Origin of the sequence: Aurantimicrobium sp., assembly GCF_036667855.1 — a bacterium.
In the GTDB taxonomy this organism is placed as follows: Bacteria; Actinomycetota; Actinomycetes; order Actinomycetales; family Microbacteriaceae; genus Aurantimicrobium.
In genome coordinates this window covers 1-42,777 of sequence record NZ_JAVWTF010000008.1, presented here as the reverse complement: position 1 = coordinate 42,777, position 42,777 = coordinate 1, and the positions used below count along the sequence as shown (strand labels likewise).

Sequence of the window (42,777 nt, the reverse complement as noted above, 5' to 3'; positions counted from 1 at the left end):
AACACCGTTGTCAACAACCTGAACTGGGAGGTAACCAGCGATCAGCGTTGGATTATTCTCGGCGCTAACGGTGCAGGAAAGACTTCGCTGCTGGATATGGCTGCCGGGTGGGATGTTCCATCAAGTGGGCAGGTAACTGTTCTTGATGAGGACCTCTCTACCGCTGATCCAGAATGGTTACGTCCACGTGTTGGCTATGCATCCTCCAGCATGTCAAAGAGGATTCCTCCCACTGAGACCGTTTCAGACGCAGTCATCACCGCTGCATATGCCGCTGCTGAACGTCGCGGGGAACAATTCGAAGACCTCGATATCCGCAGGGCTCGTCGTGTGCTTGCTGAATGGCGTCTTGAATCTCTGTCGGATCGGACACTCGTATCTTTGTCAGAGGGTGAAGCAAAGCGCATGCAAATTGCCCGCTCCATCATGACTGACCCTGAACTTCTTCTTCTTGATGAACCCACAGCTGGTCTCGATCTTGGTTCTCGTGAAGAGATTATGCAGATGCTCGGTTACTTTGCAGGCAACCCCACTGCTCCAGCCATCATCATGGTGACGCACCATGTGGAAGAAATTCCACGTGGATTTACTCACGTTCTCCTGGTGAAAGACGGGGGAGCGGCATACGCAGGTCCTATCGCTTCAACCTTGACAAGTGAGAACCTCACTGATGTTTTTGGGGTGAAGGTAACCGTCTACAACAACGACGGTCGATACTCTGCACAAGCAAGTCTCTAAGTTTCTGATAACATTGTGAGTCGGCCTTGTTCGCAAGGCGAATGGCCGCAAGCTTTTGTTCCTCACATCATGTGTTGAGCAACGTCCCTATTGAAGGAAAATCCTGATGAAGTCTGACATCCACCCCGAGTACGCACCCGTCGTCTTCCACGACCTTGCTTCGGGCGAGTCGTTCCTGACCCGTTCCACTCTCACCAGCTCAAAGACCACCACGTGGACTGACGGCAACGAGTACCCCATCATTGACGTTGAAATTTCCAACGCTTCTCACCCCTTCTACACCGGTAAGCAGCGCATCATGGACTCCGCCGGTCGTGTGGAGAAGTTCAACAAGCGTTTCGCCGGTTTCGGTCAGTAAGCTTCATATTCAACAAGAAAGCCCGGTCATTGACCGGGCTTTCTTCGTTAACGTAGTGCGCTTAGCGCACGGGCCACAGTCCATCACCTGGATAAACCGGAAGGTTCTGGCTGCGACGCCAGGTCGCATAGCTTTCTGCCTGCTCTTTGGCCCAGGTGACCTGTAGGTCATGTAGTTCACGAGCAGGGTATGCCAGATCGGCGGCATATTTCTTTCCAATGGCTTGCGCAACACGGCCAGCTGCAATTGCATCCGCTGAAGCGTCGTGAGCATCTGTTAGAGCAACACCGTAATGGGCGGCAGCAGCTTCGAGAGTGCGCTTACCTTTGCGATATTTATCAACCTGCTTGTCAATAATGAGTGGGTCGATGATGGGGGCTGGAACATCTAGCGGTTCAAAACCATAACGCTTCGCTTCACGGTCCAAGATGGTGAAGTCATAAGCAGCGTTGTATGCCACAACACCGATGCCTGAAGATAGGAAACCCTGAATCTTGGTCAAGATCTCATAGATACTGTCCGCAGCGGGAGCTCCTTCAGCACGCATACGCTCAGTGGTGATGCCATGAACTGCGGTTGCTTGCTCAGGAATATCAATTCCACAGTCAATGAGCCAGTTGGTGGGGTCTTCCACTTCGCCATAAGGGTTGAGGACGCTCACATGAGCAGAAACGATACGGGTCGTTTCTGGAGCGATACCTGTCGTCTCTGTATCGAATACGGCAATAACGTTGGCCCATTCGGGCAATCCAGTGTTGGTCACGTAAATCACTCTAGGTTGAACCCCCGACATGAGCTGGCTTATGCCTCGGTGCGCCTACACTTGAAGCAATGCCTGCTGTATCTCCTTATGCCCATAAGCTCGCCGTGATCCCCACTGCCGAAGCTTCTGTCGTTGTTGATGGAGTTACAACCCACTATTGGGAATACGGAGATGTTTCATCACCAATTCAGCTGGTCATGATTCACGGATTTCGCGGCGATCACCATGGTTTGGAACCGATTGTTGCTGAACTCGGCGCCGATGTTCATGTCATCATTCCTGATCTTCCCGGGTTCGGCATTTCGGATGCACTACCGAGCCCAGCAGACATCAATTCTTATGCCCATTGGCTTTCTGGTTTCATCACTACACTCAACGCGGAGAGTTCGGTCATACTTGGCCATTCATTCGGTTCCATCGTTGTTGGTGCTTCTCTTGCTTCTGGACTTCCCAATAAGCGGGCCATTCTGATCAACCCCATTGCGGCAAATGCTCTCAAGGGTCCTCGAGGGTTTATGACTCGTCTGGCGGTCCTCTATTACAAAGCCGCAGCAGCATTACCTGCGAAATCTGGCTATGCCCTGCTCAAGAACAAAGCCATTGTGCGTGTCATGAGTGAAACGATGGCGAAGACAAAAGACCCCAATCTGCGTCGATGGATTCACGAACAGCATGATCAATACTTCAGCCTGTTTGCCTCACGTGACTCTGTGCTTGAAGCGTTTGAGACATCTGTTTCTAATGATGTGTCTCAATTTGCTCCAGATATTCACCAGGAACTGATGATGCTCGTCGCTGACAAAGACGACATCACTGCACTACCTGAGCAGAAGCTACTTGCTTCCCGTATTCCTGGCACACGACTTGAAATTGTTGAAGGCGTGGGACACCTGGTTCACTACGAAGCTCCTGATTTTGCTGCACGCAATATTCGAGACTTTCTTGGCCTCAAGGCAGCATCGTGAAAATTGCTTTTGATTGCCGTTATGTCCGCACTGATCATCACGACGGGATTTCACGATTTAGTGCCCGCCTAGTCGAGCAACTCGCTCCTCTAGCTGCTCAACGAGGTGATGAGCTCATCATGCTCATTAGTGATGAAAAACAGTTAGGTATGTTGCCAGAACTTAGCTACGAGTTGATTAGTTCACCGACAAGTCCTCGTGAACCGTTGGTTGCCTCGCAGATCAACAAACTATCGCCCGACATCGTCTTCAGCCCCATGCAGACGATTGGTGCTCGAGGACGCAGATACAAACTCGTTCTGACAGTGCACGACTTGATTTATTACAGTCACCCGACCCCTCCGCGTCAGTTTTCCTGGCCGATTAGGTTGATGTGGCGTCTGTATCACACCGCCTGGTGGCCTCAGAAGATGTTGCTGGCTCATAGTGATGCTGTTGTTGCTGTGTCAGAAACAACCAAGAAACTCATTCATGATCACAAGCTCACTACTAAGCCTGTGTTTGTCGTTCACAATGCTGCTGATCAACCACAATCAGACATCGTCGTAAACCCGGCTGCTAGCCGCATAAAATCGCTGGTCTATATGGGCTCGTTCATGCCCTACAAAAACGTGGAGACGCTCGTGAAAGCAGTTGCTCTCCTTCCTGATTTCACCCTGCACCTCACAAGCCGGATTTCCGAGCAGGATCGTCAACGATTGAGTGCACTCGCTCCAGAAGCCAAGATTCATTTCCACAATGGAACGACGGATGAGGACTATTTCGACCTGTTGACCCATGCGACAGCTTTAGTCAGTGCTTCTAAAGACGAAGGTTTCGGTATTCCTTTGGTTGAAGCAATGAGCTTAGGAACACCAGTAGTGGTTTCAGATATCCCGATATTTCATGAAATTGGGGGAGAGGCAGCACTATTTGCGAATGTGAAAGATCCGCAAGCATTTGCTGACGCCATTACGTCACTCACTCATGAGGCAACATGGACGGAAGTTTCGGAACTGTGCAAAAAACAAGCTTCGTTGTTTAGCTGGAAGAAGTCAGCGGCAGACTTACTCGATGTCCTCGTAAAGGTGTCCCGCTCCTAAGCTCACCGCTAAAGAACTCAAGACATCACTTGTTCCGGCTTCTAACTTGATGGAAGCTTTCTTATCGCCTTTAGTATCACCTCGGTTGATGATGATAATCGGCATACGCTGACGCCTTGCTTGGTCAAGAAGGCGAATTCCCGAATTAACAGCGAGTGAGGATCCTGCAATGAGGAGAACATCCGCACGTTTTACTAATCCAGTCGCTGCAGAAAAAATCTTCGGTGGAACAAATTCTCCGAAAAACACGACGTCCGGCTTAAGAATCCCGTCACAGACAGAACACGTAGGCACCTCGACTGAGCTGTAGTCGGTCACTTCCACGTCACCATCTGGAGCAAGGACAATATTGCTCAATTCATCAAGCCAGGGGTTGAGCGAGCTGAGTTTCTTTTCAACACCAGAGCGGTCAAACTGCTGACCACAATCGAGACAAATAACTCGATCCAAGCTGCCGTGAAGATCAACAACATGTGAACTTCCAGCACGGCGATGGAGCCCGTCAACATTTTGGCTAATAACGCCTTCGATAATGCCGGCTTGTTCCATGGCGGCGAGTGCCAGATGCCCCTGGTTGGGTTGCGCATCAGAAAATGACTTCCATCCAACATGAGCACCAGCCCAGTAGCGCTGCCTAGACGAGGGGGAGGAGAGGAAATCGCTGATGTTCATGGGAGTGCGCTTTGAGGCACCCTTACCGCGGTAATCAGGAATCCCTGAGTCCGTGGATACACCTGCACCTGTGAGTACGGCAACACGGCGGCCATTAATGAGCTCAACTAAAGAATCAATGCCTTCGACATGAGTGTTGTGCTCCAGAATTGCGGCCATGGCCGCAAGCATAAAACACTCTCGTTTCGTTCATGTTTCGAGTTACTGCCAAACTGAACTCATGGCTTCCGTTGTTCGCATCACTGATCTCTCACACAACGGTCTTCAGGATTATGTCTCGCTGACAGATGTGGCACTTCGCAAAGTGACTGAACCTGAACGTGGCCTCTACATCGCAGAGTCGAGCAAGGTCATTCAACGCGCTGTGAATGCTGGCCACATTCCGCGTTCGGTTCTCCTGCAAGAACAATGGCTAGCTGACATTGAGCCTCTGGTGGCAGATTTCCCTGAGTGCATCATTTATGTCGGAAGTTCTGTATTGCTTCAAGAATTGACTGGTTTTGAAATGCACCGTGGTGCCCTCGCATCGATGCAGCGACCAGAGCTTCCTTCAGCACCAGATTTACTAGCCAATGCCACTCGCGTCGTTGTGCTGGAAGACATCGTCGATCACACGAACGTGGGGGCGATATTCCGTGCAGTAGCAGGTTTAGGTGCTGATGCTGTTCTCATCACTCCCAGATGTGCTGATCCGCTGTATCGACGTTCTGTGCGTGTTTCTATGGGCACAGTGCTCCAGGTTCCCTGGACGAGGTTGCCTGAATGGCCAGAAGCACGTGAAATTCTTCATAAGTCTGGTTTTCACATCGCAGCTATGGCGCTTTCTGATGATGCCGTATTACTCAGAGAGTTTGTGTCCAACCCTCCCTCGAAAATTGCTCTGGTATTCGGTTCTGAAGGTGATGGCCTCAGTCGTCAAGCATTAGAGGCATGTGACACCGTCGTCACCATTCCTATGTTGCATGGTGTGGATTCATTGAACGTTGCTTCGGCGAGCGCGGTCGCTTTATACGCACTCACCGAGTGACCGATCAGGCATTGAGCCCTTTCTTTCTTAGTATTGGTTCATCATGACCGGTGAACAGACGCATATTGGCTCGTTCGCCGCAGAACACCTCCCTCCTGCATATCCGGCACGTGCGCCCTGGGGAACAGCAGACAACCTTCGTGCGTGGCAAACGGAGGCATTAGATGCCTACTTCCAGAATGAACCCAAGGATTTTCTCGCTGCAGCAACACCTGGTGCGGGAAAGACCACATTCGCTCTTCGACTAGCTACAGAACTGTTGCGCCGGAGAACTATTGACCGCATTACGGTTGTCACTCCCACCGAGCACCTCAAGACCCAATGGGCAGACGCGGCTCATAAGGTGGGTATTCGCCTCGACCCGAATTTCAGCAACGCTCAGAAGCGCCATGGTCGTCAATTCCATGGGGTTGCTGTGACCTATGCCCAGATTGCGATGAAGGCACATATTCATCAAGATCTCACTGATTCGGCCAGAACTCTGGTCATCATGGATGAAGTTCATCATGGCGGTGATGCGTTGAGCTGGGGTGATTCACTCCGCGTTGCCTTTAGCCGCGCTGAGAGACGACTTTCCTTGACGGGGACGCCCTTCCGAAGCGACACCGCCCCCATTCCTTTCGTGTCGTACTTGCCTGATCGTGATGGCGTTCTTGTCTCTCAGACTGATTATGACTATGGCTATGGCCGAGCACTCCACGACGGAGTCGTTCGACCTGTGATGTTTATGGTCTATGCCGGTTCTATGCGTTGGCGGACTCGCGCCGGCGATGAGATGGAAGCTCGTCTTGGCCAAGACAACACCAAAGACGTGACCTCCCAGGCTTGGCGTGCTGCTTTAGATCCAGGTGGTGACTGGATACCCCAGGTCATGCAAGCTGCAAACAATCGGCTTACTGAAGTCAGGCAGTCAATACCCGACGCTGCTGGGCTTGTCATTGCTACCGATCAAGACGATGCCCGCGCCTATGCAAAAGTTCTGTTTGAAATCACAGGTGAGGAACCAACCGTAGTTCTCAGTGATGAATCCGGTAGCGGACAGAAGATCGACGAGTTCTCAGCAGGTACTTCCAGGTGGATGATTGCCGTTCGCATGGTTTCTGAAGGTGTTGATGTTCCCCGATTGGCCGTTGGTGTTTATGCCACGAGTGCTGCAACACCGCTCTACTTTGCGCAAGCGATTGGCCGTTTCGTGCGAGCACGTCGCCGCGGTGAAACTGCAACCGTATTTCTCCCCAATGTTCCACAACTCATGCAACTTGCTCAGGAACTAGAGCTTCAGCGTGATCACGCCTTAGAGAGAAGAGCAGCACCTGGCGACGAAGAATATCCAGAAATGGATGCCTTTGATCAAGCTCAGCGCGAAGAATCTGCCTCAGACACTCTTGAAGAAGATCTAGGGGAGTATGCGTTCCTCGGTTCAGATGCCAACTTTGACATGGTGATGTTCCAGGGAGAAGAGTTTGGCGGCTATGCAGAACCGGGCTCACCGGAAGAGTTCGACTTCATTGGAATTCCCGGCATCTTGGAGCCAGAACAAATTTCGGATCTCCTGCGCCATCGCCAACGTCGTCAAGCTCAACGCGGCACAGGCCGTTCTAATGACGTTGCAGTCAATAAGTCAATACCCCTACACCGCAGCTTGAAAGAACAGCGCGCACTGCTCAATTCTTTGGTGGCGCTGTGGAGTAAGCAAACGAATACTCCTCATGGAATTATTCATACCGAACTTCGCCAAACCTGTGGTGGACCTGCAGTGGCTCAGGCAACAGTTGCGCAGTTGCAAGCACGTATTGACTTGATGCGCCGCCGCATCTCTTCGCCCGTAAAATAGCAATATCTTCGATATTTTTCCGCGACACACCCTAGATGTTGTGTTTCAATAACTACTTGAAGGTTTGTCAGCAGTACTATTTTCAACATGTCTTGCATTCGATTTAACACTCCAGCACAGCGTGCTCAGCTTGATGCCCTCAAAGCAGACAAGAAACTTAATGAGACTGCTGTAGCCAAGTTCCTTGGTCCTGAATTCGGTGAAAGCAAAATCAATCGCTTGCGCAGCATGGCCAAAGATAAGAACCCGAAGATTCGCGAGAGCGTTGCTCTGAGCTACCATGTGCCAGAAGAGGTGATGTGGGCTTTGGCTAAAGATAAGAACGAAGGCGTTCGTATCTGTGTTGCTCGCAATGAAACCACTCCCTGCGACATTCTCCGTCACCTTGCCACTGACAAGAGTGAGCAAGTACGCAGCTGGGTTGCAGTGAACTACTTTGTTCCTCAAGACACCATGGAGTTACTTGCCTCAGACAAGAGTGAGTCCGTCCGCAAACTTGTGGCATGGAAAGCCGATCTTGCAGAGAAAGAACTTGTCTCGGCATAGATTAACAAACAAAGAAGCCCCGGTCTCAACGACCGGGGCTTTTCTCTGTGCGCGAAGGGGGACTTGAACCCCCACGTCCTTACGGACACTAGCACCTCAAGCTAGCGCGTCTGCCATTCCGCCACCCGCGCAGGTGTTGGTGTTTAACCACCGAGAGACAACATTAGCACGAACAAATATGGTCAATGTTCACGTGGCACAGATGTGATGAAGAAATGGGCAGTTAGTGTCATGTTTATGGGTTTTTTCGAGGCACTATTTCTTGGTTTTGTTCAAGGACTTACGGAGTTCATCCCCGTTTCTAGCTCTGCTCATCTTCGTATCATTGGTGAATTTCTTCCACACGGCGGCGACCCTGGTGCAACGTTTACCGCGATAACCCAGTTGGGAACCGAAGCCGCAGTGGTTGTCTATTTCTGGCGTGACTTAGTTCGTATCGTCAAGCACTGGTTCCTAGCGCTAGTGGGAAAAATGCCCCGCAACGATCCTGATGCACGTATGGGGTGGCTGATCATCGTAGGTTCTATCCCCATCATCGTGTTGGGTTTGGTATTCCAAGACGAGATTGAGACGACGTTACGTTCTCTGTGGATCGTTGCCACAATGCTCATTGTCTTTGGCATCCTCCTTGGTATTTCAGATGTCGTTGGGAAGAAAACCAAGAGCTTGCAACAGCTGACGGTAGGGCGAGGAATAGTTTTTGGTTTCGCTCAGGCCCTTGCGTTGATCCCTGGAGTTTCTCGCTCAGGCGGAACAATTACAGCAGGTTTGTTCATGGGTTTCTCCCGGACTGCGGCGGCTCGTTATTCGTTCCTCTTGGCACTGCCCGCTGTATTTGGAAGTGGTCTATACCAACTCGCTAAGAGCTTTAAGGAACCTCAAGTCTTCAACGGTTTTGAAACTCTTGGCGCAACAGTCGTTGCCTTTATCGTCGGTATCGGCGTTATTGCGTTCTTGATGAACTGGCTCGGTAAGCACAGCTTCTGGCCATTCGTGGTTTACAGACTGCTGTTGGGCGGAACACTACTGGCACTCCTTGCTACAGGAGTTCTCCAGGGCTAAAGACCAGTCGGAGGTTCTGTGCCCTCACCGTCAGGCTTATCTGTTGTTCTGAGGAATCGCTCGAATTCCTGAGCTAATGATTCGCCTGTGGCTTCGGGGGAGTCGACCATGTCTCGTGCCTGCTCGAGCTGTGCAATGTAGGAAGACATATCTTCGTCTTCCGCAGCAAGTTTGTTGATGTTTTCTTCCCATTCGGCTGCTTCAGTCACGAGTTCACCGCGTGGGATGACAACGTCAACGATTTCTTCCAACTTATCGATCAAAGCCAAAGTTGCTTTGGGGCTGGGGCCCTGGTGGACATAGTGAGGAACTGAAGCCCAAATAGCCACAGTGGGAATATCCGCTTCCTCTGCCGCTGCAGCAATCACACTGAGGATTCCAACCGGTCCTTCATACGTGCTTCGTTCAACATCGAGCTCGTGTCGTACCGCCGCATTTTCACTTGAGACAAAAGTAGAAATTGGGCGAGTGTGAGGAACGTCAGCGAGCATCGAACCGAGAAGAACAATTGCAGAGATGTCTGCGGCGAGAGCGATGTCAAGAATCTCGTTAGTAAAAGTCAACCAATTTCGACTTGGTTCAACACCCTGCAGAAGGTAGATGTTGTTGGCGTTTGCTCCGGTCACGTCTAAAAGTAGATCCTCGGACACTGACTCATCAAGTTCTGCCGGAACCATTGGTGCGTAGAGGATGGAGGTTGGCCAGGTCAAAGCCCTGTTGCCCTCTTCATCAAAACCAATGGTTGGACGGTTGAACTGGAAGTCGTAATACGTTTCAGGATCAACAGTGTGGAGAGCAATCACATCAAGTTGTTCTTGCAGAGTTGTAACAGCCGAACTAGCAGCCTCACCGGCGTCATTCCAGCCTTCAAACGCAACAACAAGAAGTCGTCCTCGGAATGGATTGCGTGCTTTACTCACAGTGGGGAACCCCGTTCTACTTCACTCACAAGAATACTCAGGTCTACTGACAAGTAGTCTTGAAGGGTGAGTACTTCTGAATCCAGTTCATTTGTTATGCCCGAAGCAATTTTGTGGGACATGGACGGAACCATTGTGGATTCTGAGGAGTATTGGATCAATGCTGAACTTGAACTCGTTGAGCTATTCGGTGGCACGTGGACTCACAAAGATGGTTTAGAACTTGTCGGCAATGGGCTTCCCCTCACAGCGGCAAAGCTTCAACAGCATGGGGTCAAGCTCAGCATTGATGAGATTATTCAAGCTTTGACCAACCGAGTCTTAGAACAACTAGAGGTGGCTGTCCCGTGGCGACCGGGTGCCGTTGAGCTCATTCATCAATTTCAGGTTGCCGGTATTCCACAGGCCCTCGTCACAATGTCGATCGAGCGCATGGCTCGAAGCGTAGTGGCGATGATTCCCGGACTTCCCCTCTCAGAGGTAGTTGCCGGAGATAACGTCATCACCTCCAAACCCGACCCTGAGGCTTACTTGCTGGGAGCTGAGAAACTCGGTGTAGACATCACCAAATGTGTTGCCTTCGAGGATTCTCCCTCTGGATGTCAATCTGCCTATTCTTCTGGGGCGGTTACGGTGGGGGTCACAAATCTAGTTTCTTTGGAAGATATTTCCACCGACGTCACACTCGATACGCTCGTTGGTGTCACTTCTGGGCAGATTTTTGAACTTTATGCAGCTAAGCGAGGACTGAACTAATGTCACACGAAACAACTCCTCGCTATATGCCTGGTCCCTTCCGTGCTGGAGATAGGTGTCAGCTCACTGACCCCAAGGGCAAGATCAACACTGTCTCTCTCAAGCATGGTGATGAGTTTCACACCCATCGTGGTGTGGTGAAGCATGATGACATCATTGGTCTTCCCGATGCTTCGGTGGTTCTCAATAGCTCAGGCGTTGAATATTTGGTCATGCGCCCATTGCTCGTTGATTTCGTGATGTCTATGCCTCGTGGTGCGGCCATTATTTACCCTAAAGAAGCACAGGCAATTTTGGGTCAGGCCGATATTTTCCCCGGTGCTCGCGTCGTTGAAGCCGGAGTTGGTTCCGGAGCACTGTCACTGTGGTTGCTTCGTGCCATTGGTCCGCAAGGATTCTTATATTCATTTGAACGCCGTGAAGAATTTGCCGAGATCGCGAGAGCAAATGTTTCTACTTTTCATGGATTTACCCCTGATAACTGGTCGGTCACTGTAGGAGATCTTCAGGACGCACTGCCTTCGACGGTGGAGCCCGGACAAGCAGACCGTGTCGTTCTTGACATGTTGGCCCCGTGGGAATGTGTCGACATGGTGGCAGATGCTCTCGTTCCAGGTGGAGTAGTGCTGATGTATGTCGCCACAGTTACCCAGCTTTCGCGGGTTGTGGAGGCTCTTCGTGAAACAGGACAGTTCTCTCACCCTCAATCCAGTGAGACGATTGTGCGCGGTTGGCACGTTGAAGGATTAGCTGTTCGTCCAGAACACCGCATGATCGGACACACTGCGTTCTTGGTCACTGCTCGCAAACTTGCTCCTGGCACTGTTCTTCCTGATCTCAAGCGCCGTGCTTCCAAGAGCGATTTCAGCGCAGAAGATCTTGAAGCATGGACTCCCGGTGTCCTTGGTGGACGTGAGATTAGTCCCAAGAGTCTTCGTAAACGAGTGCGCTCTGCGACTGAAAGTGCAGAACTTTCCCAGGCAGCAGACAGCTCGTCGCCAGCTGAATAGGCACAACACGACATAGGCTATTTCTCGTTGAGGTATTTCTTCCTCACAATGATTTTTGCGAGGAATTGTGCGACGTAGTTCTGCCCTTTTTGTCAGTATTGCCCTAGTTGCAGGCTTGAGTGCCTGCGCTTCCCCTGCCGCTGACACTTCCTGCACCCCTCTAGCTGAATCAGGATCGGCAGTAGACAAGGTCAAAGTCACTGGTGGTTTCGGCGAACTTCCTACTGCGACGTTCCCTACTCCACTCACTGCATCCAAGACTGAGCGAAAGATTCTGGTCAAGGGAGATGGATCGCCAGCACTTCCCGGTGGAGCGGTGACCCTTGATTTCACAATCTATAACGGTGAAACCGGCGACATTCTTGGCCAGACCAAATATGACGGTACTGATCTACAGACATCTTCGCTCGATGACACCAGCCTGATTCACGGACTTGTTGCCACGATCCAGTGTGCGCCTGCAGGAAGTCAGATTGTCTCAGTCATTGCCCCGACAGACCTTCTTGACCCCAATGGTGCTCCTATTGGTGATCTGGGTAAGGACACAACACTTGTCGTTGTTGCTGACCTCATCTCAACGAGCCTTGCAAAAGCTAATGGTAAAGATCAGCCTGCCCAAGACGGCTTTCCGGCAGTAGTTCTTGACGCAAACGGTGTTCCAGGAGTCACTGTTCCCAAGTCGAAGGCTCCTACTGAGCTCAAGGTTGAGGTTCTCAAAAAGGGTGACGGACCCGTGGTCAAGGCAGGAAGCTCGGTTACCGTGCACTACACCGGCGTTCTGTGGAGTGACGGAACTGTTTTTGATTCAAGCTGGACACGTAAGTCTCCTGCAACCTTCAGCCTCAACGGTGTTGTTCCTGGTTTTGCTCAGGCGCTTGAAGGTCAAACTGTGGGGTCGCAGATTGTTGCGGTCATTCCTCCAGAGTTGGGCTATGGGAATCAAGACAAGGGAACCATACCCTCCGGCTCCACCCTGGTCTTCGTCATAGACATCTTGGGAACTACTCCCTAATTCGGGAAAATTCATGTCACGCGCAGAGAATCGAATCAAGAAGGAAGACAGGCTTTTCAGCCTGATTCTTGCCCTCGTTTCTTCCCGCGAAGGCTTGACGAAGAATGACATACTCAAAACCGTTCGTGGCTATAGCGACATTTTTGATTACAACGGCAACACTGCCTTGGACAAAATGTTCGAACGGGACAAAGACGAAATTCGTTCCATGGGCGTCATTATTGACACTCTGGAATTGCCGGAAGAAGAGGGACAAACCCACAACATTCGGTATTCGATTTCTCGAAAGAATTACGACTTCCCAGATGATGTGACGTTTACCTCGGATGAACTCACGCTGTTGAACGTTGCAGCTAATGCATGGCGTGAAGCTTCACTTTCGAGTGATTCACGGCACGCACTGACCAAAATTAAGTCTTTAGGTGTGTCAGCCAGTGATCCTTTGATCGGTGTTGCTCCTCATATCCGCACCAATGACAGAGCATTCAATGCAATTGAAGATGCGCTCGAGAATGAGTTAATAATTACTTTCAATTACCTCAAGCCAGGCCAGTCCAAATCTCAGCTCCGTACCGTTTCACCCCTAGCGATGCTCAGTTGGGGAGGGCTCTGGTACGTATTGGCTTTTGACTTTGAAGCTCAAGCTGAACGAACATTTCTCCTCAAACGAATCGTTTCTGTCCCTGTTCGTGTTCCTCAAAAAACGCATCCTCGCCCTTCAGAGAATTATGTGCGTCGACTGCAGTCGGAACTTGAGGAACTCACCAGAGCAAACTCGGCATCTCTGAAACTTCTTTCCGGCTCAGATGCACAACTTCGTCTGACCTCGAAATATGGGTACTCCTCAGAAGAGACAGCCATCACCTTTGGTTTTTCTGATTTAGAACTCCTTGCAGATGAACTCGTGGTCTTCGGCAATCAGGTCAGTGTTGTTTCACCATCTGAACTGGCAGAAGCTGTGCGTGCACGTCTAGAGCTCATCTCTTCACAGCATGGCGGTGAGCAATAGTGGCCGCATCTCGATTAGAAGCAGCAGACCGCGTCACGTTGTTGATGGCTTTTGTTCCATATTTGATTGACCAAGGTGCTGTACCAGTTGATCAATTAGCTGTACATTTCGACATCACACCTGCTCAAGTGCAAGAGCTTGTCCAACTTCTTGCCATGTCTGGAGTTCCAGGGGATAACGGTTTTTATCAGCATCAGGATCTCTTCGATATCAACTGGGACCTCTTTGAGGAAGAACAGATCGTAGAACTGTGGCAACACGTTGCTGTTGAAGCCACACCAAGATTTTCGGCTCGTGAAGCCGCTGCGTTATTAGCCGGTCTTCAATACATTTCCGCAATTGTCCCGGATAAAGACAAGTCAGTAATTGAACAATTGGTTTCGAAGATAGCTTTAGGGGCCTCAGCTGCACCAGAAAACCTTCTCGTTACACCTGCTGTTTCTCCGGTTGATTTGGGAGTCATTAGGCAAGCGGTAGCTGCTGGTCTGAGTGTTCATTTTTCGTATCAAAATGCCACAGGTGAACGTCTATCCAGAACAGTCGACCCCCTCCGCCTCGACTTAGTGGGGGAGTCCTGGTACCTGCGAGGCTGGAGCCACGAACGTGAAGCACTGAGGACATTTCGGTTAGACCGAATTTCTGAACTCACCGTCTCAAACCAGCCGATCACGACAACTCTGACCCACGGTGACCTTCCGGATGAACTTTTTGATATCTCCGACTCTCACATTCGTGTGAGCTGTGTTGTTGAAGAATCTTCGTTGCCATTGATATCTGCCTATAGGCCAGTAGTTATGAGCGCAGCAGAGGGTGACACAGTTCAGATTGAAGTAGCTTTCAGTGATCTTTCCAGTGTTCCAGTCTTTGTTTCCCAGCTTCCCGGTGCAATTCGAGTGGTCTCACCACCAGAAGCTGTTTCCGCTGTGAGCAGATGGGCCCAGCAGGCACTCACCGGCTATAACGCCTAAACTAGTGACAACACCTTCGCAACAATTCATAAGGAAGTACAGATGCTAGGAAATCTCTCCGGATGGCACTTGCTCATCATCATTGCCATCATTCTGTTGTTGTTCGGTGCACCAAAACTTCCCGGTCTTGCTCGTTCACTCGGACAGTCCATGCGAATTTTCAAGAGTGAAGTTAAGCAGATGAAAGAAGAAGATCAGACCCCTTCTGATTCAAGCTCCACCGACTCAAGCGACTCTTCAAAGTCCGCTTAGTAGCCCATGGCTGCACGGCAGACTAAAGCCTCTCGGCGCGAAGGAAAGATGTCCCTAGGTGGACACCTTGTTGAACTTCGCAAAAGGCTCTATCTCTCTGCCCTCTTTATTGTTATCGGTGCGGTTCTCGGCTGGTTGTTGGCAGATTTTCTCCTTGCTCAACTTCGAGAACCCATCTTCCTGGTCGCTTCTGAACAGGACCGAGTCGCAACACTCAACTATGACGGCATCACGAGTGCCTTTGACTTGAAACTTCAGATTGCCTTCACCGTTGGCATCGTTATTTCGAGTCCCTTCTGGCTTTATCAGATCTGGGCATTCTTTATGCCAGGGCTTACAAAGAAGGAAATCAAGTACACCCTGGGTTTTATGTTGAGCGCTATTCCGCTCTTTTTAGCGGGCTGTGCTGCCGGGTGGTATGTCTATCCCCATATCGTTGCGCTGATGACGAGTTTCGCACCAAGTGATGATGCCACCATCATTACGGCAAAGACATATTTCGATTTCGTGTTGAAACTGGTTCTCGTCGTTGGTGTGGCTTTCGTGCTCCCGGTATTCCTGGTGTTATTCAATTTCGCTGGATTGCTCTCTGCACAGAGCATCATCAAGTCGTGGCGCATCGCAGTCCTGGTCATTTTTTTGTTCACAGCAATCGCAACGCCTGCCGCAGATGTTCTGTCCATGTTCCTGCTGGCCATCCCCATGGTTCTTCTCTATTTCGCTGCTGCGGGTATTGCTTGGCTACATGACCGTCGTCAGGGAAAGAAGCAATTGACGTTCAGCGATGACAGTCCAAGCATTGTTCCTCCTTCAGAACCCCTTTCGGCATAATCGATGGTTGAACTCAGTGCTGCAGAACGTTTTGCCCAGGCACAGGCTCGAAATAAAACTCCACTGGTCAATGCCTTTCGTGAAAAACGTTCCTTTGATTTAGATCCGTTCCAAATCGCTGCCGCCAACGTTCTTGAAGCAGGGAACAGTGTGTTGGTAGCTGCTCCCACAGGTGCAGGTAAAACAGTTGTCGCAGAATTTGCTGTTTTCCTCGCCATGAGCACGTCTTCAGACAAGTTGTTCTACACAACCCCCATGAAGGCCCTCTCGAATCAGAAATACAACGAGTTTGTCGAGGAATGGGGTGCTGAAAATGTCGGCATTCTCACCGGGGATACAAATATCAATTCCGGTGCTCGCATTGTGGTGATGACCACTGAAGTTCTTCGTAACATGCTTTACGCGGATAGTGATCTCCTTGCAGATCTTCGTTTCGTTGTCATGGACGAGATTCACTATCTTGCCGATAGATTCCGAGGTGCTGTTTGGGAAGAAGTCATTATTCACCTGCCCCAACATGTTCGGCTCGTTGGTCTGAGCGCCACTGTTTCCAACGCAGAAGAATTCGGTGATTGGCTTCAAGCAGTACGCGGTGACACAGACATCATCGTTTCTGAAGACCGTCCGGTCCCGCTCGATCAACATGTCTTAGTAGGCAATAAATTCATTGACTTGTTTGATGGCTCCACAGCTGCCGCACAACATCGTGTCAATCCTGAATTACTTCGGCTTGCTCATTCCAATCAGCGTGCTCCACACATTCGTTCTGCAGGTCGCAATGCCAACCGTGGCGGCAGGAACAACAGACCTCAATATGCACAGAATCAGCCTCTTCAAGGCCGAATGGATCGTGCCAACATCATCGAGTTGTTGGCGGAGAAGAATCTTCTCCCAGCCATTTCTTTCATATTCAGTCGTGCGGGCTGTGACCAGGCAGTATCACAAGTTCTTCGCTCAGGTATTCGCCTCACGGATGCGGAAGAACGAGAGATTATTCGAGACATAGTTGAAGAACGATGCAGCGTTCTTGCCGACGAAGATCTCGGGGTATTGGGATATTGGGAATGGCTAGAAGGTTTAGAGCGGGGTGTTGCCGCTCACCACGCAGGATTACTTCCTGCATTCAAAGAGGTAGTTGAAGAGCTCTTTCAAAAGAAACTTGTGAAGGTTGTCTTTGCCACTGAAACTCTTGCTCTAGGTATCAATATGCCTGCTCGAACTGTGGTGCTGGAAAAACTAGAAAAGTTCAACGGTGAAGCACGTGTTCCATTAACGCCAGGGGAGTACACCCAGCTCACCGGTCGCGCAGGACGACGTGGTATCGATGTGGAGGGACATTCCCTCATTCAGTGGGCAAACAACCTAGATCCACAGACAGTTGCCTCTCTTGCTAGTCGGCGAACGTATCCTCTGAATTCCAGTTTCAGGCCGACCTACAACATGGCCATCAACCTGATTGAACAGTTTGGCCGAAGCAGAACCAGAGAGATTCTGGAAAGTAGTTTTGCTCAATTCCAAGCAGACCGAGCTGTTGTCGATCTTGCTCGCAAGGTCAAACAACAAGAAGAAACACTTGCTGGCTATGCCGAACCAATGACCTGTCACTTAGGTGACTTTGCAGAATATGCAGCATTGCGACGCACGTTGACCGATGTTGAAAAACAATCCGAACTAGGTTCTCGGGCAGCCAAAGAAAAACGTAGTGCTGAACTCAATTCGCTGCGTAAGCAGATGAAAAGCCATGCCTGCCATCATTGCCCTGATCGTGAACAACACGCCAGATGGGCCGAACGCTGGTGGCGCCTCAAGCGCGAGACAGAAAAATTAGTTCAACAGATTAATACTCGGACAGGTGCAGTTGCACGCATCTTTGACCGAGTTTGTGACGTTCTGGTGGACATGGACTACCTGATGAAAGATCCTCACGGAACAGAGTTTTCGCTCACCCCTAAGGGCGAGTCCTTAGGAAAGATTTACGGTGAACGTGACCTCTTGATTGCGGAGTCCATTCGACTCAAGTTGTGGGATGAACTTGATGCTCCTGGCTTGGCCGCCATGGCGTGTGCGATTGTGTTTGAACCACGACGCGAAGAGGGTTTGGTCAACGAACGATATCTTCCTCGAGGAAAATTCATCGATGCACTTCATGAGACACAAAGTCTCTGGTCGGATCTAGAAGAGCTGGAAAACTATCACAAGCTTCCTGGCACACATCCGCTCGCTACCGGCCTCTCATTGGCGATGTATAAATGGGCAAAGGGCTCACGTTTAGACGATGTGTTGTTTAATGCAGATATGCCTGCTGGAGACTTTGTGCGCTGGTCAAAACAGACCATTGACTTACTCGACCAACTTGCACAGGTCACTTCTGGTGATCTTCAAAAAACTGCCCGCACAGCCTTAGATCACGTGCGACGTGGCATTGTTGCGTATTCCACGGTGGCCTGATGAAAAGACTCAATTTTTGGATTGCACTGTTTCTCGCTGTGGTATCAGGGTTTGCTTTGCAGGGTGCATTTCCGGCAACCAACTTCTGGCCTTTAGCTTTTGTCGGCGTATTTCTCCTTCTGTGGTCACTACTCGGTCGCTCTTTCTGGACAGCATTTATCGTCGGTTCTTCAGCCGGAGCAGCATTCTGGCTGTCACTGATTAACTGGCTTACCCTCTATCTCGGGCCGGTTCCTTGGTTGGCACTCGGAATTTTGCAGGCCCTTTTCTTTGGGCTGGGTGCTTCGCTCATCTCGATTGTGATCAATCGAGGCCCTACGCGGTGGACCAACAAATGGGGTCGTATTGGGCTCGTCAGTATTGTCATTGCATCGCTATGGACTCTTCGTGAAAGCATCACAAGCGTGTGGCCTTATGGAGGTTTTTCGTGGGGCAGGTTGGCGCAATCGCAATCTGAGAGCCCTATTGCCCATGTCGTCACCTGGGTTGGAACAGCAGGGCTGAGCTTCTGCGTTGCTGTGACTGCCGCTCTTGTCTTTCAAGTACTCCGAGAGAGACATCGCCCCTTACTCGTTTACCCCATACTCGCGTTCGTTGTCCTCATTGCTATTCCTGGTTTCACCATAGATATCTCAGGGACGACAAATGTTCTCGCTGTTCAGGGCAACTCTAAGGCTGGTTTATTTGACCATGGTGCGCCTGGTTCTATTCTTCAAGATCATGTGTCTGGAACTCTTCCTTATGCCGGAGAAGATATCGACATGGTTGTCTGGCCAGAGAACGCCAGCGACGTGGACCCTCTTGAATCAGAGCTTGCCGCACTCACGCTCACTACTGTTTCAAAAAAACTGGGCGCACCCATTGTGACCGGAACGATCACAACTAATGCAGACGATGAGAACTTTAACTCCTCTTTAGTGTGGACAGATCGTGCAATTGCTCAGTACGACAAGATCCATCCAGTTCCGTTCGCCGAGTACATGCCCAATAGAGAATTGTGGCGCACATTCCAGCCCGAACTTGTTGATCTTGTTACCCGAGATTATTCGTTTGGAACGCGATCTAACGTTGTTGACATCAATGGTGTTCTTGCCGGTATTGCCCTTTGCTTTGACATTACTGATGACCAACAGGCCTATCAGTTGATTGATGGAGGAGCGCAGCTCATCCTTGCCCAAACTAATAATGCTGATTTTGGGAAAACTTCAGAAAATCTTCAACAATTAGCTATTGCGCGTCTTCGAGCAATTGAAACAGGACGATCTGTTGTCAACATCTCTACGGTGGGGACTTCAGAAATCATTTCTCCTACAGGTGAAACGATTTCGAGTATTCCTGCCTATCAACCAGGTGAGATGTTGAGCGCTGTTCCCTTGAGCTCAACCATCACCCCTGCGATGGCTTTCGGTCGAACAATCGAATGGACGATCGGCGCTGTTGGCGTTGTCGGTTTGTCGCTCATTCTCATTCGTCGCAAGCCCTAGAATTGAACTTCTAGAGACTTACGAAACCGGAGTGAACATGGGCAAGGACAACGATTCTTTCGTTCACCTTCATGTTCATTCTGAGTACTCCATGCTCGATGGTGCTGCACGTGTCAAGCCACTTGTGAATGCAGCTGTCGAGGCAGGAATGCCTGCGATTGCTATTACCGACCACGGAAATATGTTCGGGGCCTATGACTTCTGGAATGCTGCAACAGACGCCGGCATTAAACCAATTATTGGTACGGAGGCGTACCTCACTCCTGGAACTCATCGCACCGATAAAACCCGTATTCGTTGGAATAACGGTGGGGATGATGACGTTTCTGGTGGTGGTGCTTATACGCACATGACTTTGCTGTCTTCCTCGACCGAGGGCATGCATAACCTCTTCAAGATGTCCTCTTTGGCTTCACTTGAGGGCTACTACTTCAAGCCTCGTATGGACCGTGAACTCCTCAACACCTACGGGAAGGGCCTCATCGCGACAACAGGCTGCCCTGGTGGTGAAATTCAAACCCGCCTGCGCATTGGTCAATATGATGAAGCACGCGCAGCGGCGGCAGAATTCCGTGACATTTTCGGCAAAGAAAACTTCTTCGTTGAAATTATGGATCACGGTCTGGATATTGAGCGTCGAGTTGTCACAGATCTCATCAAGCTCTCTAAAGATTTAGGGTTACCTCTCGTTGCAACCAACGATCTCCACTACACGCATGCTCATGACGCTGATGCACACGCCGCGTTGTTATGTGTTCAGTCGGGATCCACTCTGGATGACCCCAACAGATTTAAGTTCGAATCAAATGAGTTCTATCTCAAGTCAGCCGCTGAAATGCGCCGACTCTTTGCTGACTACCCCGAAGCCTGTGACAACACGTTGCTCATCGCTGAGCGGTGTGAAACCAGCTTTGAAAAACGTGATCTCATGCCACGTTTCCCTGTGCCAGAGGGTGAGACGGAAGCAACGTGGTTTGAAAAAGAAGTTGCCGCTGGTCTAGCTCGTCGATTCCCCAACGGTGTCTCCGATGCTCATAAGGCACAAGCCAAATATGAAGTTGATGTCATCATTCAGATGGGTTTCCCCGGCTACTTCCTCGTCGTCGCTGACTTCATTGCGTGGGCACGTCAGCAGGGTATTCGGGTTGGCCCTGGTCGTGGTTCGGCAGCAGGTTCACTCGCGTCATATGCCATGGGTATTACCGAGTTAGATCCGATCCACCACGGTTTGATTTTTGAGCGTTTCCTGAACCCAGAACGTGTTTCCATGCCCGATGTCGATGTCGACTTCGATGATCGTCGACGTGGTGAAGTAATTCGCTATGTCACGGAAAAATATGGCAGTGACCGTGTTGCACAAATTGTGACATACGGCACCATCAAGGCCAAGCAAGCTCTCAAAGACTCATCTCGCGTATTGGGAATGCCCTATTCGGTAGGGGAGAAGCTCACCAAAGCGATGCCTCCATCCATCATGGGTAAGGACATCACCCTGACCGAAATTATGGATCCTCAGGCACCGCGATACAAGGAGGCGGCTGACTTCCGATCGGTTCTTGAATCTGATGTTGATGCACAGACTGTTTTCAACACGGCACAAGGTATAGAAAACCTCAAGCGTCAATGGGGTGTTCACGCAGCTGGTGTGATCATGTCGGCTGAGCCATTGATGGATGTTATTCCCATCATGAAACGTGAAGATGATGGCACCATCATTACGCAATTCGATCAACCACCTTGTGAATCTCTTGGCTTGCTCAAGATGGACTTCTTGGGGCTGCGTAACCTCACGGTTATTCAAGATGCCCTTGTCAATATTCAGAACAACCGTGGCATCACGGTTGAGCCTGAACTGTTAGATCTTGATTCTGACCCAGCAACATATGAATTGCTCTCTCGTGGTGACACCCTTGGTGTTTTCCAACTCGATGGTGGGCCGATGCGTGCTCTACTGCGTCAACTCAAACCTACGAACTTTGAAGATATTTCGGCTGTTATTGCTTTGTATCGCCCAGGTCCCATGGGTATGAACTCGCACACCAATTACGCATTACGTAAGAACGGCCTTCAAGAGATTGAGCCTATTCACCCCGAGCTTGAGGAACCACTCTCTGAAATCTTGGGAACAACCTACGGTCTCATTGTTTATCAAGAGCAAGTGATGGCAGTTGCTCAAAAGGTCGCAGGATTTACTCTCGGTCAAGCAGATGTATTGCGTCGCGCAATGGGTAAGAAGAAGAAGTCAGAACTGGATAAGCAGTTTGCAGACTTTGAAGCGGGCATGCTCGCTAATGGATATTCAGCCCCCGCGGTCAAAATTCTCTGGGATACCTTGATGCCCTTCGCTGACTACGCCTTCAACAAGGCTCACTCTGCTGGATACGGAGTTCTGAGCTATTGGACCGCTTATCTCAAGGCAAATTTCCCGGCTGAATATATGGCAGCTCTCTTGACATCAGTTGGTGATTCCAAAGACAAACTAGGTATTTACCTGTCTGAATGTCGACGAATGGGGCTCAACGTTTTGGCTCCAGATGTGAATGAATCAGACGGTGTTTTCTCCGCAGTTGGTCAAGATATTCGCTTCGGTATGGGTGCTATTCGCAACGTCGGTTTTGGCGTCGTTGAACACATTAAGTCAGCCCGTGCGGAAAAGGGTCGCTTTGATTCTTTCCACGACTTCCTCAAAAAGGTTCCTGTTCAAGTCGCAAACAAGAAGACGCTGGAGTCGCTCATTAAAGCTGGCGCTTTTGATGCGATGGGGAATACACGACGTGCACTCGTAGAGATTCATGAGGATGCAGTCGAATCTGCTGTGAGTCTCAAGCGCAACGAAGCCCTTGGTCAAGTTGATCTTTTCGGTGACATGTTTGAGTTCACTGAAGAGCACTCTCAAGTTCCCGATCGACCTGAATTTACCAAACGTGACAAGCTCGCTTTTGAACGTGAAATGCTGGGTCTCTATGTCTCCGATCACCCCCTTGCTGGGCTTGAACTCCAATTGGCTAAGCATGCAACGGTGACTATCAACGACCTCACTACAAGTGACACCACCATGGACGGAGACATCGTGGTTCTTGCCGGCCTCGTCACAGAGGTCCAAAGACGTATCGCGAAGAAATCAGGCAATGCCTACGGCATTATCAAGCTGGAAGATTTCGGCGGCGAGATGGACATTATGCTGCTTGGTCGCACCTATCAAGAGTTTGGTCCCATGCTCGAAACAGACTTAGTTTTAGCAGTTAAGGGCCGGGTTAACGTTCGCGATGATGGACTCAACATCCAAGCTATGAGTATGTTCGTCCCAGACGTCGGTGCTGTTGTGGGCGAACAAGGTCCGCTGAACCTGGTTTTACCAGAAGTAAGAGCAACCTCCTCAACCATTGGAGAGCTCTCCGAGGTCCTCAAACGTCACCCTGGTCAATCTGAAGTGCGATTGCGACTTACCCGCGGGGCAACTGCACGCATCTTTGAACTCCCTGCTCGCGTCAACGTGTCATCAGATTTGTATGGAGAGCTAAAGTCACTCCTAGGTCCAGGTTGCCTCGGTTAGCGGAAATAGACTGGACACCTGATGATTCACACTCTTGATTTGCGTGGAAGACGACCTTCTCGCGCTGAACTACTGGCACTCATTCCTCGAACAGAGGTTGATGTTGATGTTGCCCTCGACGTTGCTACGTCGCTGATTAGTGATGTTCGTGATCGTGGATCCGAGGCCTTGCGGGAACAGGCTTCACGCTTGGACAAAGTTGACGATTATGAACTTCGCGTTCCTCAGTCCCACATCGATGAAGCTGTCGCTTCGTTATCTCCGCAGTTACGGGCTTCATTAGAAACAGCTATTGCTCGAGTCCGGATAGGTTCTGCCGCCCAGGTTCCTGCTGCTGTTCGTAGTGAAATCGCACCCGGGGCTGTAATCACACAAAGATGGCAACCAGTAGAGCGTGTTGGTCTCTATGTGCCAGGCGGAAAAGCTGTTTATCCTTCTAGCGTCATCATGAATGTTGTGCCTGCACAGGTTGCTGGCGTTAGCTCGATTGCTCTTGCTTCTCCAGCACAGGCTCACTTCGGTGGCCGGGTTCACCCGACCATCCTTGCTGCTGCAGGTTTGCTGGGTGTTTCTGAGGTGTACGCAATGGGTGGCGCAGGTGCGATTGGCGCCTTCGCCTACGGTGTCGAAGATCTGGGTCTCGTTCCTGTCAATGTGGTTACGGGTCCGGGTAACGTCTATGTTGCCGCCGCGAAAAGATTGGTTCGTGGCCGCGTAGGAATTGATTCTGAAGCAGGTCCGACTGAAATTCTGATCATTGCTGATTCTTCAGCCAGAGCTGATTTCATTGCTGCTGACCTTATTTCTCAGGCAGAACACGACGAAATGGCCTCTGCTGTATTGGTTACTGATTCTGAAGAACTCGCTCGTGCTGTTACGCAGCACGTTTCAGAACTGGCGGAAAAGACTGCTCACGCTCAGCGCGTGAAGATTGCTCTCGAAGGCCCACAATCTGCACTCGTACTCGTTGATGATCTCTCTGTAGCCGTCGATTTTTCGAATGCGTATGGACCCGAGCATCTAGAAATTCACACTCAGAAGAACTCTGAGGTTGTCGCTCAGATCACCAATGCTGGTGCTCTGTTTGTAGGGGATTACAGCCCAGTGAGTTTGGGTGACTATTCCGCCGGTTCTAACCACGTTCTCCCCACTGCAGGCCAGGCCCTGTTTTCTTCTGGTCTGGGAGCGTATACATTCCTGCGACCCCAGCAGGTCATCGAATACTCCAAGGCTGCGCTTTCCGAGGTTGCCCGTGGTATTCGTGTACTAGCTGATGATGAAGATTTGCCCGCCCACGGTGATGCAGTAGATATCCGTTTCAACACAGAGGACAATTAGTCGAATGTATTGCCCCTTTTGCCGCCATTCAGATTCCCGCGTAATCGACTCTCGCACGAGCGACGATGGCCTCTCCATTCGTCGTCGTCGTCAATGTCCTGAGTGCAATGGTCGTTTCTCCACACTCGAAACTGCGTCACTTTCTGTGATTAAGCGCTCAGGTGTGGTTGAGTCATTCAGTCGCGAAAAGGTCGTTGCAGGTGTCCGTAAGGCGTGCCAGGGAAGACCAGTTACTGATGCGGATCTTGCCGTGCTGGCCCAAAAGGTTGAAGAAACCATTCGCGCCACGGGAGCGTCCCAGATTGAAGCAAACGAAATTGGTTTAGCAATACTGCCTTCCTTGCGCGAACTCGATGAAGTTGCCTACCTACGTTTTGCCAGTGTGTATCAAGCTTTTGACTCACTCGAAGACTTCGAAGTTGCAGTTCAAACCTTGCGTTCCGAACGTCAGACAGGTCAGGCTCAGTAGTAGTGGCAACTCACAACGGCAATCACTCCTTTTACAATCTAATCTTCAAGGGGTTTTTCAAGTTCATAGACCCTGAGGATGCTCACCACCTCGGTGCGTTTGTCATCAAACTTGCTGGCCTACCTGGTATTCGTTCGATCAAGCACGCTTTTTCGCAGCCCAATCCTGAACTTCATGTTCAAGCGCTGGGATTACATTTCGATTCACCCTTTGGAATGGCTGCTGGTTTTGATAAAGACGTCACCATGGTTTCAGGGCTGTATGCGCTCGGCTTTGGTCACGTAGAAGTTGGCACTCTGACTGCCCACGCACAACCTGGAAACCCGAAGCCTCGTCTTTTCCGCTTGATTCCAGACCGTGCATTGATTAACCGGATGGGCTTCAACAACGGGGGAGCGGCAGCTGCAGTTCCTCGTTTGAAAAGACTCCGTGCTTTGAAACACCGCCCTGTGATCGGGGTAAACATTGGGAAATCCCGAATTACTGAAGTTGAGAATGCGACTGAGGATTACCTCATCAGCACTAAACTTCTTGCCCCTTTGGCTGACTATCTTGTCGTGAATGTCAGCTCACCCAACACGCCAGGGCTTCGTGGGTTGCAAGAGATTACACAACTCAAACCTCTCCTCAGCGCGGTCAAAAATGCTTCTGGCGATACGCCTCTATTGGTGAAGATTGCACCAGATCTCACGACTGAAGAAATATCCGAGATTGCAAAGTTAGCGGTTTCTCTCGGGCTTGATGGCATTATCGCCACAAACACCACGATTAGTCGCGAGGGCCTAGTTTCGGATCCTGCACGCGTCGAAGCTATTGGCGCAGGTGGATTGTCTGGTGCCCCACTTGCAAATCGTTCACTTGAGGTGCTCAAGCACATTCGATCTATCGTTCCAGCACAGATGTGCATCATTTCAGTCGGTGGTATTGAAACAGCTGAACAGATACAAGAACGGCTCAATGCTGGAGCAACCCTTGTTCAGGGATATTCAGCGTTTGTTTACAACGGCCCTCTTTGGGCCGTCAAGCTCAACCGCGGCTTGAAAAAATTAGCGGCACGTAGCTAACAACTAGCTTGGGTATTGACGGCGACCAACTTGTGGCTTAGGCAAACGCAAGGGGCGCATCTGCAGGCTGCGCATACCGGCATACCAGCGAACACCCTTATCCAAAGTTCCAAACTTGGCGGTGATGCGCTTTCTCAGCTGTACACCGAGAATCATCACATCAATCAGTGCAATAAAGAAGAACGCCCAGAGTACGAGGAACGAACTTTCCTGAACGGGGAGACTGGGGATAAAAGTCATAATGATGACCAGGAACATGAAGGGCACCATCAGTTCGCCAACGTTATAGCGAGCATCTACGAAATCACGAGCAAATTTCTTTTGAGGACCACGGTCACGCATGGGGAGGTATCGTTCATCACCAGCAGCAAGTCCGATACGTGCCTTGTTGCGTTCCTCGTTTAAACGAGCGCGCTCCATACGAGCAGCTTCCTTACGGTCGCTGGGCACAAGGGGACGCTTGTTTGCAGCTTCTCGTTCCTTGCGACTGGGTGTTGCGTGGCCCTTGCCAGAACTGTTTTCTTCGACAGTTGATTCTGCAGTGGTGTTTTCTTCAGATTTCTTAGCCACGATGGTCCTTTGTTTGAATGCTACGCCCATAAGATTACCGGCATGACAGCTTCAATTTCTGACGTTCGCTCTGTGGTGTCTCAAACGTTTCCTCAATCTCTCAACGAACTGAAAGATTTAGTTCGTATCCCTTCGGTTTCTTGGTCTTCTTTTGATCCTGAACAAGTAGCTCGAAGTGCACAGGCTGTCTCAGACCTCCTTGCAGGAACTAATTTGTTCGAGGACGTATTTATCCTGCGTTCTCAGAAGTCAGACAGTAAAGAACTTGGACAACCAGCTGTTGTCGCACGACGCAACCCCGCACCAGGAATGCCTACTGTCCTTCTCTATGCCCACCATGATGTTCAGCCTCCTGGTGACCTCGCGATGTGGGAAAGTTCTCCTTTTGAACCAGAAGAACGAAGTGGGCGACTTCACGGTCGCGGTGCAGCTGACGACAAGGCGGGAATCATGGCTCATGTCACCTCCTTGCGTTTACTCCCTGAGCTTGTCGAAAACGTGGAACTTGGAATCGTTGTGTTCATTGAAGGTGAAGAAGAATTCGGTTCTCCATCTTTCGAGAATTTCTTATCTGATCACCACGAACTTCTCGCATCTGATGTGATCGTCGTAGCAGATTCAGGAAATTGGAACACTGAAACACCCGCTTTGACCACCACACTTCGCGGAAACGCAACATTCAAGCTCACGGTTCGAACTCTGGATCATGCACTTCATTCGGGCATGTTTGGAGGGGCAGTGCCAGATGCCTTCATGGCATTTGCCGGACTTGTTTCATCTTTCTACAGCCCTTCTGGTTCAGTTGCTATCGAGGGACTACACAGATCATTGGTAACTCCACCTGACTACACCGAGGAGCACATGAGGGACGAGAGTGGTGTTCTTGATTCTGTTTCTCTTATCGGAGATGGTCATGTCTTAGAGCGTCTCTGGTCTCAGCCGTCAATTACGGTGACGGGGATAGACATTCCTGATGTGGCGAATGCGTCGAACACCTTGCTTCCCAGTGTTTCTGCTCGAATCAGCGTAAGAGTCGCCCCAGGTCAATCAGCTTCTGAAGCTTTCTCTGCCATTCAACAACACATCACTGAGCACATCCCGTTTGGGGCGATTGTTGAGTTTGAGGATGTGAATTTAGGAGAAGCGTTCTCAACAGATACATCTGGCTGGGCAGCTCAATCAATTTCACACGCACTTACTCAATCATGGGATCAAGAAGTCGTGAATATGGGTGTTGGTGGTTCAATCCCATTCATTTCAAGTTTTGTCTCTGCTTTCCCCAATGCTCAGGTGTTGGTTACTGGTGTTGAGGACCCTGACTCTCGAGCTCATAGCCCGAATGAGTCATTACATATCGAGTCTTTTGAGAAGGCAATTGTTGCTGAGTTGCTCTTTTTGGTAGACCTGAACTCGAAAAAACCTTGATTTCTCAGGAATATTGCAGACTACTTTCACCTTCTGCTTTTAGAATGGTGTTACCCGCTACAACCCTTCCAAGGAGTGGAAATGACTGAAACGACAACAGCCGAAGTTAAGGCACATGGCGTTGGTCTCACTGACGCAGCTGCACAGAAAGTTCGCGCGCTCCTGGAGCAGGAGGGACGCGATGATCTTCGTCTCCGTATTGCTGTTCAGCCTGGCGGATGCTCAGGTCTGATTTACCAGCTTTATTTTGACGAACGCGTCATGGATGGCGACGCCATCGTAGATTTCGGGGGAGTAGGCGTAGCCGTCGACAAGATGAGTGTTCCTTATCTTGATGGAGCAACCATCGACTTTGAAGACACCATTCAAAAGCAGGGGTTCACCATCGACAACCCCAATGCGGAGGGTAGTTGTGCATGCGGAGATTCTTTCCACTAAAGAACTTATGTTTCGCTTCTGAGGAGCGAAAATTCAGCACGTTGCTACACTTTCACAGCTCTTTCTGAGGGTAGAGTTGAAATGTTCGGAACATTCATGTTTCGTTTTTGAACAAGTGTTTGTGAAAGGCCAATAGTGCGTTCTACACGTCGAATCCGATGGGCTGCGATTCCCCTCGCAGCAACGCTAGTACTTGCGTTATCTGCATGTACTGATCAGGAGCTTGCAGGCTATATGCCTGGCTTCGTTTCTGGGGCCTCTCCAGTAACAAACCACACTCAGCTCGTAACTGACTTCTGGGTCAACAGCTGGATTGTTCTCCTCGGTATTGGATTTATCACCTGGGGTCTGTTGCTGTGGTCGATGGTTGTTTATCGACGCCGCAAGACTGACACTGGTCTCCCAGTCCAGCTGCGTTACAACATGCCCATCGAGATTCTTTTCACAGTCATCCCATTCATTCTCATCATTGGTCTGTTCGCACTCACGGCTCGTGATACAGAAATCATTGAAAAACGCTTCGACGCTCCAGAAGTCACCATTCAGGCATTCGGTAAGCAATGGGCGTGGGACTTCAACTACACCAATGAAGATGTCTACTACTCGGGAATCCAGGTACAGCCTGACCTTTCAGAAGGTGCTGAACAGGGTGCAATTGAGGAATCTTCATTACCAACTCTCTACTTGCCCGTTGGTAAGAAGGTAGAAATCCAGCTCAACGCTCGCGATGTCATTCACTCCTTCTGGGTTATCGACTTCCTGTACAAGAAAGACATGATTCCCGGAAAGACGAATTACATGTCGATCATCCCTGAACGTGAGGGTACCTATGCAGGAAAGTGTGCAGAACTCTGTGGTGAATTCCACTCACAGATGCTTTTCCAAGTGAAGGTAGTTTCTCAGGAAGAGTACGACGCCTACATCCAGAGTCTGCGTGATCAAGGCTTTGAAGGTCAGCTCGGCACTGAGTATGACCGCAACAGTAACCAAGCGAATGTAGTCGCATCCGCTAACGAGTCGAAGTAGTAGGGAATAGCGATGAGCGCAACACTTAGTCCCACCCCAGTAGTAACCACTACTCAGAAACCACAAACTGTTGGTGTCACTCGACCAGTGACTAAGGGCAACATCATTGTGCGTTGGCTGACCTCAACTGACCACAAGATCATCGGTCACATGTACAACATCACCTCGATTTTGTACTTCCTGCTCGGTGGTGTGATGGCCCTGATAATCCGTGCACAACTGTTCGCACCAGGTCTCAACGTTCTTCAGACCAAAGAGCAGTACAACCAGATGTTCACCATGCACGGAACAATCATGTTGCTCATGGTTGCAACTCCGCTCTTTGCTGGTCTTGCAAATGCAATTCTTCCTTTGCAGCTGGGCGCACCAGATGTGGCCTTCCCCCGTTTGAACATGCTTTCGTTCTGGCTTTACTTCTTCGGTGCGCTTATTGCCGTTGGTGGATTCCTCACCCCACAGGGTGCCGCTAGTTTCGGTTGGTTTGCTTACGCTCCGCTTTCAACTTCAACCTTCTCACCAGGCATCGGTTCCAACATGTGGGTACTCGGCCTTGCAATGGGTGGTTTCGGAACGATTCTTGGTGCCGTGAACTTCATCACCACGATTCTCACCATGCGTGCACCTGGTATGACTATGTTCCGTATGTCGGTTTTCTCATGGAACATCTTGATCACCTCGATCTTGGTTATCCTCGTTTTCCCCATACTCGCCGTTGCTCTGTTCGGTCTCGCAGCTGACCGTATCTTCGGAGCACACGTCTACGACGCCGCTACAGGTGGAGCCATTCTGTGGCAGCACATGTTCTGGTTCTTCGGACACCCAGAGGTTTACATCCTTGCTTTGCCATTCTTCGGTGTGGTTTCTGAAATCATTCCAGTATTCAGTCGCAAGCCAATTTTTGGATACAAGACTCTGGTTTACGCAACCATCTCCATCGGAGCACTATCTATGACTGTGTGGGCACACCACATGTATGTCACTGGTTCTGTACTTCTGCCCTTCTTTGCGCTTCTCACCATGCTTATTGCAGTTCCCACTGGTGTAAAGATCTTCAACTGGATTGGAACTATGTTCCGTGGTTCAGTGACATTCGAAACCCCGATGATGTTCGCAATAGCATTCGTATTCAACTTTGTTTTCGGTGGTTTGACCGGAATCATCCTGGCTTCGCCAGTTCTTGACTTCCCCATGTCTGACTCATATTTCGTCGTTGCCCACTTCCACTACGTCATTGTCGGTGCTCTAGTCTTCGCTCTCTTCGGAGCTTTCTACTTCTGGTGGCCAAAGTGGACTGGAAAAATGCTCAACGAACGCCTTGGTATGTGGCATTTCTGGCTGTTATTCATCAGCTTCCACATGACCTTCCTCGTTCAGCACTGGCTTGGTGTTGTAGGTATGCCACGCCGTTACGCTACGTACCTTCCTGAAGATGGATTCACATGGATGAACCAGCTTTCAACTATCGGTGCATTCTTGATGGCGGTCTCGCTACTTCCTTGGGTTCTCAACGTGTACCTGACCGCTCGCTATGGCGCAAAGGTAACAGTCAACGACCCTTGGGGTTACGGACGCTCACTCGAGTGGGCTACCTCATGCCCTCCTCCTCGACACAACTTCACTTCGATCCCACGTATCCGCAGCGAATCTCCTGCGTTTGACTTGAACCACCCAGAGCTTGCTCCTAGCGGTTACACAAGTCAGACAGCTCTCGCCGGAAAGGTAAAGGTCTAACAACTAATGAAAAGTAATGTTGTCATCCTGATTCTCCTCGGAGCTTACTTCTTGCTCTCAGGCGTCGTTTACATCGTCTGGAACATCCTGGCTGGAAATGAGTTTGAGGCTACAGGATCTATTGGTCTTCTTCTTTCTGCAATTTTGGCCGGCTTCATCGCCTTCTTCTTGAACATGGTGAACCGTTCACAGGGAGGAATTCTTCTTCCCGAGGACGAGCCATCTGCAGATATTGATGACGCAGATCCAAACATTGGCCACTTTAGCCCATGGAGCTGGTGGCCTCTGGTTCTTGGTTTTGCAATTGGACTAGCATTCCTGGGGCTTGCCGTTGGTTTTTGGATCATCTTCCTCGCAATTCCATTTGTCCTGGTTGCAATCACTGGATGGACCTACGAGTACTACCGCGGTAACTTCGGCAGATAGTTTATAGCTACGTCAAAAAGGCCTCAGATTCGCTTCTGGGGCCTTTTTCATATTTGAATAGGTAGGTATTCAGATGTTAGAAAAATTCGATGTGAAGATGGCATTCCCTTCGCTTTATGCTCCAAAGAATTCAGAGCTTGCTTTGGTCGATGTTCCTGCGATGCGGTATCTCAGCATTTCCGGGGAAGGATCACCACAGAGTCCGAACTAAGCAGCAGCAATAGAGGCTCTGTATTCAACGGCATATCCCGTCAAATTCATTTCCAAGGCAGCAACAGGCAAAGATTATGTTGTTCCTCCGCTTGAAGGATTGTGGTGGGCAGAAGATCCTTCAGCCTTCACATCTAACCACAGAGATTCTTGGAAGTGGACTCTGCTGTCATTCCTTCCTGAATGGGTGACAGAAGAACATGTTCAAGCAGCCACTTCCAAAGCTCTAGCTAAGAAGATTCAGCTAGCTCAACAAGTTCAGATTCTTGAACTGACCGAAGGAAGTGCTCATCAGGCTCTGCATATTGGCTCTTTTGTGGATGTGGGACCCATCCTTTAACAACTACACAACACAGTCATGCCAGCAAACAATGTCACTTTTAACGCGTTTCATCATGAGATATATCTCAGTGATTTTCGAAAGACAGAACCTTCGAAGCTACGAACAATCCTGCGACAAACTGTCAAACAGCTAAACCAGCATTAACGAAGAATGCCCCTCCGAAGAAGGGCATTCTTGTTGATTGCTTAGTGGTGTGCGTGCTCGAGAGCTTGCTTGTATTCTTCCTGGGTAACAGGAGCAATACGGTCTTCGAAGAAGAAGCGAGATAGAGAAGCACGCATACGCATTCCACCAGTGATCTTGCCCTGTGGGTTGGGGCGAAGCATGATGGGTGCGTTGTCGTTGTAGGAAACGAGCTGCCAACGGTCGTATGCATCCAACTGCTGGTGAACTTCAGTGAATTCACCACCGGGGAGACGAACAATGCGACCGGTTTCGAAACCGTGAAGAAGAATCTCTCGATCCTTCTTCTGCAGTGCAAGTGCAATGCGCTTGGTCACGATGAAGGCAATGATTGGTCCAACAATCAAGAGGATCTGAAGGGTGTTGATCACGCCTTCCATGGTCACCTTGAAGTGGGTAGCAATGAGGTCAGAAGATGCTGCCGCCCACAGGACTGCGTAGAAGGTAACACCAGCGGCACCAATTGCGGTGCGGACAGGTGCGTTACGTGGACGGTCAAGCAGGTGGTGCTCACGCTTGTCGCCAGTAACCCATGCTTCCACGAAGGGATAGGCAAAAGCTGCTGCGAGGAACACAACCAGTACTAAGACCGGGATGATGATGTTCCAGGACCAGGTGTAACCGAACCAGTAGGTCTCGAGGTGTGGTGGAACCAGACGTAGGGCACCATCGGCAAAACCGATGTACCAGTCAGGCTGTGTACCAGCGGAAACAGGGGAGGGGTCGTAAGGACCGTAGTTCCAGATCGGGTTGATCGTTACGGTAGCTGCGATGAGAGCAACAACACCGAATACCAGGAAGAAGAATCCACCAGCCTTTGCTGCGTAAACAGGAAGGATGGGGAAACCTACGACGTTCTCCTCAGTCTTACCGGGGCCAGGGTACTGAGTGTGCTTGTGAATGATGACGAACATCAAGTGCAGCACGATAAAGATCAGTACGAAAGCGGGAAGAAGAAGAATATGAAGTGAGTAGAGGCGACCCACAATATCTGCACCGGGGAACTCTCCACCAAAGAGAAGGAAGGTAATCCAGGTACCCACAACGGGAAGTCCAAGAACCATTCCGTCGATGATGCGCAGACCGTTTCCAGAAAGCAGGTCATCTGGAAGTGAATAACCGGTGAAACCTTCAGCCATAGCGAGGACAAAGAGGACGAAACCAATCGACCAGTTCAACTCACGAGGCTTACGGAACGCGCCGGTGAAGAATACGCGGAGCATGTGGAGACCGATGCTCGCAACGAAGAGCAGTGCAGCCCAGTGGTGGATCTGACGCATGAGCAAACCACCGCGGATATCAAAGGAGATATCCAAAGTGGAAGACATGGCTGCTGACATCTCGATTCCCTTGAGGGGAACGTATGAACCTTCGTAAAGTACAGGAGTCATCGAAGCCTGGAAGAAGAAGGTAAGGAAGCTACCAGTGAGCAGGATGATAACGAAGCTGTAGAGAGCTACTTCACCAAGGAGGAAGGACCAGTGGTCAGGGAAGACCTTACGACCAAATTCCTTCACAGCTCCAGAAATGCTGGTGCGTTCGTCGAGGTAGTTCGAGAACTTTCCTACGACACCACTTTGTGCGGGTGCAGATACGGTACTCAATTAGCACGCTCCCAGAAGCTAGGTCCTACAGGTTCGGTGAAGTCGCTGGTCGCAACGAGGTAGCCCTCTGCGTCAACGGTGATGGGAAGTTGGGGGAGAGGTCGTGCTGCTGGTCCGAAGATGACCTTGCACTCGTTCGAAATGTCGAACTGTGACTGGTGGCATGGGCACAACAGGTGGTGCGTCTGCTGTTCGTAGAGAGCTACAGGGCAACCAACGTGAGTACAAATCTTGGAGTAGGCGACAATACCTTCATAAGACCAGCTTTCACGCTCTTTGCTTGTCCAGTTCAAATCTTCCTTCTTGAGGCGAACCAGAAGAACGGCAGCCTTGGCTTTTGCATCGAGCATTTCGTGCTCGGGCAAATCGACAAGACCTTCTGGGATGACCTGGAAAGCAGATCCAATCGTAAGTTCCGACGCCTTAATGGGAGTTCCCTGAGGGTCGCGTGTCAGACGAATACCCTTCTTCCACATGGTGTGCTTGAGTTCGTTATTGGGGTCTACATCCATTGGAGCAAGTCCGCGGAAAAGAGCAATAGCAGGAAGGGGGAATGCAATCAATGCACCAATAAGGCCGTTACGAATCAAAGTGCGACGGCTGAATCCAGATTCTTCGTCAGATTCACGAAAGATTTCAACTGCACGTGCGCGAGTTTCTTCAGTTCCACGAACCGGGTGACGGTGGTCAATGGCTTCTTTATCTGCCATGAGGGCTTTACCCCAGTGAACTGCGGCAATACCAATCGCCAAGAGAGAGAACGCAATTCCAAGACCCAAGTACAGGGTGTTCATGCGCACCGAGTGAACGTTTTCAGGCTCAATGGGGAAGAACATGTATGCGTACACAGCGAAAACGCTGGCAGCGATGGATAGGTAGAACAGGGTGTAAACAACACGCTCTGCACGCTTAGCTGCCTTGGGATCGAGGTCAGTAACGCGTGGTCGGTGCGGGGGCAAACCAGGGTTTACAAAAGCGTCAGGTGCTACAACACCTGTTCCCGTTGCCTCTGCGTTGTTCGCAGGAACGATATTGGCTTTGCCACTCTCGTTCTTAGCCATGTTTCTCCTCAGATTCTTTCTAAATTCGTTCTGAAAGTCTTAGTTCGACTTTGCGGTAATCCATACGGTGAGGGCTACGATTGCGCCCAAGCCAAATACCCAAAGAAAAAGACCTTCTGAAACAGGGCCCAAACTTCCGAGTTCTAGACCACCAGCTGAAGGGTTTTCCTGAATGTAAGTGAGGTAAGAAATAATGTCTTTCTTCTCTTCAGGAGTGAGGTTGAGGTCGTTGAAGACTGGCATGTTCTGAGGGCCGGTCAGCATCGCTTCGTATACGTGAACAGCAGCTACACCCTTAAGCTCAGGTGCGTACTTTCCTTCTGTAAGTGCTCCACCAGCACCAGCAACGTTGTGGCACATTGCGCAGTTGATGCGGAAGAGCTCACCACCGTTAGAAACACTGCCATCTTCAAGTTGTGACTGTGAAGGAATAGCAGGTCCTGGAGCGAGTGAAGCAACATATGCGGCAAGGGCTTTTGTCTGTTCATCGGTGAACTGAACTGGCTTTTGTTCAGCCTGAGGACCAGACATCTGCATGGGCATACGTCCAGTACCAACCTGGAAATCAACTGCAGCGGAGCCGACACCAATCAGGCTTGGACCGTTGGCGGTTCCCTGTGCCTGCTGTCCGTGGCAGGTAGAGCAGTTAGCAGCAAAGAGTTTCTGACCCTCATCGATGACAGCAGGGGAGCTGAGATCTACAGATGCAGTGGCAGAGGCGCTACTGAATGCAGCATATGCACCACCGGTAGCAACGAGGCCGATGAGAATGAGGGCGACAGAAGCCAATTGACCGCGACGACCGTTACGACGAGCTGCCTTTGATTCAGACATGTTCTTACGCATGAAGTTCAATACCGTCCGTTTGTTATCTGAGTACGTAGATGACGAGGAAGAGGCCAATCCAGACCACGTCCACGAAGTGCCAGTAGTAGGAAACAACAATGGCGCTTGTTGCTTCTTTGTGTCCGAAGTTCTTGACAGCAAATGCGCGTCCAATGACGAGCAAGAAGGCGATCAAACCACCGGTTACGTGAAGACCGTGGAAACCAGTTGTCAGGTAGAAGGCCGTTCCGTAAGCATTTCCGTTGAGCGTAATTCCTTCACTGACCAACATGGCGTATTCGTAGACCTGACCAGTCACGAAGATAGCGCCGAGGACATAAGTGAGGAAGAACCATTCAACCATTCCCCACTGAGAAGGTTTCCAACTAGTAGCTCGTGACTGAAGTCGTTCTGCAGCAAACACACCAAACTGAGCCGTCACTGAGGATGAAACCAGAATGATTGTGTTGGTCAAAGAGAACGGGAAGTTCAACAATGCGGAGTCTTCTGCCCACATTTCGGGCACTGCTGCGCGCAATGTGAAATAGATGGCAAAGAGGCCAGCGAAGAACATAACTTCGCTTCCAAGCCAAACAATTGTTCCGACCGCAACAGGGTTGGGTCGACTCACAGAAGACGATAAGGGGGCTGGTGTAATAGTGGCTGCTGTCACCCTTCCATTATGCCGGAATTCACATTCCTCATGGGTGCAATCGACTCTCGCCACGCTGTGCAAGTACCCTGTTAGCTATGGCAGAAAACATCTCCTGGGCAAATTTGCTCAGTGCACTCCTGAGCGGAACTGACTTATCCATTTCGGAAGCTGAATGGGCAATGAATCAGATCGTGACGGGAAACGCGACTAATGCTCAAATTGCCGGCTTCCTTATTGCTTTGCGCGCTAAGGGGGAGGCTGTACATGAGGTCGTTGGTTTCCGAGATGCTGTTCTAGCCAATGCCCTTGATTTACCCGTGCCTGCTATGGCCCTGGACATTGTTGGCACCGGTGGAGACCGTCACAACACGGTCAACATTTCCAGCACTGCCGCTATCGTCGCTGCTGCTGCTGGAGTTCCTGTGGTCAAACACGGAAACAGAGCAGCCAGCAGTGCTTCAGGATCTTCAGATGTACTTTCTGAGCTGGGAATTAACCTCAATCTGACCAATACTCAGGTTGCTGATGTGCTCAACGAAACAGGCATCACTTTTGCATATGCAGCTGCATTTCACCCGGGTTTCCGCCATGCGGCTGAAACCCGACGTGAATTAGGCGTTCCCACCATTTTTAATGTGCTTGGCCCCCTATGTAACCCTGCCCGCCCAGAAGCCTCAGCAGTGGGAGTAGCTCAATTAGACCGTGTTCCCTTGATTACTGGTGTTTTCCGTACACGTGATGCAACAGCCTTAGTTTTCAGGGGTGATGATGGTCTTGACGAGCTGACTACCACTGGACACAGCCACATTTGGGAAGTCTCACGTGGACAAATTGTTGAACACGATCTCGACCCATCTGATTTAGGAATTCCACGTGCGAGTTTGGATGATTTCCGCGGGGGAGAACCAAGATACAACGCTGAAGTCCTTCGCCAGACACTTGATGGTCACAAGGGTGCAGTGAGAGATATTGTCCTGCTCAATGCTGCTGCAGGTCTCGTTTCTTATGACCTTGCTCAGGACTCTTCACAGGTTCTTCGCCCAATTACGGAACGTCTTTCAGAGAAGTTGCTAGTTGCAGCAGATGCCATTGATTCCGGTAAGGCTTCTCAACAGCTCCAAAGGTGGATTACTGCAACTCAGCTTTAGAACTGAACCGAGTCGTCATCTATCCAGTTGAGGCTCTTCTCGACTGCCTTGTTCCATACTCTGAGTAATTTTTGGCGTTCTTCTTCATCGATTTGCGGCGTCCATCGCTTGTGTTCTTGCCACAGTGCGCGCAATTCGTCGGTACCGCTCCAAAAACCGACAGCGAGACCAGCTGCATAGGCGGCGCCAAGTGCTGTCGTTTCAGCAATAACAGGACGGATTACGGGAACACCAAGCAAGTCTGCTTGGAATTGCATAAGGAGTTCGTTGGAAATCATTCCGCCGTCCACACGAACTTCCGTGAGTGGTACCCCTGTATCCGCATTCGTAGCATCTAGAACTTCACGAGTTTGAAAGGCTACTGCCTCTAGGGCTGCACGAGCGATATGCGCTTTATTCACATAACGGGTTAGGCCAACGATGGCACCACGTGCATCTGGTCGCCAACGCGGAGCAAATAGTCCACTAAATGCGGGGACAAAATAGGCACCGCCATTATCGGGAACAGAGAGTGCAAGTGTTTCTACTTCACTTGCCGAAGAGATAATTCCAAGGTTGTCTCGAAGCCATTGAATGAGTGATCCAGTAACAGCTATCGAACCCTCCAGCGCGTAGTGCGCTGGCTGTTTGCCGAGTTTGTAGGCGACTGTCGTGAGAAGACCGTTCTGAGAATGAACTATTTCTTCTCCGGTATTGAAAATGAGAAAGTTTCCCGTGCCATAGGTGTTTTTGGCTTCACCCTGAGAGAAGGCTGCCTGACCGAAGGTTGCAGCCTGTTGATCGCCCAATATGCCGGCAACGGGTACACCGTGAAGTAGTTCCACAGCAGTTCCATAAATTTCTGAAGAAGAAACAATTGTGGGGAGCAGGGTAGGCGGAATATTGAAAGCCGAAAGAAGTTCTGGATCCCATTGAAGTGCCTCGAGATCCATCAAGAGGGTACGAGAAGCATTGGTCACGTCTGTGACATGAACACCGCCAGAACTTCCACCCGTGAGATTCCACACAAGCCAGGAATCTATTGTCCCGAAGGCAAGAGAGCCGGACTCTGCACGTTGTCGAACGTCCTCAACATGTTCCAAAATCCATACGATTTTTGATGCAGCGAAATAGGTGGCTAGGGGGAGACCAGTCTTCGACTTGAAGCGATTGAGATCTGGTTCGGAAAGGTTCTTTTTGGCAATCCGATCAATGATTGATTGAGTGCGGGTGTCTTGCCACACAATGGCGTTATATACGGGAACACCGTTTGTCTTATCCCATATGACTGTGGTTTCACGCTGATTTGTGATTCCAATCGCGGCTATGTCGGAAGCGGTGAGTGAGGCCTGTTCTAGAGCTAATTCAATGACCTTTCGGGTGTTATTCCAGATTTCGATGGGATCGTGTTCTACCCAGCCACTTTGAGGAAAAATCTGTGTTGTTTCGAGTTGCCCAGTTCCAATCTTTGCTCCTGCATGGTCAAAGATAATTGCACGAGTGCTCGTGGTTCCGTTGTCAATTGCAAGAACATACTGTGGCGTAGACATGGCAGAAACCTACCAGCGCAAACCGTGAAATGTTCTGTTATTTCGAAGTCAATGGTTTTGCTTCACCGGCAAAATACACAGCACACGCGACAAAGAAGGCTAAGAGATAGAACATATTGAGCAGACCCCAAGCTTGTCCGAGGAATCCCAGCAGAGGAGGACCGACCAAGAATGCGGCATATCCAAAGGTTGTGACAGTGGCGACTCGTTGAGAAGAGTTTTCCCCGTCAGCTGCTGCCGAAATGAACAGTGGGAATCCAAGCGCTACTCCCGCACCCCACAAAGCTGCACCGATCCATGCGAAGTAAATAGTGGGGGAGAGGATGACAATCAAGATGCCCGCCACACCAGCAATACCAAGTGTTCTCAGAGCGAATACCCGCCCAAAACGATCGACGAGACGACCTCCAGAAAATCGGGTAATCACCATAGCTAACGTCATGATGGCGAAGGTAATACCAGCGGTTGTGGTGTCGAGTTTGTAATCGTCAACTACTGAGAGCGCTAGCCAGTCATTCGAACCACCCTCTGCAAGGGAAAGTCCCATGATTCCGAGGCCAAGGAACAAGATTCTCTTTGAAAGAACGACAGGTTCACGTTGTGATTTTTCTCCACTAACAACAACATGAGTTTTGCCAGTAGAAGCGGGGAGTTGACGATAGGTGAACCACGCTATTGCGGTGGTGATGCACGCAATTGTGATCATTTGGACTACCAGCGAAAAGTGAGTCACAATCGCCAGAGTTCCAATACCTGCACCCAATAATGCACCCAGGCTATAAGCGCCATGGAGCTGGGGGAGAAGGCTCTTTCCGCGCAGTTTTTCAAGCTCTGCGCCCTCCACGTTGATACCCACGTCTCCAATTCCATAACCCAGACCAGAAACGAGGCCACCTAAAGCAACGCCCATTGGGGACTCGCCCACAAGTGAAAATGCTTGAATGATCTGTCCGACTCCCAAGACGGTGAAACCCACAACCACAGCATTTCTTGCACCAAATCGAGCAACGAATCGTCCCGATAAAAGTAGTGAAGTTAGAGCACCTACGGAACCAGCAAAAAGTACCCAACCTAGGACCGCGGTTGAGACGTTGATGTAACTGCGTACATCAGGAAGTCGAACGAGCCACGAGGCTCCACCGACGCCAAATACAAGAAAGTAGGCAAACAGAATAATGGCTTGAGAGCGAAACGACTTTGTTTCGGGAGCAAATGACATAGCCATATTGAACCATAACTATCGACGCGCGTCGACAGATTGCAAGGGTTTGGTTGATTTGTTGGCGAAAAGACCGCCCGTCAGCAACGCAACAGGCAAACCAAACGCTGTGAATAGGCCAAAAACTTGTCCTAGTCCACCGAGAAGCGGGGGACCTGTAAGTCCTGCGAAATTTGCAGTTAGGAAAATCATCTGAACGCGCGTTTGGGCAAAACGCTTTTCATCTGTAATCGCCGATACACACAACGGGAAGCCCATAGAACAACCCAGTCCCCATAAGAATGAGCCCAAGTAGGGCATATGAATGGTGTTCGTCAGCATCACAATAACAATTCCACTTATCGCTAAAGATCCCATGAGTAGAAGGATTCGAGAGCGACCGAGCCGATCAACTACTGGACCACCGGCAAGACGGGCGATAGCCATTGCTGCGGCGAACATTGTGTAACACCCAGCCGCTGCTGCGTCTGTCATGCCTGTTGCCGTCAACGAGATGGGGAGCCACGCTGCTGCGGCACCTTCAGCTAGAGCAAAACCCAGAACGATAAACGAAATCCGAATCGCACGAGGATCTCGCATTGCTTTGATGTTTTCTGATCTTGTAGGAATAGTTGCGATTTCAGCAGTTGACATGTCCTCTTTGATTGATTTGCCAGAATCATGAGGAATCGAACGGGAGGCAAACCACGCGACAGCTATAAACCCCAAACCAATTGCTGCAAATTGGAGGGGAATCGGAACAACGATGAAAATCAGGAAAGTACCTAAAGCTGCTCCGCCAAGATTTCCTGTTGAATAGGCGCCATGAAATGAAGGAAGTAAAGATTTTGTGGAAGTGTGATCAATATCAGCACTTTCCAAGTTGATAGCAATTCCGCCCGTTCCCAGGCTTGCCCCCATAAGGGCGATTGAAATGCCTGAAAGTATGAGGTTTCCTGAGGTAGAGAAGATTCCAAGAGACAACAAACTCAGGCCAGAAATGGAATACGCAATAAGGATTGTTCGTTTAGCCCCAATTTTGGGAACAAAACGTCCACCTAGAAGCAGTCCTGACAACGAGCCAATAGCCATCATGAGCGTAAATAATCCCATTTGAGCAGTATTGAGGCCCAAATTGGCCTTCACCTCAGGAGTTCGACTAGCCCATGTCGCAAAGAGAGCACCCTGCAAGAAGAAACACGTGAAGATGGCCCAGTACCAGGCTCGATTACTCGGTCGTGTTCGCGTCATCACTTGATAAGGATAGGGGAGTAGTGGTTTTGACCCGTGCACGAACAGCCGTAAAGGCAAGTGCAATTACGACTGCTCCACCAATAAGAATGTCAGGGGTGAGTGCCTCTCCGAGGATTACGGCAGACCAGATGAGCGTGAAGACAGGTTGACTGAGCTGAACTTGACTCACAGTTGTCATGGGGCCGATTGCAAGCCCTCGATACCAGGCGAAGAAACCCAGAAACATGCTGAATATTGCGGTGTACATGAAGCACATCCACGCAATTGGATCCTGAGACAGTGGGACAACTGCAAGATTAATGATTGTCAGAGGAGCCATCACTGGCAGGGCGATAATCAATGCCCAACAGATCGTTTGCCACGAACCTACTTCACGGGAAAGCAACCCACCCTCGGTATACCCAATGGCTGCAGAAATGACCGCTAGAACAAGGAATATGTCAGGCAAACTAAAGCCTGAGAACCCATTACTCAAGGCCAAGAATGCGATTACTGCGATTGCGCCGGCTATGGAAGCTACCCAAAAGAGGAAACTTGGACGTTCTCCAGTGCGGATAACCACAAACAGTGCAGTGACTGCAGGCAGTAAGGCAATAACCACAGTGCCGTGTGCTGAGGGAACGCTCTGCAACGCGAGAGATGTGAAGAGCGGGAATCCGATAACGACACCAGCTGCAACAATGATCAGCCGTATGACTTGATTCTTGTTTGGACGCTGAGGTCTCACAACTGAAAAAACGACCAGAGCAAAAAGAGCCGCAAGCGCTGCACGGCCAGTGGTCATGAAGAAGGGGTTGATTGTTTCGACAGCAATCCTGGTGAAGGGGAGTGTGAATGAAAATGCGAGAATTCCGAGTAATCCCCACAGCACCCCGGCATAACGTGCTGTGATGAGACTTTTCGGAGATTCACTCATTGCTGAACTCTACGAATCAAATTTGCGTTAGTCAAAGTTCAGCGGGGACCTGTTACGCGGGGAAGTGTGTAATG

40 protein-coding genes and 1 tRNA gene are annotated in these 42,777 nt (G+C 50.2%); 28 read left to right on the top strand and 13 right to left on the bottom strand.

Annotated elements, in window-relative coordinates; all coding sequences use genetic code 11:
- Both RR877_RS03455 and RR877_RS03450 read left to right on the top strand, forming a co-directional pair.
- Positions 1-738 (top strand): ATP-binding cassette domain-containing protein (locus tag RR877_RS03455; RefSeq protein WP_332627712.1); only part of this gene is annotated, 738 nt, incomplete at its 5' end.
- 106 nt (positions 739-844) lie between these two features.
- Positions 845-1,096 (top strand): type B 50S ribosomal protein L31, encoded by a 252-nt coding sequence (locus RR877_RS03450; protein WP_110233403.1) that lies wholly within the window; start codon positions 845-847, stop codon positions 1,094-1,096.
- 61 nt (positions 1,097-1,157) lie between these two features.
- Here the strand turns inward: RR877_RS03450 and RR877_RS03445 are convergent, their stop codons facing one another.
- Positions 1,158-1,859 carry a 3'-5' exonuclease gene (locus RR877_RS03445; RefSeq protein ID WP_332618672.1) on the bottom strand — a complete coding sequence of 234 codons (702 nt, stop codon included), beginning with the start codon at positions 1,857-1,859 and terminating at the stop codon, positions 1,158-1,160.
- 68 nt (positions 1,860-1,927) lie between these two features.
- Here RR877_RS03445 and RR877_RS03440 point away from each other — a divergent pair, with 68 nt between their 5' ends.
- Both RR877_RS03440 and RR877_RS03435 read left to right on the top strand, forming a co-directional pair.
- The gene (locus tag RR877_RS03440; protein ID WP_332550465.1) at positions 1,928-2,824 is read left to right on the top strand and encodes an alpha/beta hydrolase; all 897 of its coding nucleotides are present in this window, start codon (positions 1,928-1,930) and stop codon (positions 2,822-2,824) included.
- Positions 2,821-3,906, top strand: a complete 1,086-nt coding sequence (locus RR877_RS03435; protein ID WP_332550464.1) for a glycosyltransferase family 1 protein — start codon at positions 2,821-2,823, stop codon at positions 3,904-3,906. Before RR877_RS03440 ends, RR877_RS03435 begins: the two co-directional genes overlap by 4 nt.
- On the opposite strand, the gene RR877_RS03430 is transcribed toward RR877_RS03435, so the two are convergent.
- On the bottom strand, positions 3,871-4,737 hold the full coding sequence (locus RR877_RS03430) for a Sir2 family NAD-dependent protein deacetylase (protein ID WP_332550463.1): 867 nt from the start codon (positions 4,735-4,737) through the stop codon (positions 3,871-3,873). The genes RR877_RS03435 and RR877_RS03430 overlap by 36 nt on opposite strands.
- 61 nt (positions 4,738-4,798) lie before the next feature.
- On the opposite strand from RR877_RS03430, the gene RR877_RS03425 reads away from it, so the two are divergent.
- The 3 genes from RR877_RS03425 (at position 4,799) to RR877_RS03415 (ending at position 7,985) form a co-directional block, all read left to right on the top strand.
- Complete coding sequence (locus RR877_RS03425) at positions 4,799-5,605, top strand: RNA methyltransferase (protein ID WP_332627710.1); 807 nt, start codon at positions 4,799-4,801, stop codon at positions 5,603-5,605.
- Between the two features lie 43 nt (positions 5,606-5,648).
- Positions 5,649-7,439 (top strand): DEAD/DEAH box helicase, encoded by a 1,791-nt coding sequence (locus RR877_RS03420; RefSeq protein WP_332550461.1) that lies wholly within the window; start codon positions 5,649-5,651, stop codon positions 7,437-7,439.
- 87 nt (positions 7,440-7,526) lie between these two features.
- Entirely contained in the window at positions 7,527-7,985 is a 459-nt protein-coding gene (locus RR877_RS03415) for a hypothetical protein (RefSeq protein ID WP_110233391.1), read from the top strand.
- Between the two features lie 48 nt (positions 7,986-8,033).
- Here RR877_RS03415 and RR877_RS03410 read toward each other — a convergent pair.
- Positions 8,034-8,116 (bottom strand) — tRNA-Leu (locus RR877_RS03410).
- 106 nt (positions 8,117-8,222) lie between these two features.
- On the opposite strand from RR877_RS03410, the gene RR877_RS03405 reads away from it, so the two are divergent.
- Positions 8,223-9,047, top strand: a complete 825-nt coding sequence (locus tag RR877_RS03405; RefSeq protein ID WP_332550460.1) for an undecaprenyl-diphosphate phosphatase — start codon at positions 8,223-8,225, stop codon at positions 9,045-9,047.
- On the opposite strand, the gene RR877_RS03400 is transcribed toward RR877_RS03405, so the two are convergent.
- Positions 9,044-9,967, bottom strand: coding sequence for a PAC2 family protein (locus RR877_RS03400; protein ID WP_332618673.1), 924 nt, complete (start codon positions 9,965-9,967; stop codon positions 9,044-9,046). The genes RR877_RS03405 and RR877_RS03400 overlap by 4 nt on opposite strands.
- Positions 9,968-10,033: 66 nt before the next feature.
- Between RR877_RS03400 and RR877_RS03395 the strand changes: the two genes are divergently transcribed.
- The 13 genes from RR877_RS03395 to RR877_RS03335 all read left to right on the top strand — a co-directional run bounded on the left by RR877_RS03395 (position 10,034) and on the right by RR877_RS03335 (position 26,161).
- Positions 10,034-10,723, top strand: a complete 690-nt coding sequence (locus RR877_RS03395) for an HAD family phosphatase (RefSeq protein ID WP_280800357.1) — start codon at positions 10,034-10,036, stop codon at positions 10,721-10,723.
- Positions 10,723-11,733 carry a tRNA (adenine-N1)-methyltransferase gene (locus tag RR877_RS03390; protein ID WP_110233383.1) on the top strand — a complete coding sequence of 337 codons (1,011 nt, stop codon included), beginning with the start codon at positions 10,723-10,725 and terminating at the stop codon, positions 11,731-11,733. The genes RR877_RS03395 and RR877_RS03390 overlap by 1 nt, the downstream gene beginning before the upstream one ends.
- A gap of 67 nt (positions 11,734-11,800) precedes the next feature.
- Complete coding sequence (locus RR877_RS03385) at positions 11,801-12,745, top strand: FKBP-type peptidyl-prolyl cis-trans isomerase (protein ID WP_280796273.1); 945 nt, start codon at positions 11,801-11,803, stop codon at positions 12,743-12,745.
- A 13-nt stretch (positions 12,746-12,758) separates the two neighbouring features.
- The gene (locus tag RR877_RS03380) at positions 12,759-13,754 is read left to right on the top strand and encodes a WYL domain-containing protein (protein WP_332550458.1); all 996 of its coding nucleotides are present in this window, start codon (positions 12,759-12,761) and stop codon (positions 13,752-13,754) included.
- Positions 13,754-14,722, top strand: coding sequence for a WYL domain-containing protein (locus RR877_RS03375; protein ID WP_280796271.1), 969 nt, complete (start codon positions 13,754-13,756; stop codon positions 14,720-14,722). The genes RR877_RS03380 and RR877_RS03375 overlap by 1 nt, the downstream gene beginning before the upstream one ends.
- 42 nt (positions 14,723-14,764) lie before the next feature.
- On the top strand, positions 14,765-14,974 hold the full coding sequence (gene tatA, locus RR877_RS03370; protein WP_280796270.1) for a Sec-independent protein translocase subunit TatA: 210 nt from the start codon (positions 14,765-14,767) through the stop codon (positions 14,972-14,974).
- 6 nt (positions 14,975-14,980) lie between these two features.
- On the top strand, positions 14,981-15,805 hold the full coding sequence (gene tatC, locus RR877_RS03365) for a twin-arginine translocase subunit TatC (RefSeq protein WP_332550457.1): 825 nt from the start codon (positions 14,981-14,983) through the stop codon (positions 15,803-15,805).
- Positions 15,806-15,808: 3 nt separating this feature from the next.
- Positions 15,809-18,253 (top strand): DEAD/DEAH box helicase, encoded by a 2,445-nt coding sequence (locus RR877_RS03360; RefSeq protein WP_332550456.1) that lies wholly within the window; start codon positions 15,809-15,811, stop codon positions 18,251-18,253.
- The gene (gene lnt / locus RR877_RS03355) at positions 18,253-19,737 is read left to right on the top strand and encodes an apolipoprotein N-acyltransferase (protein WP_332550455.1); all 1,485 of its coding nucleotides are present in this window, start codon (positions 18,253-18,255) and stop codon (positions 19,735-19,737) included. The genes RR877_RS03360 and lnt overlap by 1 nt, the downstream gene beginning before the upstream one ends.
- Before the next feature lie 37 nt (positions 19,738-19,774).
- Positions 19,775-23,290 (top strand): DNA polymerase III subunit alpha, encoded by a 3,516-nt coding sequence (dnaE, locus tag RR877_RS03350; RefSeq protein WP_332550454.1) that lies wholly within the window; start codon positions 19,775-19,777, stop codon positions 23,288-23,290.
- Positions 23,291-23,311: 21 nt separating this feature from the next.
- On the top strand, positions 23,312-24,628 hold the full coding sequence (hisD, locus tag RR877_RS03345; protein ID WP_332550453.1) for a histidinol dehydrogenase: 1,317 nt from the start codon (positions 23,312-23,314) through the stop codon (positions 24,626-24,628).
- Positions 24,629-24,632: 4 nt separating this feature from the next.
- Complete coding sequence (nrdR, locus tag RR877_RS03340; protein ID WP_110233365.1) at positions 24,633-25,097, top strand: transcriptional regulator NrdR; 465 nt, start codon at positions 24,633-24,635, stop codon at positions 25,095-25,097.
- A 2-nt stretch (positions 25,098-25,099) separates the two neighbouring features.
- A complete protein-coding gene (locus RR877_RS03335) occupies positions 25,100-26,161 on the top strand; it encodes a quinone-dependent dihydroorotate dehydrogenase (RefSeq protein ID WP_275425176.1) in 1,062 nt (353 codons plus the stop codon).
- Positions 26,162-26,164: 3 nt separating this feature from the next.
- Here the strand turns inward: RR877_RS03335 and RR877_RS03330 are convergent, their stop codons facing one another.
- A complete protein-coding gene (locus RR877_RS03330; protein WP_239406867.1) occupies positions 26,165-26,731 on the bottom strand; it encodes a DUF3043 domain-containing protein in 567 nt (188 codons plus the stop codon).
- Between the two features lie 42 nt (positions 26,732-26,773).
- On the opposite strand from RR877_RS03330, the gene RR877_RS03325 reads away from it, so the two are divergent.
- The 6 genes from RR877_RS03325 to RR877_RS03300 all read left to right on the top strand — a co-directional run bounded on the left by RR877_RS03325 (position 26,774) and on the right by RR877_RS03300 (position 32,327).
- Entirely contained in the window at positions 26,774-28,156 is a 1,383-nt protein-coding gene (locus RR877_RS03325; RefSeq protein WP_332550451.1) for a dipeptidase, read from the top strand.
- Between the two features lie 81 nt (positions 28,157-28,237).
- A complete protein-coding gene (locus RR877_RS03320) occupies positions 28,238-28,594 on the top strand; it encodes an iron-sulfur cluster assembly accessory protein (protein WP_110233359.1) in 357 nt (118 codons plus the stop codon).
- A 135-nt stretch (positions 28,595-28,729) separates the two neighbouring features.
- Entirely contained in the window at positions 28,730-29,620 is an 891-nt protein-coding gene (gene coxB / locus RR877_RS03315; RefSeq protein ID WP_332550450.1) for a cytochrome c oxidase subunit II, read from the top strand.
- A 12-nt stretch (positions 29,621-29,632) separates the two neighbouring features.
- Positions 29,633-31,351: a cytochrome c oxidase subunit I gene (gene ctaD, locus RR877_RS03310; RefSeq protein ID WP_332550449.1), complete on the top strand. Its 1,719-nt coding sequence runs from the start codon at positions 29,633-29,635 to the stop codon at positions 31,349-31,351.
- Between the two features lie 6 nt (positions 31,352-31,357).
- Positions 31,358-31,777 (top strand): cytochrome c oxidase subunit 4, encoded by a 420-nt coding sequence (locus RR877_RS03305; protein ID WP_110233353.1) that lies wholly within the window; start codon positions 31,358-31,360, stop codon positions 31,775-31,777.
- A gap of 310 nt (positions 31,778-32,087) precedes the next feature.
- Positions 32,088-32,327, top strand: coding sequence for a hypothetical protein (locus RR877_RS03300; protein ID WP_332550448.1), 240 nt, complete (start codon positions 32,088-32,090; stop codon positions 32,325-32,327).
- Between the two features lie 188 nt (positions 32,328-32,515).
- On the opposite strand, the gene RR877_RS03295 is transcribed toward RR877_RS03300, so the two are convergent.
- From RR877_RS03295 to RR877_RS03280, 4 genes are read right to left on the bottom strand one after another with little or no spacing between them, the layout of a single operon-like run.
- Positions 32,516-34,117, bottom strand: a complete 1,602-nt coding sequence (locus RR877_RS03295) for a cytochrome bc complex cytochrome b subunit (protein ID WP_332550447.1) — start codon at positions 34,115-34,117, stop codon at positions 32,516-32,518.
- Positions 34,114-35,178 carry a Rieske 2Fe-2S domain-containing protein gene (locus RR877_RS03290; protein ID WP_332618674.1) on the bottom strand — a complete coding sequence of 355 codons (1,065 nt, stop codon included), beginning with the start codon at positions 35,176-35,178 and terminating at the stop codon, positions 34,114-34,116. The genes RR877_RS03295 and RR877_RS03290 overlap by 4 nt, the downstream gene beginning before the upstream one ends.
- Before the next feature lie 39 nt (positions 35,179-35,217).
- A complete protein-coding gene (locus RR877_RS03285; RefSeq protein WP_280800375.1) occupies positions 35,218-36,012 on the bottom strand; it encodes a c-type cytochrome in 795 nt (264 codons plus the stop codon).
- Between the two features lie 34 nt (positions 36,013-36,046).
- A complete protein-coding gene (locus RR877_RS03280; protein ID WP_332551185.1) occupies positions 36,047-36,676 on the bottom strand; it encodes a heme-copper oxidase subunit III in 630 nt (209 codons plus the stop codon).
- Positions 36,677-36,753: 77 nt separating this feature from the next.
- Between RR877_RS03280 and trpD the strand changes: the two genes are divergently transcribed.
- Positions 36,754-37,806 (top strand): anthranilate phosphoribosyltransferase, encoded by a 1,053-nt coding sequence (gene trpD / locus RR877_RS03275; RefSeq protein WP_280800377.1) that lies wholly within the window; start codon positions 36,754-36,756, stop codon positions 37,804-37,806.
- On the opposite strand, the gene glpK is transcribed toward trpD, so the two are convergent.
- Genes glpK through RR877_RS03255 form a run of 4 tightly spaced genes read right to left on the bottom strand, consistent with a single transcriptional unit; the run spans position 37,803 to position 42,703 of the window.
- Positions 37,803-39,335: a glycerol kinase GlpK gene (glpK, locus tag RR877_RS03270; RefSeq protein ID WP_332551184.1), complete on the bottom strand. Its 1,533-nt coding sequence runs from the start codon at positions 39,333-39,335 to the stop codon at positions 37,803-37,805. The two genes, trpD and glpK, sit on opposite strands and share 4 nt — an antisense overlap.
- A 37-nt stretch (positions 39,336-39,372) precedes the next feature.
- Complete coding sequence (locus tag RR877_RS03265) at positions 39,373-40,560, bottom strand: MFS transporter (protein WP_332551183.1); 1,188 nt, start codon at positions 40,558-40,560, stop codon at positions 39,373-39,375.
- A 12-nt stretch (positions 40,561-40,572) separates the two neighbouring features.
- Complete coding sequence (locus tag RR877_RS03260; RefSeq protein WP_332551187.1) at positions 40,573-41,784, bottom strand: MFS transporter; 1,212 nt, start codon at positions 41,782-41,784, stop codon at positions 40,573-40,575.
- A complete protein-coding gene (locus tag RR877_RS03255; protein WP_332551182.1) occupies positions 41,762-42,703 on the bottom strand; it encodes a DMT family transporter in 942 nt (313 codons plus the stop codon). Before RR877_RS03255 ends, RR877_RS03260 begins: the two co-directional genes overlap by 23 nt.
- Positions 42,704-42,777 lie beyond the last annotated feature (74 nt).

Coding starts and splice junctions, on each gene's coding strand:
- RR877_RS03290 (WP_332618674.1), bottom strand. CDS start 35,178: ATGGCTAAGAACGAGAGTGGCAAAGCCAATATCGTTCCTGCGAACAAC.
- lnt (WP_332550455.1), top strand. CDS start 18,253: ATGAAAAGACTCAATTTTTGGATTGCACTGTTTCTCGCTGTGGTATCA.
- RR877_RS03390 (WP_110233383.1), top strand. CDS start 10,723: ATGTCACACGAAACAACTCCTCGCTATATGCCTGGTCCCTTCCGTGCT.
- hisD (WP_332550453.1), top strand. CDS start 23,312: ATGATTCACACTCTTGATTTGCGTGGAAGACGACCTTCTCGCGCTGAA.
- RR877_RS03405 (WP_332550460.1), top strand. CDS start 8,223: ATGGGTTTTTTCGAGGCACTATTTCTTGGTTTTGTTCAAGGACTTACG.
- RR877_RS03255 (WP_332551182.1), bottom strand. CDS start 42,703: ATGAGTGAATCTCCGAAAAGTCTCATCACAGCACGTTATGCCGGGGTG.
- RR877_RS03325 (WP_332550451.1), top strand. CDS start 26,774: ATGACAGCTTCAATTTCTGACGTTCGCTCTGTGGTGTCTCAAACGTTT.
- nrdR (WP_110233365.1), top strand. CDS start 24,633: ATGTATTGCCCCTTTTGCCGCCATTCAGATTCCCGCGTAATCGACTCT.
- RR877_RS03305 (WP_110233353.1), top strand. CDS start 31,358: ATGAAAAGTAATGTTGTCATCCTGATTCTCCTCGGAGCTTACTTCTTG.
- tatA (WP_280796270.1), top strand. CDS start 14,765: ATGCTAGGAAATCTCTCCGGATGGCACTTGCTCATCATCATTGCCATC.
- RR877_RS03320 (WP_110233359.1), top strand. CDS start 28,238: ATGACTGAAACGACAACAGCCGAAGTTAAGGCACATGGCGTTGGTCTC.
- trpD (WP_280800377.1), top strand. CDS start 36,754: ATGGCAGAAAACATCTCCTGGGCAAATTTGCTCAGTGCACTCCTGAGC.
- dnaE (WP_332550454.1), top strand. CDS start 19,775: ATGGGCAAGGACAACGATTCTTTCGTTCACCTTCATGTTCATTCTGAG.
- RR877_RS03360 (WP_332550456.1), top strand. CDS start 15,809: ATGGTTGAACTCAGTGCTGCAGAACGTTTTGCCCAGGCACAGGCTCGA.
- ctaD (WP_332550449.1), top strand. CDS start 29,633: ATGAGCGCAACACTTAGTCCCACCCCAGTAGTAACCACTACTCAGAAA.
- glpK (WP_332551184.1), bottom strand. CDS start 39,335: ATGTCTACGCCACAGTATGTTCTTGCAATTGACAACGGAACCACGAGC.
- RR877_RS03440 (WP_332550465.1), top strand. CDS start 1,928: ATGCCTGCTGTATCTCCTTATGCCCATAAGCTCGCCGTGATCCCCACT.
- RR877_RS03260 (WP_332551187.1), bottom strand. CDS start 41,784: ATGACGCGAACACGACCGAGTAATCGAGCCTGGTACTGGGCCATCTTC.
- RR877_RS03430 (WP_332550463.1), bottom strand. CDS start 4,737: ATGGCCGCAATTCTGGAGCACAACACTCATGTCGAAGGCATTGATTCT.
- tatC (WP_332550457.1), top strand. CDS start 14,981: ATGGCTGCACGGCAGACTAAAGCCTCTCGGCGCGAAGGAAAGATGTCC.
- RR877_RS03380 (WP_332550458.1), top strand. CDS start 12,759: ATGTCACGCGCAGAGAATCGAATCAAGAAGGAAGACAGGCTTTTCAGC.
- RR877_RS03425 (WP_332627710.1), top strand. CDS start 4,799: ATGGCTTCCGTTGTTCGCATCACTGATCTCTCACACAACGGTCTTCAG.
- RR877_RS03450 (WP_110233403.1), top strand. CDS start 845: ATGAAGTCTGACATCCACCCCGAGTACGCACCCGTCGTCTTCCACGAC.
- RR877_RS03415 (WP_110233391.1), top strand. CDS start 7,527: ATGTCTTGCATTCGATTTAACACTCCAGCACAGCGTGCTCAGCTTGAT.
- RR877_RS03285 (WP_280800375.1), bottom strand. CDS start 36,012: ATGTCTGAATCAAAGGCAGCTCGTCGTAACGGTCGTCGCGGTCAATTG.
- RR877_RS03265 (WP_332551183.1), bottom strand. CDS start 40,560: ATGGCTATGTCATTTGCTCCCGAAACAAAGTCGTTTCGCTCTCAAGCC.
- RR877_RS03420 (WP_332550461.1), top strand. CDS start 5,649: ATGACCGGTGAACAGACGCATATTGGCTCGTTCGCCGCAGAACACCTC.